Annotated in this window: 61 protein-coding genes and 1 tRNA gene (2 of these 62 cut by a window edge); 38 read left to right on the top strand and 24 right to left on the bottom strand. The window is 62.6% G+C overall.

The window, feature by feature from the left end; all coding sequences use genetic code 11:
• Positions 1 to 757 carry the 3' portion of an AI-2E family transporter gene (locus FJ548_RS05800; RefSeq protein WP_140777270.1) on the top strand. It extends 458 nt beyond the left edge of the window, so 757 of the gene's 1,215 nt are visible here — the last part of the coding sequence; its start codon lies off the left edge, out of view; the stop codon is at positions 755 to 757.
• A 36-nt stretch (positions 758 to 793) separates the two neighbouring features.
• Here FJ548_RS05800 and FJ548_RS05805 read toward each other — a convergent pair whose 3' ends face one another.
• The 3 genes from FJ548_RS05805 to FJ548_RS05815 all read right to left on the bottom strand — a co-directional run bounded on the left by FJ548_RS05805 (position 794) and on the right by FJ548_RS05815 (position 3,192).
• Positions 794 to 1,690 (bottom strand): DMT family transporter, encoded by an 897-nt coding sequence (locus FJ548_RS05805; protein ID WP_140777272.1) that lies wholly within the window; start codon positions 1,688 to 1,690, stop codon positions 794 to 796.
• 128 nt (positions 1,691 to 1,818) lie between these two features.
• Entirely contained in the window at positions 1,819 to 2,583 is a 765-nt protein-coding gene (locus FJ548_RS05810) for an arginyltransferase (RefSeq protein WP_140609965.1), read from the bottom strand.
• Positions 2,584 to 2,721: 138 nt separating this feature from the next.
• Positions 2,722 to 3,192 carry an RDD family protein gene (locus tag FJ548_RS05815; RefSeq protein ID WP_140777274.1) on the bottom strand — a complete coding sequence of 157 codons (471 nt, stop codon included), beginning with the start codon at positions 3,190 to 3,192 and terminating at the stop codon, positions 2,722 to 2,724.
• 217 nt (positions 3,193 to 3,409) lie between these two features.
• Here FJ548_RS05815 and sthA point away from each other — a divergent pair, with 217 nt between their 5' ends.
• A complete protein-coding gene (sthA, locus tag FJ548_RS05820; protein ID WP_140777276.1) occupies positions 3,410 to 4,795 on the top strand; it encodes a Si-specific NAD(P)(+) transhydrogenase in 1,386 nt (461 codons plus the stop codon).
• 3 nt (positions 4,796 to 4,798) lie between these two features.
• Here the strand turns inward: sthA and FJ548_RS05825 are convergent, their stop codons facing one another.
• The 5 genes from FJ548_RS05825 to FJ548_RS05845 form a co-directional block, all read right to left on the bottom strand.
• Positions 4,799 to 5,905 carry a substrate-binding domain-containing protein gene (locus FJ548_RS05825; RefSeq protein WP_140777278.1) on the bottom strand — a complete coding sequence of 369 codons (1,107 nt, stop codon included), beginning with the start codon at positions 5,903 to 5,905 and terminating at the stop codon, positions 4,799 to 4,801.
• Positions 5,905 to 6,519, bottom strand: a complete 615-nt coding sequence (locus FJ548_RS05830; RefSeq protein ID WP_140777280.1) for a 5-bromo-4-chloroindolyl phosphate hydrolysis family protein — start codon at positions 6,517 to 6,519, stop codon at positions 5,905 to 5,907. Before FJ548_RS05830 ends, FJ548_RS05825 begins: the two co-directional genes overlap by 1 nt.
• A gap of 8 nt (positions 6,520 to 6,527) precedes the next feature.
• Positions 6,528 to 8,099, bottom strand: coding sequence for a substrate-binding domain-containing protein (locus FJ548_RS05835; RefSeq protein ID WP_140777282.1), 1,572 nt, complete (start codon positions 8,097 to 8,099; stop codon positions 6,528 to 6,530).
• 10 nt (positions 8,100 to 8,109) lie between these two features.
• Positions 8,110 to 9,189 carry a toxic anion resistance protein gene (locus FJ548_RS05840; protein WP_140762860.1) on the bottom strand — a complete coding sequence of 360 codons (1,080 nt, stop codon included), beginning with the start codon at positions 9,187 to 9,189 and terminating at the stop codon, positions 8,110 to 8,112.
• A 124-nt stretch (positions 9,190 to 9,313) separates the two neighbouring features.
• Entirely contained in the window at positions 9,314 to 9,982 is a 669-nt protein-coding gene (locus FJ548_RS05845) for an alpha/beta hydrolase (protein WP_140777283.1), read from the bottom strand.
• A 201-nt stretch (positions 9,983 to 10,183) separates the two neighbouring features.
• On the opposite strand from FJ548_RS05845, the gene FJ548_RS05850 reads away from it, so the two are divergent.
• Entirely contained in the window at positions 10,184 to 11,362 is a 1,179-nt protein-coding gene (locus FJ548_RS05850) for an OpgC family protein (protein ID WP_140777285.1), read from the top strand.
• A 12-nt stretch (positions 11,363 to 11,374) separates the two neighbouring features.
• Here the strand turns inward: FJ548_RS05850 and FJ548_RS05855 are convergent, their stop codons facing one another.
• The gene (locus FJ548_RS05855) at positions 11,375 to 12,451 is read right to left on the bottom strand and encodes a substrate-binding domain-containing protein (RefSeq protein ID WP_140609974.1); all 1,077 of its coding nucleotides are present in this window, start codon (positions 12,449 to 12,451) and stop codon (positions 11,375 to 11,377) included.
• Between the two features lie 372 nt (positions 12,452 to 12,823).
• On the opposite strand from FJ548_RS05855, the gene FJ548_RS29760 reads away from it, so the two are divergent.
• Positions 12,824 to 12,973 carry a hypothetical protein gene (locus tag FJ548_RS29760; protein ID WP_181165594.1) on the top strand — a complete coding sequence of 50 codons (150 nt, stop codon included), beginning with the start codon at positions 12,824 to 12,826 and terminating at the stop codon, positions 12,971 to 12,973.
• A gap of 15 nt (positions 12,974 to 12,988) precedes the next feature.
• Here the strand turns inward: FJ548_RS29760 and FJ548_RS05860 are convergent, their stop codons facing one another.
• Entirely contained in the window at positions 12,989 to 13,354 is a 366-nt protein-coding gene (locus FJ548_RS05860) for a DUF423 domain-containing protein (protein ID WP_140692706.1), read from the bottom strand.
• A 38-nt stretch (positions 13,355 to 13,392) separates the two neighbouring features.
• A complete protein-coding gene (locus tag FJ548_RS05865) occupies positions 13,393 to 14,646 on the bottom strand; it encodes a multidrug efflux MFS transporter (protein WP_140777287.1) in 1,254 nt (417 codons plus the stop codon).
• A 117-nt stretch (positions 14,647 to 14,763) separates the two neighbouring features.
• Between FJ548_RS05865 and FJ548_RS05870 the strand changes: the two genes are divergently transcribed.
• On the top strand, positions 14,764 to 15,429 hold the full coding sequence (locus FJ548_RS05870; RefSeq protein WP_140777381.1) for a GntR family transcriptional regulator: 666 nt from the start codon (positions 14,764 to 14,766) through the stop codon (positions 15,427 to 15,429).
• Positions 15,430 to 15,530: 101 nt separating this feature from the next.
• Positions 15,531 to 15,791 carry a DUF982 domain-containing protein gene (locus FJ548_RS05875; RefSeq protein ID WP_140610007.1) on the top strand — a complete coding sequence of 87 codons (261 nt, stop codon included), beginning with the start codon at positions 15,531 to 15,533 and terminating at the stop codon, positions 15,789 to 15,791.
• A gap of 51 nt (positions 15,792 to 15,842) precedes the next feature.
• Here FJ548_RS05875 and FJ548_RS05880 read toward each other — a convergent pair whose 3' ends face one another.
• A complete protein-coding gene (locus FJ548_RS05880; protein WP_140692699.1) occupies positions 15,843 to 15,989 on the bottom strand; it encodes a hypothetical protein in 147 nt (48 codons plus the stop codon).
• Between the two features lie 195 nt (positions 15,990 to 16,184).
• On the opposite strand from FJ548_RS05880, the gene FJ548_RS05885 reads away from it, so the two are divergent.
• The 3 genes from FJ548_RS05885 (at position 16,185) to ppk2 (ending at position 19,373) form a co-directional block, all read left to right on the top strand.
• The gene (locus FJ548_RS05885) at positions 16,185 to 17,156 is read left to right on the top strand and encodes a glycosyl transferase family 90 (protein ID WP_140777289.1); all 972 of its coding nucleotides are present in this window, start codon (positions 16,185 to 16,187) and stop codon (positions 17,154 to 17,156) included.
• Positions 17,157 to 17,311: 155 nt separating this feature from the next.
• Positions 17,312 to 18,283 (top strand): glycosyl transferase family 90, encoded by a 972-nt coding sequence (locus FJ548_RS05890; RefSeq protein WP_140777291.1) that lies wholly within the window; start codon positions 17,312 to 17,314, stop codon positions 18,281 to 18,283.
• Between the two features lie 169 nt (positions 18,284 to 18,452).
• Positions 18,453 to 19,373 (top strand): polyphosphate kinase 2, encoded by a 921-nt coding sequence (gene ppk2, locus FJ548_RS05895; RefSeq protein WP_140609980.1) that lies wholly within the window; start codon positions 18,453 to 18,455, stop codon positions 19,371 to 19,373.
• 82 nt (positions 19,374 to 19,455) lie between these two features.
• Here ppk2 and FJ548_RS05900 read toward each other — a convergent pair whose 3' ends face one another.
• The 4 genes from FJ548_RS05900 to FJ548_RS05915 all read right to left on the bottom strand — a co-directional run bounded on the left by FJ548_RS05900 (position 19,456) and on the right by FJ548_RS05915 (position 23,039).
• On the bottom strand, positions 19,456 to 20,100 hold the full coding sequence (locus tag FJ548_RS05900) for a dihydrofolate reductase family protein (protein ID WP_140777292.1): 645 nt from the start codon (positions 20,098 to 20,100) through the stop codon (positions 19,456 to 19,458).
• 184 nt (positions 20,101 to 20,284) lie between these two features.
• Positions 20,285 to 20,827, bottom strand: a complete 543-nt coding sequence (locus FJ548_RS05905; RefSeq protein ID WP_140609982.1) for a glyoxalase superfamily protein — start codon at positions 20,825 to 20,827, stop codon at positions 20,285 to 20,287.
• A gap of 270 nt (positions 20,828 to 21,097) precedes the next feature.
• Entirely contained in the window at positions 21,098 to 22,129 is a 1,032-nt protein-coding gene (hemB, locus tag FJ548_RS05910; protein WP_140777293.1) for a porphobilinogen synthase, read from the bottom strand.
• Positions 22,130 to 22,259: 130 nt separating this feature from the next.
• Positions 22,260 to 23,039, bottom strand: coding sequence for a DUF2066 domain-containing protein (locus FJ548_RS05915; protein ID WP_246678567.1), 780 nt, complete (start codon positions 23,037 to 23,039; stop codon positions 22,260 to 22,262).
• A gap of 229 nt (positions 23,040 to 23,268) precedes the next feature.
• Between FJ548_RS05915 and FJ548_RS05920 the strand changes: the two genes are divergently transcribed.
• The 20 genes from FJ548_RS05920 to FJ548_RS06015 all read left to right on the top strand — a co-directional run bounded on the left by FJ548_RS05920 (position 23,269) and on the right by FJ548_RS06015 (position 43,069).
• Complete coding sequence (locus FJ548_RS05920; protein WP_140609985.1) at positions 23,269 to 24,312, top strand: enoyl-CoA hydratase/isomerase family protein; 1,044 nt, start codon at positions 23,269 to 23,271, stop codon at positions 24,310 to 24,312.
• Entirely contained in the window at positions 24,309 to 24,731 is a 423-nt protein-coding gene (locus FJ548_RS05925) for a DUF6163 family protein (RefSeq protein ID WP_140609986.1), read from the top strand. Before FJ548_RS05920 ends, FJ548_RS05925 begins: the two co-directional genes overlap by 4 nt.
• 238 nt (positions 24,732 to 24,969) lie before the next feature.
• Positions 24,970 to 25,485 carry a winged helix DNA-binding protein gene (locus FJ548_RS05930; RefSeq protein ID WP_013896002.1) on the top strand — a complete coding sequence of 172 codons (516 nt, stop codon included), beginning with the start codon at positions 24,970 to 24,972 and terminating at the stop codon, positions 25,483 to 25,485.
• Positions 25,486 to 25,836: 351 nt separating this feature from the next.
• Complete coding sequence (locus FJ548_RS05935) at positions 25,837 to 27,090, top strand: murein L,D-transpeptidase (RefSeq protein ID WP_140609987.1); 1,254 nt, start codon at positions 25,837 to 25,839, stop codon at positions 27,088 to 27,090.
• 191 nt (positions 27,091 to 27,281) lie between these two features.
• Complete coding sequence (locus FJ548_RS05940; RefSeq protein WP_140777294.1) at positions 27,282 to 28,925, top strand: Na+/H+ antiporter; 1,644 nt, start codon at positions 27,282 to 27,284, stop codon at positions 28,923 to 28,925.
• 204 nt (positions 28,926 to 29,129) lie between these two features.
• Positions 29,130 to 30,443, top strand: coding sequence for a serine hydroxymethyltransferase (gene glyA / locus FJ548_RS05945; protein WP_015318249.1), 1,314 nt, complete (start codon positions 29,130 to 29,132; stop codon positions 30,441 to 30,443).
• Between the two features lie 79 nt (positions 30,444 to 30,522).
• Positions 30,523 to 31,101: a hypothetical protein gene (locus FJ548_RS05950; RefSeq protein WP_181165597.1), complete on the top strand. Its 579-nt coding sequence runs from the start codon at positions 30,523 to 30,525 to the stop codon at positions 31,099 to 31,101.
• Between the two features lie 204 nt (positions 31,102 to 31,305).
• On the top strand, positions 31,306 to 31,785 hold the full coding sequence (gene nrdR, locus FJ548_RS05955; RefSeq protein ID WP_010915593.1) for a transcriptional regulator NrdR: 480 nt from the start codon (positions 31,306 to 31,308) through the stop codon (positions 31,783 to 31,785).
• 2 nt (positions 31,786 to 31,787) lie between these two features.
• On the top strand, positions 31,788 to 32,918 hold the full coding sequence (gene ribD, locus FJ548_RS05960) for a bifunctional diaminohydroxyphosphoribosylaminopyrimidine deaminase/5-amino-6-(5-phosphoribosylamino)uracil reductase RibD (RefSeq protein WP_140762826.1): 1,131 nt from the start codon (positions 31,788 to 31,790) through the stop codon (positions 32,916 to 32,918).
• Positions 32,919 to 32,929: 11 nt separating this feature from the next.
• Complete coding sequence (locus FJ548_RS05965; RefSeq protein ID WP_140777295.1) at positions 32,930 to 33,547, top strand: riboflavin synthase; 618 nt, start codon at positions 32,930 to 32,932, stop codon at positions 33,545 to 33,547.
• A gap of 72 nt (positions 33,548 to 33,619) precedes the next feature.
• Positions 33,620 to 33,880 carry a ribbon-helix-helix domain-containing protein gene (locus FJ548_RS05970; RefSeq protein WP_140692671.1) on the top strand — a complete coding sequence of 87 codons (261 nt, stop codon included), beginning with the start codon at positions 33,620 to 33,622 and terminating at the stop codon, positions 33,878 to 33,880.
• Positions 33,880 to 34,155, top strand: coding sequence for a type II toxin-antitoxin system RelE/ParE family toxin (locus FJ548_RS05975; protein WP_140777296.1), 276 nt, complete (start codon positions 33,880 to 33,882; stop codon positions 34,153 to 34,155). Before FJ548_RS05970 ends, FJ548_RS05975 begins: the two co-directional genes overlap by 1 nt.
• An 81-nt stretch (positions 34,156 to 34,236) precedes the next feature.
• Complete coding sequence (ribH, locus tag FJ548_RS05980) at positions 34,237 to 34,731, top strand: 6,7-dimethyl-8-ribityllumazine synthase (RefSeq protein ID WP_140609994.1); 495 nt, start codon at positions 34,237 to 34,239, stop codon at positions 34,729 to 34,731.
• Entirely contained in the window at positions 34,728 to 35,228 is a 501-nt protein-coding gene (gene nusB / locus FJ548_RS05985) for a transcription antitermination factor NusB (protein WP_140777297.1), read from the top strand. Before ribH ends, nusB begins: the two co-directional genes overlap by 4 nt.
• A complete protein-coding gene (locus tag FJ548_RS05990; RefSeq protein WP_140762817.1) occupies positions 35,225 to 36,463 on the top strand; it encodes an MFS transporter in 1,239 nt (412 codons plus the stop codon). Before nusB ends, FJ548_RS05990 begins: the two co-directional genes overlap by 4 nt.
• 156 nt (positions 36,464 to 36,619) lie before the next feature.
• A complete protein-coding gene (locus tag FJ548_RS05995) occupies positions 36,620 to 37,531 on the top strand; it encodes an ABC transporter substrate-binding protein (protein WP_140692663.1) in 912 nt (303 codons plus the stop codon).
• A 312-nt stretch (positions 37,532 to 37,843) separates the two neighbouring features.
• Positions 37,844 to 39,007, top strand: coding sequence for an ABC transporter permease (locus FJ548_RS06000; RefSeq protein ID WP_140777298.1), 1,164 nt, complete (start codon positions 37,844 to 37,846; stop codon positions 39,005 to 39,007).
• A complete protein-coding gene (locus FJ548_RS06005; protein ID WP_140777299.1) occupies positions 39,004 to 39,942 on the top strand; it encodes an ABC transporter ATP-binding protein in 939 nt (312 codons plus the stop codon). The genes FJ548_RS06000 and FJ548_RS06005 overlap by 4 nt, the downstream gene beginning before the upstream one ends.
• A complete protein-coding gene (locus tag FJ548_RS06010) occupies positions 39,939 to 40,688 on the top strand; it encodes an ABC transporter permease (RefSeq protein WP_140777300.1) in 750 nt (249 codons plus the stop codon). The genes FJ548_RS06005 and FJ548_RS06010 overlap by 4 nt, the downstream gene beginning before the upstream one ends.
• A 239-nt stretch (positions 40,689 to 40,927) precedes the next feature.
• Positions 40,928 to 43,069: a sodium-translocating pyrophosphatase gene (locus tag FJ548_RS06015; protein WP_140777301.1), complete on the top strand. Its 2,142-nt coding sequence runs from the start codon at positions 40,928 to 40,930 to the stop codon at positions 43,067 to 43,069.
• A gap of 78 nt (positions 43,070 to 43,147) precedes the next feature.
• Here the strand turns inward: FJ548_RS06015 and FJ548_RS06020 are convergent, their stop codons facing one another.
• The gene (locus FJ548_RS06020; RefSeq protein WP_140777302.1) at positions 43,148 to 43,408 is read right to left on the bottom strand and encodes a hypothetical protein; all 261 of its coding nucleotides are present in this window, start codon (positions 43,406 to 43,408) and stop codon (positions 43,148 to 43,150) included.
• Positions 43,409 to 43,538: 130 nt separating this feature from the next.
• On the bottom strand, positions 43,539 to 44,054 hold the full coding sequence (locus FJ548_RS06025) for an outer membrane protein assembly factor BamE (RefSeq protein WP_140777303.1): 516 nt from the start codon (positions 44,052 to 44,054) through the stop codon (positions 43,539 to 43,541).
• Positions 44,055 to 44,168: 114 nt separating this feature from the next.
• On the opposite strand from FJ548_RS06025, the gene FJ548_RS06030 reads away from it, so the two are divergent.
• The 7 genes from FJ548_RS06030 to FJ548_RS06060 all read left to right on the top strand — a co-directional run bounded on the left by FJ548_RS06030 (position 44,169) and on the right by FJ548_RS06060 (position 49,000).
• Positions 44,169 to 44,717: a ubiquinol-cytochrome C chaperone family protein gene (locus FJ548_RS06030; RefSeq protein WP_140777304.1), complete on the top strand. Its 549-nt coding sequence runs from the start codon at positions 44,169 to 44,171 to the stop codon at positions 44,715 to 44,717.
• Complete coding sequence (locus tag FJ548_RS06035) at positions 44,714 to 45,262, top strand: DUF177 domain-containing protein (RefSeq protein ID WP_140692642.1); 549 nt, start codon at positions 44,714 to 44,716, stop codon at positions 45,260 to 45,262. The genes FJ548_RS06030 and FJ548_RS06035 overlap by 4 nt, the downstream gene beginning before the upstream one ends.
• A 113-nt stretch (positions 45,263 to 45,375) precedes the next feature.
• Complete coding sequence (gene plsX / locus FJ548_RS06040; RefSeq protein WP_140609551.1) at positions 45,376 to 46,446, top strand: phosphate acyltransferase PlsX; 1,071 nt, start codon at positions 45,376 to 45,378, stop codon at positions 46,444 to 46,446.
• A gap of 9 nt (positions 46,447 to 46,455) precedes the next feature.
• A complete protein-coding gene (locus FJ548_RS06045; RefSeq protein ID WP_140609549.1) occupies positions 46,456 to 47,427 on the top strand; it encodes a beta-ketoacyl-ACP synthase III in 972 nt (323 codons plus the stop codon).
• Positions 47,428 to 47,528: 101 nt separating this feature from the next.
• The gene (locus FJ548_RS06050) at positions 47,529 to 47,852 is read left to right on the top strand and encodes an integration host factor subunit alpha (RefSeq protein WP_010915609.1); all 324 of its coding nucleotides are present in this window, start codon (positions 47,529 to 47,531) and stop codon (positions 47,850 to 47,852) included.
• A 214-nt stretch (positions 47,853 to 48,066) separates the two neighbouring features.
• Positions 48,067 to 48,606: a MerR family transcriptional regulator gene (locus FJ548_RS06055; protein WP_140609545.1), complete on the top strand. Its 540-nt coding sequence runs from the start codon at positions 48,067 to 48,069 to the stop codon at positions 48,604 to 48,606.
• Between the two features lie 91 nt (positions 48,607 to 48,697).
• The gene (locus tag FJ548_RS06060) at positions 48,698 to 49,000 is read left to right on the top strand and encodes a hypothetical protein (RefSeq protein ID WP_140777385.1); all 303 of its coding nucleotides are present in this window, start codon (positions 48,698 to 48,700) and stop codon (positions 48,998 to 49,000) included.
• A 128-nt stretch (positions 49,001 to 49,128) separates the two neighbouring features.
• Here FJ548_RS06060 and FJ548_RS06065 read toward each other — a convergent pair whose 3' ends face one another.
• From FJ548_RS06065 to FJ548_RS29765, 3 genes are all read right to left on the bottom strand, one after another.
• Positions 49,129 to 50,004, bottom strand: coding sequence for an ATP-grasp fold amidoligase family protein (locus FJ548_RS06065; RefSeq protein ID WP_181168722.1), 876 nt, complete (start codon positions 50,002 to 50,004; stop codon positions 49,129 to 49,131).
• A gap of 363 nt (positions 50,005 to 50,367) precedes the next feature.
• Positions 50,368 to 50,559 (bottom strand): hypothetical protein, encoded by a 192-nt coding sequence (locus FJ548_RS06070; RefSeq protein ID WP_140777306.1) that lies wholly within the window; start codon positions 50,557 to 50,559, stop codon positions 50,368 to 50,370.
• Positions 50,560 to 50,706: 147 nt separating this feature from the next.
• The gene (locus FJ548_RS29765; RefSeq protein WP_181168725.1) at positions 50,707 to 50,853 is read right to left on the bottom strand and encodes a hypothetical protein; all 147 of its coding nucleotides are present in this window, start codon (positions 50,851 to 50,853) and stop codon (positions 50,707 to 50,709) included.
• 273 nt (positions 50,854 to 51,126) lie between these two features.
• Between FJ548_RS29765 and FJ548_RS06075 the strand changes: the two genes are divergently transcribed.
• Both FJ548_RS06075 and FJ548_RS06080 read left to right on the top strand, forming a co-directional pair.
• On the top strand, positions 51,127 to 51,411 hold the full coding sequence (locus FJ548_RS06075; RefSeq protein WP_140692634.1) for a helix-turn-helix transcriptional regulator: 285 nt from the start codon (positions 51,127 to 51,129) through the stop codon (positions 51,409 to 51,411).
• Positions 51,412 to 51,597: 186 nt separating this feature from the next.
• On the top strand, positions 51,598 to 52,059 hold the full coding sequence (locus tag FJ548_RS06080; protein WP_140609535.1) for a YbaK/EbsC family protein: 462 nt from the start codon (positions 51,598 to 51,600) through the stop codon (positions 52,057 to 52,059).
• 103 nt (positions 52,060 to 52,162) lie between these two features.
• Here FJ548_RS06080 and FJ548_RS06085 read toward each other — a convergent pair.
• The 3 genes from FJ548_RS06085 to FJ548_RS06095 form a co-directional block, all read right to left on the bottom strand.
• Positions 52,163 to 52,239: transfer RNA gene (locus tag FJ548_RS06085), tRNA-Pro, on the bottom strand.
• Positions 52,240 to 52,275: 36 nt separating this feature from the next.
• A complete protein-coding gene (locus FJ548_RS06090; protein ID WP_140777307.1) occupies positions 52,276 to 53,565 on the bottom strand; it encodes an O-antigen ligase family protein in 1,290 nt (429 codons plus the stop codon).
• Positions 53,562 to 54,176, bottom strand: partial view of an undecaprenyl-phosphate glucose phosphotransferase gene (locus tag FJ548_RS06095; protein ID WP_140609531.1) — the end only. It continues 921 nt past the right edge of the window; the window shows 615 of its 1,536 coding nt (coding positions 922-1,536); its start codon lies beyond the right edge, outside the window — the gene reads right to left on this strand; the stop codon is at positions 53,562 to 53,564. Before FJ548_RS06095 ends, FJ548_RS06090 begins: the two co-directional genes overlap by 4 nt.

Raw genomic sequence — 54,176 nt, forward strand, 5'->3', positions numbered from 1 at the left:
CGGCATCGGCGAACTGATCCAACTGGTCAGCGGCGCCAATATCGGCAGCATCTATCGCGGCGCGCTCGCCGCCGGCGGCAGTGCCTTCGGGCTGCTTTTGACGCTGCTGTTCATGATGATCGCGCTGTTCTTCGCCTACCGCGACGGCGAGCATTTTGCTGGCCAGGTCGACCGTCTGGGCGAGCGTATCTTGCCGACACGCTGGGAGCGGATTTCGCGCGTCGTGCCCGCGACCATCTCGTCGACCGTGACCGGCATGACCGTCATCGCGATCGGTGAGGGGCTGGTGCTGGGCATCGCCTACTGGCTGGCTGGCGTGCCGTCGCCGGTCACGCTCGGCGCCTTGACCGGCGTCATGGCGCTGATCCCCGGCGGGGCCCCGCTGTCCTTCACCCTGGTGTCGATCTACCTCGCCGCCAGCGGCTCGCCGATGGCCGGCCTGGCGCTGTTCATATGGGGCACGGTCGAGCTGTTCATCGTCGACAAGACGTTGCGCCCGAAGCTCGTCGGCGGGCCGATAAAACTGCCCTTCCTGCCGACCTTTTTCGGCCTGATTGGCGGCGTCAAGACCATGGGCTTCCTGGGTCTCTTCATCGGCCCGGTGCTGATGGCGCTGCTGGTCGCGATCTGGCGCGAGTGGCTGCGCGAGGTGGAACTTTCCGACGAGATGGCCACCGACTCGGCGGCCGAGATCGAGGCCGGTCCACAGATCGAGATCTTGCCGGAAGCTGGCGCGGCCAAGAAGGCCAGCGCCTGACCCAAAGCCAGATACCCTTATACTGGCCCTGTTCTCCTACACCGGATGGTGCACAGCGAAGTCTACGCGGCGCTTGCGGCCGTCATGCAGTTGCCAGAGAGAATGCGCGACCAGCGTGACGGTCAGGATCCCGCCGCCGATCAGGCTGTTGCGGGTCGGCGTCTCGGCAAAAATCATCCACACCCAGACTGGCGCCAGCACGGTTTCGAGCAGGTAGAACATCGCCACTTCCGGTCCTGAAATGTATTTCGGCCCGGCCGCGAGGCAGAAGAACGAGATCGGCATGATGACGGCGCCGTTGAAGATGATCCACCATGGCGCATTCACATGAAAGCCTTCGCCGGTGACCATGAAGGCTGCCAGCCCAAGCGGCAGAAGGACGCCGACGAGTGAGGTGAAACCCATGTCCTTGCCGCTGGCGCGCGAGATGGTGATGGCCACCGCGACGAAGAAAGCCGAGCAAAGCGCCATGAAATCGCCGAAGAGGTGACCGGTGCCGATCGAGCCGCCTACGATGACCAGCACGCCGAGGATCATGACAGCCATGGCAATGATCGTCGCCAGCCGCGGTCTTTCCCCGAGGAATATCCACGACAGCAGCGCCGCGAAGACCGTGTTGAAGGCCAGGATGAACACCAGGTCGGCGGTTGATGTGTGGTACACGGCAGTGATGAAGGTAACGCTGGTCAGCCCATAGCATATTGCCACGATCAGCCCCGACCAGCCGGGGATGAGCGGCGGGGCGTTCCGGCTCAGGGAGCGCCAGACCGACCAGATGATCATAGCCGCGACGAATGTGGTGCCGGTGCGCAGCAGCATGATCGTCCATGCGCCACCGTCGGCGAGGCGGATCAATGGTATGTCGACAGTCAGTGTCAGGCCGCCGATGGCGGTTATCAAAAGACCTTTCTGGTGATCGTAGGGAGAGGACATGCAGGAACTTTCGCAATGAAATACAGGCTGGTGGCTGGCCGGTGCAATGGCGCACTCTCTCCAGCCAACCGGCTGGAAGACCAGCATCGCCCGCGTTGAAACAGTTTAAGCGTGGATCGTGGAAAAACTCAGCGTGAAACCGCTTCGTTGGTGTAGCGTTCCCAGCCTTTCGGGCCGAGATGCTCCTGCGGCATGAAGCGCATCTTATAATTCATCTTGCGCGAGCCATTGACCCAGTAGCCGAGGTAGACATGGGGCAGGCCCATCGCCTTGGCGCGGGCAATGTGGTCGAGGATCATGAACGTGCCGAGCGAACGCTCCTCGAAATCGGGATTGAAGTAGGAATAGACCATCGACAGCCCGTCGGCCATCTTGTCCGTGAGCGCCACCGCGATGAGTTCGCCCTGACCCTTGCCGGTGATGAAGGTATCGGGTCCGCGCCGCCGGTATTCGATCACCTTGGTGTCGACATGGGTGTCCTCGACCATCATGGCATAGTCGAGCACCGTCATGTCGGACATGCCGCCGCGGCGATGGCGGGCGTCGAGATAACTGCGGAACAGCGAATATTGTTCGGTCGAGGGCTCGGCATCGTGCATCGCGCCGACGAGATCGGAATTGTGCTGCAGCACGCGCTTCATGTTGCGGCTGGCAACGAATTCCTGGGCGAGGATGCGCACCGAAACGCAGGCGCGGCAGGTCTCGCAAGCCGGCCTGTAGGCGATGTTCTGCGAACGCCTGAAGCCACCTTGCGTCAGGAGGTCGTTCATTTCGGAGGCCTTGTCGCCGACCAGATGCGTGAACACCTTGCGCTCGAACTGGCCGTCGAGATAGGGGCACGGCGACGGCGCGGTCAGGAAGAACTGCGGCGACTGGGTCGGATGCTGCGTCATCGAGCCTTGGAAACACTCCTTCGAGTCGCTCTACCTTTGGCGCGGAAAGCGAAAAATTCAACAGGATTGTGAAGGCGCGGGCAAGCGGACGCCTTCACATTTGCGCTGACGCGACGGGAGCGCTTCCGAAAAATGCCTTTAACGGCCGGTGCGGCTGACCACCGTGCCGAGCAGAAGGTCATGTAGCGTGCGCTTACGATCAGCGACCAGGGTCACCAGCAGGACCAGCGGCGACAGGATGACGTTGCCGGCCCAGAACAGCACGGAGTGGACGACCGCGGTGAGGCCATCGATCGGCCTGCCGTCGAGTCGGTCGAGGCGAATGCCCATCATCTTCATGCCCGTGGTGGCTTGGTCGGCGCTGCCCAGCGTGTTCCAGATATAGAGGATGGCGACGGCCGGCACCAGGATGCCGAACAGCATCCAGCCAAGCCCGAGGGTCAAGAGTCCGAGGAAGAACACCAGTATGGCGAAGGGAATGGTGAGCAATGCGACGATGACGTAGTCGAGCACGAAGGCCAGGATGCGCCTCGTGCGCACGCCTTCATAGGCCCTGACATCGTCGAGCCGGGTATTGATGATTTCGCCGTCGAGAACGCGCGCGTTCATGTCATTTCCTCGTAACGAGGCCCGACATAGGGTGCGGGCCACTCGATGATGAGATGGTGAAGTTCTGTATCGGAATCAAGGCCAGGACTATCACCGGGGCGCAAGGCTCGAACCGCGACGAGCATAATCCGAACCGGTTGAATTTGGCACGCGGATGGCATTAGCTTGTTGCGGCGCAACAAAAGCACTCTGGGAAAGAGGCGAGGGACGGGGCGATATGGACTACGACATGCTGGTCATTGGCAGCGGCCCTTCCGGCCGCCGCGCGGCGGTGCAAGCGGCCAAGCTCGGCAAATCGGTGCTGGTGGTCGACCGCGGCCGGCGCCTGGGCGGCGTCTCCGTGCACACCGGCACGATCCCCTCGAAAACGCTGCGCGAAACGGTCCTTAACCTGTCAGGCTGGCGCGAGCGCGGCTTTTACGGGCGCGGCTACCGGGTCAAGCAGGACATCTCGGTCGGCGACCTGATCGAGCGCCTGCACAAGACGCTCGACCACGAGGTCGAGGTGCTGCAGCACCAGTTCATGCGCAACGCGGTCAAGAGCGCGCGTGCGGCGGTGAAGTTCCTCGGCCCCAACAAGGTCAGCCTGACATCGGACAATGGCGATTACAGCGAAGTCGGTTTCGCCAATGCGCTGATCGCGGTCGGCACCCGGCCGCACCGGCCGAGCGACGTGCCTTTCGACAAGACCCGTGTCTTCGACAGCGACGAGATGCTGGAGCTCCACCGCCTGCCCCGCACGTTGACCGTGATCGGCGCCGGCGTCATTGGCGTCGAATATGCCACGATCTTTTCCGCGCTCGATGTACCCGTGACACTGGTCGAGCCGCGCAACTCCATCCTCGATTTCGTCGACCGCGAGATCGTCGACGATTTCATCCACCAGATGCGCGATCGCGGCATGACGATCCGGCTGGGCAGCGCGGTGAAGGAAATCCGCTCCAGGCCCGAAGCCGCCGAGGTGGAATTGGCCGACGGCCGCACCATTCGTTCGGAGGTCGTGCTCTACGCCGCCGGCCGCACCGGGAATGTCGGCAGCCTGGGTCTCGACGTGATCGGCATCGAGGCCGACTCCAGGGGCCGCATCAGGGTCGATCCGCAGACTTTCCAGACCAGCGTGCCGAACATCTACGCCGCCGGCGATGTCATCGGCTTTCCGAGTCTTGCCTCGACATCGATGGAGCAGGGTAGGGTGGCGGCCTGCCATGCTTTCGGCGTGACGTTGCCACCGCCGCCGGAAACCTTTCCCTATGGGATCTATGCGGTGCCGGAGATCTCGACGGTCGGCCATTCCGAGGAGCAGGTGCGCCAGAGCGGCGGTGCCTATGAGGTTGGTGTCGCGCGCTTCCGCGAGACGTCGCGCGGCCACATAATGGGCGTCGATACCGGCTTCCTGAAGCTCCTGTTCTCGATCGAGACGCGCCGCCTGCTCGGCGCGCATATTGTGGGCGAGGGCGCAACTGAGCTGATCCATATCGGCCAGGCCGTCATCAATCTCGGCGGCACCGTCGACTTCTTCGTCAACAACACCTTCAACTATCCGACGCTGGCGGAGGCCTACAAGATCGCCGGCCTCGACGCCTGGAACAGGATGGGGCGGTAGGCTCTATCCGTCCAACTGCGACAGCAGCGTCAGCATCACGTCGGCCGAAGGCATGGGCAGCACTGCCTCGATTTCCGCCGGTCGCACACCGGCAATGGTGTCGCTGCCGGCCGCGACCGTGCCGAGCGGCCCACGGAAACCGTGCTTCGACCAGGCGAGCTCCTGCAGCTTCGGACTGGTCAGTGCTTCCAGCAACCTGTCGACGGTCGGGTCTATGGTGATCAGCGGGTGCGCCGAATAGACCGTCGGGCGCGGGTAGAGGATTTCAGGCTTGGCGCCGGCGCCGGCCTGCACGCGTTGCCAGCGGGCCGGGTCGGCAAGCGCCCATTCCACCAGCTGGTTCTCATAACCCACCACCATCGGCTCGGCGCCAAGACCGCCGGCAATGTACTGGTCGAACAGTTTTCCCGAAGATGAGGATTTCAACCCCATGCTACGGAAGATCGCCTTGGCCTGGTCGCCATGCTGGGCAAGCAGCTCCTGCGTCGCCACGTCGCCGCTCATCAGGCTCAGCACCAGACCGGCGAACATGAAGCCCGAATTCGAACGGTTCGGATCGGTGGAGACAATCCGGGTCCGGCCGTAGAGCTCGGCGATGCCCAGATCCGACCAGTTCTTGCCGGCAAGGATGGCCTCGAGCAGCGCCTTGAGGTCGAGCTGGTTATAACCGCCCTTGGCGGCGACGGTGACCAGCCCGCTCTTTTTCAGCCCCTCGACCACCGGTCCCCAGGTGTAGACGACGATCGGTGAATTGAGCACGACCTGGTCGTTGCGGATCGCCACGCCGCTTTTACGCGCCAGATCGACCATGATCGACGAGGACGGCCACAGGAACTGCGGCTTCTGCGACAACAATACCTGTTCGCGGACCATCTCGACCGAGCCGGCGACGCGCGCGTCGAGCTCCAGCCCATATCCGCCGAGCGCATGGACGACATCCGGATCGGCGAGGAAGGCCTGCTTCTCGCCGCCGATGAAGCCGAACAGATGTGCCCGGTTGCCGAGATAGCCGCGAAATTCCGGCCGGTCTTTCAGCGTCAGATAGCCGCCGGTGCCGGCCGCGGCGGTACCCAGCAGTCCCAGTCCGAAAGCGCGGCGTGAAATGGCCATCAGCGACCGATATCCTCTTTGAGCGACTCCTGAATGAGTCGCAGGTCAACGTCGAGCGTACCGAGCTCACTGTCGGCGAGGCTGTCGGAATAATGGACGAAGGCGTCCTGCAGCTTGGCGATGACAGCACCGACATTCGCAAGCCGCGCCTGGCTTGGCGCCCGCCGGTTCGCCAGCGTCGCGTAGCCCTCCGCCACCTCCGCCGCTTGCGGCACATAATAGGTAAGGAAGCGCCGCACCGAAGGCGCGGTCTCCGGTTTTTGTTCGACCTTGGAAATCACATCGGCGGCAATGTCGGACAGGTTCTTCACCTTGACCTTCATGTCCTTGTCGGCGATCGAGCCGGCAGCTGCCGTGAGCCGGTCGGCGGCCGGCTGCGCCTGCGCTAGAAGTTCGCGGGCAAACGCAACGCGGCTGCCGTTCATTGTGCTCAGATCGAGCCCTTCGAACAGCTGACGCGGCGCCAGCACGAACACCAGCCCGGCGAAGACCAGCGCTGAGATCACCGCCGAGACCAGGAACGGGAACTGGGTGAGGGCGCTCAGACCGATCAGCAGCGCGGCGGAAATCAGGCCCGCCACAATCCAGTTCCAATCATTGCCAAAGCCGCGCATGTCCTGCCTTAATTGTAGCCGCGAGCGGCGCGGAAGGCGCCTGCCAGATCTCCGCTGCCATTGAAAACGCGCGCCGATGTCGCCTTGGCGAGGCTGTCGAGCTGGCTCTTGTCGGCGTCGCCGAAGGTGATGCCGAACACCGGCACGCGCACCGGCGCCTGATGCCATTGCTCGAGGAAGCGGTCGGCGCTGCCATCGGTGCGGCCGTCGGTCATGATGACGATCGCCGGTAGGTATTTCGCAAGCTCGGCGGTTGCGGTGATTTTCTGCAGCGCCTGTTCGGCACAGGCATACATGTCCGTGCCGCCGCCGGCATGCTGCTCCGCGACATCGCCGAGCAACTGGCTCTGCCCGGCCAGGTCGCCGCTCGCCTCGAAAACGGTGCGCACCGTGCCGTCGAAGGGCAGCACGAAGATGCGGTCCGCGGGCGTCCATTGCGCCAGGACTTCGCTCGCCTTCTCAGGTGTGAACAGGAACTGTGCGGCCGCTTGGAGCTGCTTCTCGCCTTCGTTCTCCATCGAGCCGGAGAAGTCGAAACAGAGCGCCGTCAGCGACGGCTTGCGCAAGGCCTGCTGGTAAAGATCCAGCGCTTTGCGGATCACTGCCGGCTCCGGCATGCGGATCGAGGTCACCAGCTTGCCCGGATCGAAATTCCAGTCCGGTTCAGCCGCGGCCTGGATCGCCGAGCCGCCAAGCGGCAGCCGCCGGCCGGTGTCGGCGATGCGTTTGCGCACCGCGTCCGATTGCAGGTAGGCGAGCAGATCGGTGAAGAATTTTTCGACAGCCGGGCCGTGGCCATGGTCGATGAAGCCGAGCGGCGAATCGCCGACGGCGACCCCGTCGGCCGGATAGATCGCATAGAGCGGCTCGTCGCCCATCTGCTTTAACTTATCGTTGGCCTCCTTGAGCGTCGCTTCGTAGTTCCACATCGCGTCATAGATCGTGCCCTGACGCGCGGACTCGACATAGAGGTCGGCGAGCCAGCCGGACGATCCGGAAGACCTCTCGACGCCCTGCAGCAGGGCGCTGACCGTGTCGTGCACGGCCGGATTGTCGAGATCGCCGGGCTCGATCACCTGCTTGCCGCCAAGCGCGCTGGACAGCATGGCGAGATAGGCGCTGGCGCCCGAATTCGACTGCGTGGCCGAGGTCATCAGGAATTTCAGCTTGCCATCCTTCACCGCGGCGAGGATGTCCTTCATGAACACTTGCTTGCCGACCCAACCGAGTTCGGCGGCCCTGGATTTGCGCACGCCCAAAATGACCGGCATCTGCGCGATCGAGGTCAGGTTGCGCACCTTGCGGCCGGAATCGAACAGGTCGACCCAGACGCTCGATGCCGGCCACACCGCGTCCTGCTCTAGTCCATCAGGCTTTTGCAGGCCGAGCCCGATGTCGAGCGACCCCTGGTAGGAGATGGTGCAGGTCGCACCCTGCTTGGCGCAGAACTCCTGCACGATCGGCTCCAGCACCGTGTTTTCGGAGCCGGAGACGATCGAGAATTTCACATTGCTGGAATTGCAGGCGGCCAGCAGCAGGGAGACCGCAAGGACGAGAACCGACGTCAGCGTCTTCGGCATCAAGCCTCCGTCAGCCCTGGGTGAGCGCTTTCTTGAGATCGGCGGTCATCTGGTCCATCTGCTTCTCGGCGTCGGCCCGTTTTTGCCGGCCCTCCTGCTGGACCTTGAGCACGCCTTGCACGGTGTCGATGAGATCGCGGTTGGCCTGCGCCAGCGTTTCGACGTCGACGATGCCGCGCTGCGCCTGCTCCTCGATCGAGATCGCCTGATCCTTCATCATCTTCGATGTCTGGCGGATCATCTCGTTGGTGGCGTCCGTCACCGTCTTCTGCAGCTCGAGCGCCGATTTCTGGTTGGTCAGGCCAAGCAGGATGACCATTTTCTGCTTCCAGGCGGGCACGGTCAGCGCCGAAGTCGCCTGCAGATTCTCGATCAGCGTCTCATCACCGGACTGGACGATGCGGATCTGCGGCAGCTGCTGAATGCCGAGCTGGCGCGCCTGGACGAGGTAGAAAACCCGCTTTTCCAGCCGGTCGAGCGCTTGCACCGCGTCCTGATAGCCTTGCGCCTCCAATGTGCCGCCCGCGTCGCTGCCCTTGGCGTCGGCCGCCGCCTTCAGCTTGGGCAGTTCGTTGGCGCGGTAGTCGTCGACGAATTTTTTGCCGGCCTGCACATAGGCGTCGAGCTTGAGGATGGAGTCCTTCGTCTGCTCGTGCAGGTCGTCGAGCACTGCGATGTCGCGCCGCAGCGTGTCCTTGTGGCGGTCGAGTTCCAGGCCGATGCGGTCGATCTGTCCCGCAACATCCTCGTATTTTTCCTTGAAGCGCTCCAGCCGCGCCTTGAACGACGAAAACAGATTGCTGAGGAAACCCTGGTCTTTCAGCGAGGCCGGATCGAGGTTCTTGGCCTTCATGATGATGTCGGTCAGGAGGTCGCCGGTGTCGCCGAGATCGCGGTTGCGGATCTGCGACAGGATCCTGTCGGCATAGTCGCTGACGGATTGCTGGGCGCGGTCTCCAAAGACCGAAATCGCGGCGCGATCGCGCACGTCGATGCTGTCCTCGATCTTGGCGATTTCGGCTGGATTGGCTGCGATGACCGGCAATTGCGAAGTGTCGTCGAGCAGAGTGATGCTGTTCTTGTCGGCCATGCAGACCTCCCCCTCAGTGAACAGTATCTCGATAGACAGTCTGTAACAGAGATATGTCGCCGCTGTGGAGAAAGGAAGCCCCAGGCCACTTTCGGGGATAATCCGGGGTAAATAGCGTCACCTTTCAGCCTACGTGCGCCACGGCAGCCGGCCCCGCCAGCCATTGCCCGACGATCGCGGCGTCGGGATCACCGATTTCGTGGCCCGATGGCATGATCCGGGCCTCGATCTCGCTACCGTGCCGGCTGAGCAGCGTCACCAGCGCCGGCGCGAAGGGTCCGTAGGTTTCGTCGACGGCCCCGGCGATGATCAGTGCGCGGGTTCCCTTCAGGTCCGTCGCCGGCGTTTGGTCGAGCACGGGCATTGGCCTCAGCAGCGCCGCCCTGCGCACGATACCGGGATGGAGCAGCATCAGGCTGGAAATCAGGTTGGCGCCATTCGAGTAGCCAAGGAAGGTCGCGCGATCGAGGTCGAGCCCATGGCGCTTGGCGGCCTGGCTTGCGAATGCCGCGAAGGCAGCCGTCTCCGTAAGGATACTCTTCTGTTCGAAACGCGTCGGGGTTATCCGCTCGAACCAGCGAAAACCGTCCTCCTGGGGGATACGGCCACGTGCCGCGACCAGCACGGCGCCGGGCGCGATCCGTCTTGCCAGCGGCACCAGGGTGGTCTCGTCGACCCCCGATCCATGCAGCAGGAAAAGGCATTCACGGCCGTCCCCGCCGTCCCCCAGGAGACGATAGGGAAAGGCCATATCCATCCGCAGCGGACTGTTTTCGACGCTGTCGCCAGTCATCCCGCATCCTCTTGATTATATGACGTCTCGCTCAATTTGCCGGCTTCAAAACGCAATATTTTCATGCTCCGCGAAAGTTGATTGAACCAGGCGCATTCCAGCCCGTTTCAGCGCCGATATACTCCCGATGGGAGGAATCGAAGCGGTGCGCCGGGGGTCGCATTGCTGGACATGAACAACCAGCTTTGAGGCCTTTTGTCGATGACTACCCCTGTTTCGCCCGAACGCGACACGCGTATCGATGTACTGCGCGCGCTGGCGCTGCTCACCATTTTCATCGATCATGTGCCAGGCACGGCTTTCGAGACCCTGACCTACAAGAATTTCGGCTTCTCGGACGCGGCCGAGGGATTCGTGCTGATTTCGGGCATCTCGGTCGCGCTCGCCTATGGCACGAAGTTCCGGCCGGGCGGCCGGCTTCTCGCGACATTGAAGATGTGGCGGCGGGCTGGCGTGCTCTATAGCGCCCACATCGTCACGACGATGATGGTGATGGCCCTGTTCTGCGCCGTGGCGGTGCTTGCCGGGCGGCCGGAACTGCTGAAGATGATCAATATCGAGCCGCTGATGAAGAACACGCCGGAAGTGCTGGTCGGCATCGTCACGCTTGGCCACCAGCTCGGCTACAACAACATCCTGCCGGTCTATGCCGCGCTGCTTTTGATGGCACCGGCCTTCGTCCTGTTCATCAGCTACAGGCCCGCCGTGGCACTTGCCGTGTCCGGTGCGCTGTGGCTCGTCGCCGGCATCTGGCAGATCGCCCCGCCCAACTATCCCGAGCCCGGCTTCTGGTTCCTGAACCCTCTGTCCTGGCAGTTCCTGTTCAACATCGGCGTGGCCGCCATGCTGCATGTCAGGCGCGGCGGTGTCATTCCGGTCAACCGCTGGCTGGTCGGCGCTGCCGCCGCCTATGTGCTGGCGGCACTGGTATGGGTGCACAGTCCGCTCTGGGGGCACATAACGTGGTTCAACCTGCCCGTGGTGATCGGCGGCTTCGACAAGACGTTCCTGTCGCTGCCGCGACTGCTGCACATCCTGGCGGTCAGCTATCTGATCGTCGTCTTGCCGGCGCTTTCCAGCTTGTTCCGCACCAGCCCTGACCATCCGTTGGCGATATTGGGCAAACGCTCGCTGCCGGTCTTCATCGCCGGCACGGTGATCGCCATGGTCGCGCAGGTGATGAAACTGGTCAATCCGGGCGGGCTTGCCTATGACAGCCTGTTGCTATCAGCCGGCATCGCCATGCAGTTCGCGCTCGCCTTCTATCTCGAATGGCTGTCGACCATCGGCGGCTCCGGCAAGGCTCGCATGACGCAAAAGGATGTCACGCCGGTGCGTGCGCCTTTCGGTATCTCCGCCGTGGCAAGGGCCAATCGCTGAGGGGAATGCGGTTCAGCCGCGCGGCGGAGCCGACGAGCCTCGCACGATCAGTTCGACCGGCAGTTGCTGCCGGCTGACCGGCCCGTCGCTCTCCAGGATCGCCCTGACGGCAAGGCGGCCCATCTCGGCAATCGGCTGGGCGATGGTGGTCAAGGGCGGCTCGGACACCGATGCTTCCGGAACACCATCGAACCCAACGACGGAAACATCGTCGGGGACGTTGAGCCCGCGCGCGCTCAGCCATTCGAGCGTCACCAAGGCTATCCTATCCGACATCGCCAGGATGGCTGTCGGCGGGTGGTCGGAAGCGAAGATGGTTTCGAGCCCCGCCTTCGTGCTCGCCGCATCGTTGCTGGTCTCGTAGACGGGCACTTTGGACGCGTCGACGCCAACGCGGGAAAGCTCCTGGAGATAGCCGGTGAGCCGGTCGCGCGTCCCCGCATAAGTCGCGGCTCGAACCTGCTCGGGTGAAACAAGACCTGTTCTGCCGTCAGCGAAAGGCAGCGCCAGAACCGCGAAGCGGCGATGTCCGAGATCGGTGAGATGGCGCGCCGCCATGCTGGCGCCGGCGATGTTGTCGACACCGATCGCCGCGACGGACCCATCCTCGGAATCCAGGTCGAGCGCCACAAAGGGCAGTTTGCGCTCACGCGCCAATTCCACCAGGCGCGAACCGCCTTCGATGCAGAAGACGATGAAGCCGTCGACCAGGGCGCTCTGGATGTTCCAGGCAAGCTGTTCGTTGTTGGCGGCCGAGACCAGGGAGATGCCGGCTCCGGTCGCATCGCAAGCCTGCGAGATGCCCGCCATCATGACGCGCGCAAAGGGATCGTCGAAGAAATAGGAGAGGGGCTCGGCGGTGGCCACGCCAATGGCGTTTACCTTGCCGGCCCGCAGCAGCCGACCCTTTGGATCAGGCCCGCCGTAGCCCATCGCTTCGGCTGCTGCCCGAACCCGTTCGCGGACTTCTTCGCGCACGATCTCGGGGCGGCTGAAAACATTGGATGCGGTGCCGTGCGAAACGCCGGCCGCTTTGGCGATGTCGGCCAGCCGGACGGGTCTTCGGTTGCCTGCGGTGAGTGACGCCATTGTGCGTGCCTCCTGACATGCATTTAGCACGTTCCGGATTTGCAGCCAGTACTTTCGTTGGATCGATTCAAATTTCCCCTTGACTCAGCAAGGATTGCAAGTTTATGTTTGAATCGATCCAATCAAAGCGGATTCGCTTCTGTTTGATGGCTTTGAGTGGAGCGTTATGGCTCCCATCGGCTACCTGTTCGAAGACGTCTATCGCAACGATTGAAGCATCGGATCGACCGGCCACAATCCAGGCGCCGGGGTAGAACCGGCCTATGGATTCGCGACCTTCGCTTCCTGGTGGAGCGGAGGCGGAGCTGATCGGCTCAGCTTTCTGCGCCCATTGATTGGATCGATTCAATTCAATTCAAAGGGAGAAAAGCTATGCATCCCATCAAGCATCTGTTCGAAGACATCTACCGCAACTATTGGGGCATCGCGCCGGCCGCGGAACGGCCGGAGGCGCAACGCCGGACAAAGCCCGCAACGCGCAGTCGCGAGGTGGTGGCCCGCCACGAACGTCGTCGGGACTGAGCCTTTCCTGGTTCCCTAAGGACGTGGGCGCGTCAGGGCAGAAATTGCTATCCCCAGCCAGCCTGCGATGAGCAGTGTGCCGCCGATCGGCGCCGACATCGGAAACAGTCTCGATCCGAGGAAATCGCGGGCGAGGAGATCGCCGGCGAAAAGCAGGAGCCCGGCAAGCAGGGCGAAGCTGGCGATCCGCAGAAAGCGATTCGCGCCGATGAGGCCGATGGCCAGGAACACCGGCGCGTGCATCAAAAGGAATGACGCGGCCGTGCCGGTGAAGGCGCCGCCGCGATGCGCGGCCGCTGCCGACAGCGCCACGCCCGCCGCGCCGACGAGACCGCCGGCAAACACAAGCATACGGCTGCCGTTCGGATCGGCGAAGGTCATGTCGAGGCTCCTTCCTGCGGCGGCGGGCCAGGCCCGTCTCAGGGCTCGCCCGCCTCCAGCACCATATGCCGTGTCCGCCGCGACTGGACAATCCAGTTGTAGACGGCACCGCCGGCCATCAGCACCGATGTTCCGAGAAACACCGCCCGCATGCCGAAGTGACCGCCCACGAAGCCACCGGATAGCGGCCCCGCGACCTGCCCGACATATTGCGCCGAAATCGCCAGGCCAAGCACGTTGCCGCCCACGCCATCGGGGATGTTGTGGCGAATGACGCTGGTGATGCAGGGCAGCAGGCCGCCGAGCGCCAGGCCCATCAGGAAACGCAGGCCGATCAGTTGCCAGCCATCGGTGACGAAGGCCTGCGGGATGAGCAGCAGGGCCGAGGCGGCCAACGCCCCAACCACGACATTCCAGTGGCCGACACGGTCGGCAAGCTTGCCGAGCCATGACGCCGACAGGATCGTCCCAAGGGCCGCCGCCGACATCACCACGCCGGCGACCATCGTCACGCGGCTCTGATCCTCGATGAACTGCTGGACATAGACAGTGATGATCGGCTCGATCGACATGGTGGCGAAGGCAAGCAGCATGCCGGTCGCCAGCATGGCCACCACCGGGCGTTTGTCCGGGATCTGCGACCAGCCGCTTTTCGGCTTTGTGCCCGACGCCGACTTGGCGGGCTTCGGGCGCGGGTTCTCCTTGATCAGGAAGGTCGTCGCCAGGAAAGCAAGGAAGATAACGCCGCCGGACAACAGGAAGGTGGCGCGAATGCCGATCACCGGCGGCAGCACGCCGCCGAGCAGGGGGCCGACCAGCGAGCCTGCCGTGATCCCGGCCGACAGGACGCCTAGCGCCCAGCCGGAGCGGTCCTTGGGTGTCTGCATGGCCACCAGAATGGTCGAACCGGAGGAATAGCCGCCAGCAAAGCCGATCAGCAGGCGCAGCAACACCAATTGCCAGACCGTCTCGACCATGCCCGTCAATGACATGCAGATCGCCATGCCGAAGCTGGCGCGCACCAGCATCACCTTGCGGCCATAGCGGTCGCCCAGCCGGCCCCACAACGGCGCGACAAGGGCGGCGGCGAAAAAGGTGGCGCCATAGGCGATGCCGGACCACTGCACGATCGCCGCATGGCCCTGTGCGCCGAGCTGTTCGACGTAAAGCGGCAGGAAGGGCAAAAGCAGAGTCATAGCGATGAGCGTGCTGAACGAGCCCGCGAAACAGACGACAAGATTGCGCCGCCAGTGGATGCTGTAACCGCTTTGTTGAGCGTCTTCCTGTGTCATGACCTGCCTGTTCGATATCAGCACTTGTTACGGATACCACTTTGGGATACCAAACTGGTATCCGTCATGAACGCCAACCCGGCCGCTGTCAATGCGGCTTCAGAAAAGGGCAGCGCGATGTCGCAAATGCAGAATGTCGAACGGCAGTTGCGCGAAATGATCCTGGGGCTCGAGATCGGTCCCGGCGAGAAATTGACCGAGCGATGGGTCGAAGGCCGCTTCGGCGCCTCGCGCACGCCGGTCAGGGCAGCACTGCTGCGGCTGGAGACCGAGGGTCTTGTCGGCAGGGACGGGCGCGGCTGGACGGTCTCGCCCATCAACCTGGCCGAGCTTGAGCAGATCGCGGTCTATCGCGAAGCGGTCGAGGTCGCGGCCCTGAGGCTGACATGCGCGCACGGTGAAAGGAGGGCCCTCGACGTCATCGAGGCGATGCTCGATTCCTGCGACGAAAACACTCCGCGCGAGGAATGGCACCGTGTCGGCATGGATTTTCACATCGAGCTGGCGCGGCTGTCGGGCAACGAATTCCTGTTCAGGGCGGTGCGCGATGCCATGACGCGCCTGTCGCGTGCTCGCTGGCTGGAGGTGCGCGACGAAGCAGCCCTTGGCCGCGCCTGGGCCGAACATCGCGCCATTCTGGCGGCAACACGGCTTGGCGACGCCGATGAAGCGGCGCGCCGGCTTTCAGCCCACATCATCGGCAGCCGCGACCGGCTGGTGGCGTCGCTTGCCAACGATCGGCGCGGTCTTCGCGCCAGGGGATTTGCAGTCGTCGCCGCTTAGCGGCGTGGACCGGCAGGGCACTCGCCGGGCAAAAAGCGGCGTCCGGACGCGGAGTGCACTTTCGGCCTCGCTTCATGGGCGCCGATGGCGTAAGAGCGGCGATGGAAAACAACCGATTTGAAACGCCGGTGACCGTCAAGTCCGTCACCGCAGGAAGCACTCAGCTCTTGCGTTCGGCGAGGGAGGCTTCCGATTACCTCCTCAACAGCTGGCCCGGCAAGCGCAGTCCCAAGCATCGCGCGGCACTTCAGGCCTGCCACGACGCGCTGGCCGGCGACAAGCCGGCCATGAATGCCCGGCGCGCCTTCATCGCCGCGGCGCGTGAAGTGGATGTATTCATCAGCGACAAGGCGCCCGCCTGACGCGGCGCGACATGCGTTAAGACGGAGCCGGCAATCGCGGGCCTGTTGCCGTCATTCCCCTGTTTCGGCTTCGACTTTGGCCTCGGGCTTCGACCGCTCCCGCGCGGCAACCTTGGCCGCCAGCTTCTCGGCCTTTTTGGCCGCTTTCTGCCGGTCGCGCTCCTTGCGTTCCTGATCGTAGTTCGGTGCTCGCGCCATATCGGCTCCCTTTGACCTGCCTTGCGGCTCTGAACCTGCCTAGGAGCATTAGCCGTCAAACACAACAGCTGAAACGACAGCGCGTGGGTGCTGACGTCGAAGATATGCCGGGGCCTTGCCAGATGGGCGCCACAATGATGTAGGAAACGCCAGGGCCCCAGCGTCTTGAGAGCTGCCCGTTTGATCAAGTGAACCATGGCCACAATTGCGCGGACGTCGGCAAAGGTCTTCTATTATGCGCGAAATTTTGCGCGCGATGTCGTTCCGCAGGCATTGTTCCGACGCACGTTGGGCATTCGCCTGGAAAGGGCGAGGCTTTCCGATGAGGCGGCGCGCCGGCGGTTGAACTACTACAACAAGCTGCAGGATGGTTTCACGCCAAGCGCGAATGCCGTGCGCGTCGGCAAGCTGCCCTTCACGCCGACCATGTACTATTACGACCTGAAGGAATTTGCCCGCTACTTTGATCCCGGATTGCTCATCGACCTGGAGTTCGGCGACGTCAGGAATGTGCCGAAGGTGCCGTCGATCGTGAAGGACCGGCCGATCCGTGATGATGACAAGAACGCGGTCATCATGAAGCTCGACAAGTTTCGTCACTTCCAGATGCCGGCCGACGCCATTTCGTTTACCGACAAGCTGCCTGCGGTGGTCTGGCGCGGCGATCTCAACAATCCGATCAGGACAAGATTTCTGAAGGCTTTGTCCGGGCTGTCGTTCTGCGATGCCGGCTCGCACAAGCCGAACGCTCCGGCCGAATACGCCAAGCCCTTTCTCAGCATCAGCCAGCAGCAGCGCTATCGCTACATCGTCTCGCTCGAAGGCAATGACGTGGCGACCAATCTCAAATGGATCATGAACTCGAAGTCGCTCTGCCTGATGCCGCCGCCGACCTATGAGACGTGGTTCGCGGAACGGCTGCTCGAGCCCAATGTCCATTATGTGCCGCTTGAAGCGGATTTCTCGAACCTGGCCGAACATGTGGCCTATTTCGAACGGCACCCGGCGAAGGCCGAGCGCATCATCGCGGCCGCGAATGCCTATTGCCGGATATTCGACAACGAACAGACGGAGCAGGCGATCTCGCTGCTGGTGCTCTACAAATATTTCGTGCTCAGCGGCCAGATCAAGCCCGATGCCGAGGTCTGGCGTTACATAACGGGCTAGTCGCCGGCGACATTTGGCGTCGGCGCCATTGGTCTCGCGTTTGGATGACACCGGGTTGCGAAATGCCTGGCACAATGGCGTGTGAGCATGGCGCGGGAACTATCTCGGGCTGCCGGGTGTTTTGGTCGCGTTTGTCCTGATATCAACGTGGTACGATGGCCACCATAAAACGAACGACGCAGAAGGTTTTCTACTATGCGCGAAACGTCATGCGCGATATCGCCCCCCAGGCACTCTTCCGACGACAGTTGGCGGCCCGCCTGGAGCAGGCCAGGCTTTTGGATGAGGCCGTGCGCCGGCGGTTGAATGACTACAACAAGCTGCAGGGCACCTTTATGCCAAGCCCGGATGCGGTGCGCATCGACAAGATGCCGTTTGAGCCGAGCATGTACTATTACGACCTGAAGGAGTTCGCCCGTTATTTCGATCGGGCATTGCTCCTCGACCTGGAGTTTGGCGACGTCAGGCATGTGCCGAAGGTGCCGACACTCGTCAAGGATCGGCCGATCCGCGCCGACAACAGCAACGCGGTCATCCTGAAGTTCAACAAGTTCCGCCACTTTTACATGCCGGACGACGCGGTCGCCTTTGCCGACAAGCTGCCGGTCGTGATCTGGCGCGGCGATCTCAACAATCCGATCAGGACACGGTTTCTGGACGCAGCGCGCGACCTGCCTTTCTGCGACGTGGGTTCGCACAAGCGAAGTGCTCCGGCCGAATACAGCAAGCCCTTTCTCAGCATCAGCCAGCATCTGCGCCACCGCTACATCGTCTCGCTCGAGGGCAATGACGTGGCGACCAACCTCAAATGGATCATGAATTCGAACTCGCTCTGCCTGATGCCGCCGCCGACCTACGAGACATGGTTCGCGGAGAGCCAACTCGAAGCCAATGTCCACTATGTGCCACTCGATCCGGATTTCGCCGATCTCGGCGAAAAGGTGCGCTATTTCGAAGCGCACCCGGCGGCGGCGGAGCGCATCATCGCCGCAGCCAACGCCTATTGCCGCAAATTTTCCAATGAGCGAGACGAGCAGGCGATCTCCCTGCTCGTGCTCTACAAATATTTCGTGCTCAGCGGGCAGATCGAACCCGATCCCGAACTCTGGCGGTTCATCGAGGGTTAGGCGTCACGCGCCTTCGGTCAGCCGCAGTGGCTGCAATCACGCCTGGGTTGCAATAAAACCGTCACTGCCGGCCTATATTGAAGTCGGCTCAGGTGTTTCCATCAAGGCCGCTGGCCAGCAATGGGAACACCGTCCGGAACCGACAGGGTTTGCAAGCGGAGCAGCTGACATGACCGAGCTAAAACAGAATTCTCCCGCCAAGGACTGGCTCGAAGCCGAGCTCGCCGACACGCTCGACGAAGATTATGAACTCGAAATGTCGGAGCCGGCGCTGTCGATGGAGATCGCCAAGATCTACAAGAACTCGCATCCGCCTTCGATCGATCGCATGCAGTATTTTCGCGACCTGATCACCCTGCAATCCGAATTGATCAAACTCCAGTCCTGGGTCGCCTATCACAAGAAGAAGCTGGTGGTGATTTTCGAGGGCCGTGACTCCGCCGGCAAGGGCGGCGTCATCAAGCGCATTACCCAGCGGCTCAATCCGCGCATCTGCCGCGTCGTGGCATTGCCGGCGCCGACCGAGCGCGAGAAGTCGCAATGGTATTTCCAGCGCTATGTCCCGCACCTGCCGGCAGGCGGCGAGATCGTGCTGTTCGATCGCTCCTGGTACAACCGGTCCGGCGTCGAACGGGTGATGGGCTTTGCTTCGCACGAGCAGGTCGAGGAGTTCTTCCATGACGTGCCGGAGTTCGAGCGCATGCTGGTGCGCTCGGGCATCACCGTGGTCAAATACTGGTTCTCGATCACCGATGAGGAACAGCAGATGCGCTTCCTGATGCGCATCCACGATCCGATGAAGCAGTGGAAGCTGTCGCCCATGGATCTGCAGTCGCGTGTGCGGTGGGAGCAATACACCAAGGCCAAGGAAGAAACCTTCGCCCGCACCAACATTCCCGAAGCGCCCTGGTTCATCGTCGAGGGCAACGACAAGAAGCGCGCGCGGCTCAACTGCATCGATCATCTTTTGAAGCAGATGCCGTATGAAGATGTGCCGCACGAGGAGATCACACTGCCCGAGCGCGTGTTCAACCCGGAATACGAGCGCCAGGTTCTGCCGCGAGAACTTTACGTGCCGGAGAAATATTGAGGCGCATTTCCGTCTCTCCCCGTATAGTGACGGAGAGAAAGAGGCTTGCACCTGCGGGTTTCGCCAATGACCGGAGTTGCGGCTATGCCCGTTTGATGACCACATGCATGGCGTGCGGCGAAGCGACCTGTTCGCTGCATTGATAGCCGAGTTTCGGCATGTCGAGGCCGGCCAGAAGGTTTTCGCCTGCGCCGATCAGCACGGGCGAGATCGCCAGATGCATCTCGTCGATAAGTTTCTGCTCCAGATATTGCCTGATTGTCGCGACGCCGCCACCGACCCGCACATCCTTTCCATCAGCCGCAGCCTTCGCTTGCTCAAGCGCCGAATGGATACCCTCGGTGACGAAGTAAAAGGTCGTGCCGCCTTCCATGACGACGGGCTCACGCGCATGGTGGGTCAGCACGAAGACCGGCACGTGATAGGGCGGGTTGTCGCCCCACCAGCCCTTCCAGCTCTCGTCCTTCCAGGGGCCGCGGATGGGTCCGAACATGTTGCGGCCCAGGATCCAGGCGCCGACATTTTCGAAGCTGCGCGCGGCGAAATCCTCGTCGACGCCGCTGGCGCCGCCTTCCTCGCCGAACATCTTGCGGAAGGTCCGGGTGGTGAACGCCCATTTGTGCAGCGATTTTCCGCCGACACCAAGCGGATTCTCCAAGTCCTGGTTGGGACCGGCCCCAAAGCCATCGAGCGATAGGGAGAATGCATTGACACGCAGCTTGGACATGAAATCTCCTCGATAGTCAGTTGTGTTATGCAAGCAGTTTTTTGTAGCAAACCGATTGCAAATTGCAAGCGGTATCTTCGAGATGCGAATAATGCGTGTCCGGACCCGCGGTCAAGCGATGTCCGGACTTGTCTCGTGACGATTGATGATGGCAAGCCGCCGCCGGGACGGTTGCCACACCAACTCATTCGCTGACGAGCTCCATGAAGCGGATGTGGTTGCTGAACGGGTCGATGACCTCCACCGTCAGCCGCCCGTCCTCGTCTTCCAAGCCGGGTTTCATATAGCGGTAGTCCTTGCCCGCAAGCTCCTCATGGAAGTCGCGGATGCCCTTCATGTAGACAACCATGTTGCCGCCTGGCGTCGCGTCGCCGGCGTGTTCGGACAGGTGCAGGACAAGATTGCCACGCGAGACCTGCGTGTACAGCGGGAAATGGTCGCCGTAGCGGTGTTCCCAGTCCACGGTGAAACCGAGGAAGCCGAGGTAGAATTCGTGCGCCTTCGCGACGTCGAAGATGCGCACGATTGGCGCCGTCCGTTCGAAGATGATCGTCTCCTGCCTCGCGAGCGGCGCTTCGATCTTTGCCGACAGGATATTCCAGTTCGCCAGTCCGAACTGGCGCGCGACGATTTCCAGGGCCTCGCTGTGGCTGATCGTCAGGTCGTGGTCGGCAAGCGCGTCCCGCATGGCTTTCGCCATGGTCTTGGCATCGCGATAGGCAAGCATGTCCGTTTCCTCGGGGCACGGCGAAGTCTTCGTCAGTGCCCGCATTGCCGACGCCTTCGCCCGACGGTGAAACGGGTCAGGAAGCATCCTCTGGAGGCGTTCGCCATGCCTCTTGGCGAGGTGCGGGCTGCCGGCCGCCTCCGGCCATGCGGCATCATAGCCGCAACCAGCCCACCTTGTCAGCGGGAATTCGCCGAGATGACAGCCGGCTCCGAAGCGTGTCATGCAAGACCTGGAAGGGTCGCGGTGCGGTGGCTGAGGGGGGCGAAGTTACCCCTTCAGCATCACGGCCACTTCGGGCGCGAAATAGGTCAGGACGCCGTCGCAGCCTGCACGCTTGAAGGCAAGCAGCGATTCCAGCATCGCCTTCTCGCCATCGATCCAGCCATTGGCGCCCGCTGCCTTGATCATCGAATATTCGCCCGAGACCTGGTAGGCGAAGGTCGGCATCTGGAATTCGTCCTTCAGCCGGCGGATGATGTCGAGATAGGGCAGGCCGGGCTTGACCATCAGCATGTCGGCGCCCTCGGCGAGGTCCTGCTCGGCCTCGCGTACCGCCTCGTCCGAATTGGCGTGGTCGATATAGTAGGTCTTCTTGTCGCCCTTGAGCAGGCCGGCGGTGCCGACCGCCTCGCGATAAGGGCCATAGAAGGCCGACGCGAACTTGGTCGCGTAGGACATGATCGCCACGTCCTGAAAGCCGTTGGCGTCTAGCGCGTCGCGGATGGCACCGATGCGGCCATCCATCATGTCGGATGGCGCGATGATATCGGCGCCCGCCGCCGCCTGGATGACGGCCGCCGCCGCGACCTGTTCCACCGTTTCGTCGTTGACGATGATGCCGTCGCGCAGGATGCCGTCATGGCCGTGGCTGGTGAACGGATCGAGCGCGGCGTCGGTGATGATGCCGATCTCGGGCACTGCGCTCTTTATGGCGCGGGTGGCGCGGTTGATGATGTTTTCCGGATCGAGGATATGCGAGCCGGTCTGGTCGCGCAGGCCCAGCTCGACATTGGGGAAAGTGGCGAGTGCCGGTATGCCGAGCTTGGCCGCGCGTTCGGCCTCCTTGACGGCGAGATCGACCGACAGTCGGAAGACGCCTGGCATGGCGGCGATCGGCTCGCGCACATTATTGCCCTCGACGACGAAGATCGGCCAGATCAGGTCGTCGACCGAAAGCCGGTTCTCCTGCACGAGCCGGCGCGACCAGTCGGCCTTGCGCATGCGGCGCAGGCGGCGGCTGCCGGTGACGTCGTCGACGCTGCGCGCGCCGGCTGGTTTTGTCGGGGTGAATTTGTTCATTGCCAAAACTCCGGATAGCCGGCTTTTACCACGAGCCCGTGGCGCTGACCAATGCGACACGTTTGTGCCAGCTTTTCGTCTCTCCGTTCACGGAGAAAGTGCCGGCGGGAAGATAAGGGCCGCGGACCTCTCAAGGCTTTCCGTTGCCGGACAGAATCTGCGCCGCACCGCTGATGGCCACACGAAACGCCTCGTCGAAGCTGACGCCACGTACCTGCCAACGATAGGTCTTGCCGTGATCGGCCAGTCGCCAATCGGCGATCCAGCCGAGCTCTTTGTCGCTCCATACCATGCTGCCGGCGAGCGCTTGGGTGCCGCCGGTCTGTTTGGCCAGTCGGTCCAGCCTTGCCATATCGGCGGAGCCCAGCGCTGTTTCGTCCAAGCCGGCAAGCTGAGCAGCCTTCGGAAACACGACATGCATCAGCATCGGACCGGCGTCATTGGCGAAGGATTCGCGCATCGTCTCGCCACGCTTTTCCCCGGCGCTCAGCACGAAATGCCGAGCGCCCTGTTCGGTGGCGAGAAAGACGGTGAGTGTCGGCCGCTCACCAAGCCAGGGTTTGCCGCCAAGCGACGCCAGCACCTTGTCGAGGATATCAGGCTTGTAGAGACAGGTGAGATCGTGTGGCCGGTCATGCGTGCCTTGCTCGTCATGGATCGGAATGCCTTGCAGCCGGTCGCGGTAGCGGAAGGAATCGACGAAGCTGCCAGCCTTGTCGCGCAGATCCGCCATTTCTGGTTTTTTCAGCAGCCGCTGATCGCCTGAAACCCTGACCAGAACCCGATCCAGGCAGTCTCTGAAGCCTATCTGGCGGTTCGCTTCGCCCTGGCCGGTGACGATGGTCTTCGACTGGTAGAGTTCGTCGGCCGTGACGGCGTATGCGGCGCGCGGTACAAGGCCTGCGATCACAAGTCCGATCGTGAAAAGCGCGGTACGAAGAAATCCGGATATGCCCAACTGTCCCCCGATCCCGTCTGCGCGCTTGATATCGGCGCGTCGCTTTGAATGGCGGCGATCTTCGTAGCATCGGCTGCCGCCAGCCGCCAAGACCGCGGCGAAGAGGCTGCTGCCATTGACGCACCCATGCGCCGCCTTTAGCACTTCAGTCCCGCAGGCGCGGGGAAGGGATTCTCTGGCAATGGATTTTGGTGGAGGCGACGAAATTCGCTTCGAACGGTTGGGCAGAGCCGGTGTCGTGACGCTGACACGGCCGCAGGCGCTCAATGCCGTCACCCATCGCATGGTCAAGGCACTGGGCAAGGCGCTGCATGCCTGGGAGCGCGATGACGGCGTGGACGTCGTCGTCATCAAGGCAGAGGGCAGGGCGTTTTCGGCCGGAGGCGATATCCTCCACATCTACGAAGCCGGCCGGGCTGGAAAGCCGCCGGTCGAGTTCTTCGCCGATGAGTATCGGCTGAACGCCCGCATCAACAGCTTCCGCAAACCTTATGTGGCGCTCATCGACGGCATCGTCATGGGGGGCGGCGTCGGCATTTCCTTTCACGGTTCGCACCGGGTGATGACGGAGAATGCCCAGTTCGCCATGCCGGAGGTCGGCATAGGTTTTTTCCCCGATGTCGGCGCCAGCCATTTGCTGCCCGATCTTGGCGGCTCCTTCGGCATGTATCTGGCGCTGACCGGCAACCGCATCCGCTATGGCGATGCGCTGTGGTCGGGTCTGGCCACCCACACCATCAAGGCCGAGGACCAGGTAAGCTTCCTCGACCGGCTGGCGCTGACTGGCGATCCGGAATCGGTGCTGCGCGGTTTCCTTGTTCCGGCGAAGCGGGAGACCGAAAGGCCGATCCTGGGAGCTATATCGCGCCATTTCGCCCAGCCGTCGCTGCAGGATGTCATCGACAGCCTGGACCGCGCGGCAAGCACCGACGAATTCGCGGCAAAGACGCTGGCGACGATCCGCACGCGCTCGCCGACCAGCCTTCGCGTCGCCTGGCGGCAAATCAGCGCCGGGCTGACATTGTCGATGGACGACTGCATGAAGATGGAGTTCCGTATCCTCAACCGCATGCTTGCCGGCCACGATTTCTACGAAGGCATCCGCGCCGCCATCATCGACAAGGGATCGAAACCGCAATGGCGGCCGCCAAGTCTTGACGCGGTCCGTGAGGCCGATATCGATGCCTATTTCGCCCCGCTCGGTGAACGGGAACTCCTGACATGAGCGAAGTGACGTCGAGACGCGTCGTGCTTCAGCCCTCGACGGTCGAGGTGATCTTCGCCTGGTTCCAGCGCGTCATCGCGGGCTACTGCCTGCTCTTCGGCATCCTGTACTGGATCAAGCTGATCGGTTTCTATCCAGGCTCGCTGTGGCGCTTCGACCTCATGCCGGTGCACTGGCAGGTGGCGACGGTGATGCTCGCCGTGTTTTTTCCCTTCGCCGCCGCGGGGCTGTGGATGCTGGCCTCCTGGGGCCCGGTAATCTGGTTCATCTGCGCGGTTACCGAGACCGTCATGTATGCCGGTTTTCCCGAGCTTTTCGGCCATCGGCTGCTGATCGTCGTCTCGCATGCGGCGGTGGCGCTGCTCTACATCGTCTTTCGCGTCGTCATCTACCTGCAGAAACGCCCCGTACGGCACTAAGCCTTTGCGGCCATTGATGACTTGGCGGCCGCCTGAATCCAGCCCCGCGATCATTGCCTAAATCTTTAGGTTAATCATCCTTGCTCGGGTGACCGTTCGTTAAGCCTCTTTCGAAACCTCTTACCGGTAAGCTCTTGTTAGCCCTAGCGTTTAAGTCGAATTTTATGAGTATTCGATAGTGTCGCGATCAAGGTGAAAAACAAAAAATCACCAGGGCGACAAACGAGAGGCAAAGACAATGATCAATTCGCGTCCGGCGGCGAAGACCGCCAACGTATCCGACGATCGCCGCGAGGCTATCCGTTCCCTGTACATGGAATCGCTGCAGCTGGTCGAGCGGCTGCACCGCCGTCTGCTTGACGTGATCAAGGACGAATTTGACCGCAACGGCCGTTCCGACATCAATGCCATCCAGGCGCTGCTGCTCTTCAACATCGGCAATTCCGAGCTGACCGCCGGCGAGTTGCGCTCGCGTGGCTATTATCTCGGCTCGAACGTGTCCTACAACCTGAAGAAGCTGGTCGATCTCGGCTTCATCAACCACCAGCGCTCGCGCATCGACCGCCGTTCGGTCCGCGTTTCCTTGACGCCGAAGGGCAACGAGGTGGCGGATGTGGTCGCCGGCCTCTATGAGCGCCATGTCGGCTCGATCGAACAGGTCGGCGGCATCAACACCGACGAGTTCAAGCAGATGAACCGCGCCCTGCAGCGGCTCGACCGCTTCTGGAACGACACCATCGCCTACCGGATGTAAGGCGCCACACAGATCTGGCCCGCGCCAAAGAAGCGCGGCCGAAACAGCGACCTCCAGTCAGGGCCGGTGCCGAAAAGCACCGGTCCCTTTCTTTTCAGAGCGAAGGCCGGTCAGATTTGGGCGCAAGGCCACGTTGCCGCCATATTCCAGTGGAACCGAGGATCGCAGTGATGCAGTGGTGAAGGCCTTGCGTCCACCCGCAACCGTGTCGCGCTCGTGCGTTTATCGCCAACGTGATACTGACCATGGTTGGCTAATTGTTAAGATTGCCAATTTTAGAGTGCGGGCGAGATCGCCCGATGATCAACGCAGCAAAGTGATCGAACCGCTACAAAAATGTCTGGAACGTCCATGATAACCAGCCGCCGTTTTTTCCTTTCCGGAGCATCGTTGCTCGCTGCCGCCATGGTGGCCGGGCGTGCGAATGCGCAGGATGTGATCGGGGATATCTTGAAATCCTCTGCGCGCGGCAATTGGGACGATCAGTTCGATGCCCGCGCCAGCGAAGGCGGCAAGGTGGCCTCGACGTTGCCGATTTTCAGCCCGCAGACGGTCGCCTTCACCGAGCAGGCCGTCGCGCAGTATCAGAACATCGTTGGCCAGGGTGGATGGCAGCCGGTGCCGGACACCAAGAAGCTGCAGCTCGGCGTCGACGACCCGGATGTGGTGCCGCTGCGCAAGCGCCTGATGATTGCGGGCGACCTGTCGCAGAATGCCGGCATCTCGACGGCTTTCGATTCCTATGTCGACTCGGCGGTGAAGCGCTTCCAGCTGCGCCACGGCCTTCCCGCCGATGGCTCGATGGGCAAGTACACCTATGCCGCGATGAACGTTTCGGCGCAGATCCGGCTTGGCCAGTTGCAGACCAATCTGCAAAGGCTGAAGGAGAAGGCCGGCACACTCGGCAATCGTTACGTGCTGGTCGACATTCCGGCGGCTCAGGTCGAGGCGGTCGAGAATGACCGTGTCGTGCTTCGCCACACGGCAATCGTCGGCAAGATCGATCGCCAGACGCCGATCGTCAATTCCAAGATCAACGAGATCATCGTCAATCCGTACTGGAACGCGCCGGTGTCGATCGTGCGCAAGGACATCATTCCGCTGATGCGGAAGGATCCCAATTATCTGAAGAACAGCCATATCCGCCTTTTCGCGCCGGATGGCAGCGAAGTCGATCCGATGAATGTGGACTGGTCGACGGATGATGCGGCCAAGTACCGGTTCCGCCAGGATCCGGGCTCGGAAAACGCCATGGCTTCGGTGAAGATCAATTTCCCCAGCCCGGATGGCGTCTATATGCATGACACGCCGCAGCAGAGCCTGTTCGGCAAGATGATGCGCTTCGATTCCTCGGGCTGCGTGCGCGTCCAGAACGTGCGCGACCTCGTCACCTGGATCCTGCGCGACACGCCCGGCTGGGACCGCCAGCATTTCGAGGCGGCGATCAAGACCGGCCAGAACACGCCGATCCAGGTCACCAATCCGGTGCCGGTGCACTTCCTCTATCTCTCGGCATGGTCGACGGGACCCGGCGTCGTGCAGTTCCGCGATGATATTTACGCGCTTGACGGTGCCAGCGAGCTGCAGATCACCTCTTCGCTCTAAGTGATTGATAATTTTACGAAAGGCCGCCTTCGAGGCGGCCTTTCGTTTTGCCGAGGACGTGTTCAAATCAATCTCTAGTCGACCAGCCGCACTGCCGCCTTGATGCGGTTGACGGTCATTGCCGCGCGGCGCCTTGTCTGGACGCGAGACCGACGATTGCGCATGGTTCGTGAAACAGCCGGAATCGCGCCATGCAAGCCGCTATCTTTGTCCTCCTGGTGCTCGTCTTCGTCGCCGTTTCCGGCGCATTGGTGCGCCTGGTGCGCGTGCCGCTGCCGGTGCTGCAGATCGCGATAGGCGCCGCGCTTGCCTGGCCGGTGCGCGGCATCCATATCGAGATCGATCCGGAACTGTTCCTGCTGGTGTTCATTCCGCCGCTGCTGTTCAGCGATGCCTTTGGTGCGCCCAAGCGCGAGCTGGTGGCATTGCGCTGGCCGATCCTTGCCCTTGCCATAGGCCTCGTCTTCTTCACCATCGTCGGCTTCGGCTATGCCTTGCACTGGCTGGTGCCCAGCATCCCGCTGGTCGTTGCATTCGCTCTTGCCGCGGTGCTGTCGCCGACGGACGCGGTGGCTGTCTCCTCGATCGTCGACAGGAACGTCGTTCCGGCGCGGCTGATGCACATTCTGGAAGGCGAGTCGCTGCTCAACGACGCGTCGGGTCTGGTCATGTTCCGCTTTGCCGTCGCAGCAGCGCTTACCGGCAGTTTTTCCCTGGCCGCTGCCTCACTGAGTTTTCTCTATGCGGTGGTGGTCGGTATCCTGGCCGGGGTGGCGGCATTGTTCATCGCCGCCAAGGCGCTGCAACTGCTTGACCGCATCGGCGGCGTGCCGGCCGAGGCGCAGGTGCTGATCACCATCCTGCTCCCCTTCGTCGCCTATCTCGGCGCCGAGCACTTCGAGGCCTCGGGCGTCCTGGCCGCCGTGACCGCTGGCCTCTTGACCGGGAGCACCGGCATATTCCGCTTTCTCGGTGTCTCGGCGCGCATGCAGACGATCTCGCTGTGGACGACGTTTTCCTTCGTCTTCAACGGCGCGCTGTTCATTGTGCTCGGCCTGCAGCTTCCCGAAATTATCCGCAAGGTGCCGCCGGAGCTCACCGGCCACTATCCCGCCATCCAGCCGGTACTGACCGTGGTTGCGCTAACCCTGTGCCTGATCGCGATCCGTTTCGTCTGGATCTGGATCGGCGATATCGCGGCGGCGCTCGCCGCACGGCTCGGCAAGCGCAAGGCCGAACCGTTCGGCCTGCGGGTGCGGCTCGCGGGATCGGTGGCCGGCGTGCGCGGGGCCATCACATTGGCCGGCATATTGTCGCTGCCGTTGGCCCTGCAGGATGGTTCGCCGTTCCCCGCACGGGACCTGGTCATCTTTCTCGCCGCCGGCGTTATCATCTGCTCCCTGGCGATCGCCAGCCTTGCCTTGCCGGTGATCGCGCGCGGGCTGATCGGGCCAGGCGAAGATTCCGGGGCGGCCGAGGAGCGCATGGCGCGTGTCGGCGCGGCGAAGGCGGCAATCGCCCATCTTGAAAGCATCGCGCAGACGGATGAAGGGGAGGGCGATGTGCCTGGCGCCAGGCTCGCCGCCGCCAACGGCATTGTCGCTGCCTACCGGCGACGTATCGCTGCGTCCGACGAGGCCGACGAAGCGCGCGCCGAAGTGCGGGAGGCAGGCAGGCTGGAGGTCGACCTGAGGCTCGCCGGCATCGCCGCCGAGCGTGACGCCTTGCGCGCCATGCTTCGCCGCGGCGAGATCAACGACCACACAGCGCAAGCGCTGTTCACCGAGACCACGCTTACGGAAGCTCTTTTGAACGGCAGGCAGATGCGGAAGTAGGACTGGCGACGCCCAGGTGCCGTGGATTCGCAGCCTCTGGCGCAAACCGGCCAGCAAATTTCGCGCTGCAAACGTGGCGGGTTGAAAACAACTGTGTTAATGGCGCGGCGAACTCAATGCATGTCGCCCAAAAGTGTGCAGCGGTTTTGGGACGACGGCATACTCAAAACAAAAACTGACCTCGAACCCTGGGGAATTCAGGCCATGGCAACAGCAGCGGCAGCGTCGAACAAATTCGAATCCTTCTTCGAAACCACGCTGGAAGATGCCGATCCGGAGATTTTCGGCGCCATCCGCAACGAACTCGGTCGCCAGCGCCACGAGATCGAACTGATCGCCTCGGAAAACATCGTCTCGCGCGCCGTGCTCGAGGCGCAGGGGTCGATCATGACCAACAAATATGCCGAGGGCTATCCGGGCAAGCGCTATTATGGCGGCTGCCAGTTCGTCGACGTCGCCGAGGAATTGGCCATCGAGCGGGCGAAAAAGCTGTTCGGCTGCAACTTCGCCAACGTCCAGCCGAACTCGGGCAGCCAGATGAACCAGGCGGTGTTCCTGGCGCTCTTGCAGCCTGGCGACACTTTTATGGGCCTCGATCTCAATTCCGGTGGCCACCTCACCCACGGTTCGCCGGTCAACATGAGCGGCAAGTGGTTCAAGGTCGTATCTTACGGCGTGCGCAAGGACGATCATCTGCTCGACATGGACGCGATCGAAAAGACCGCGCACGAGACCAAGCCGAAGCTGATCCTGGCCGGCGGCACCGCCTATTCGCGCATCTGGGACTGGAAGCGTTTCCGCGAGATCGCGGATGCGGTCGGCGCCTATCTGATGGTCGACATGGCGCACATTGCGGGGCTCGTCGCCGGTGGCGTGCATCCCTCGCCACTGCCGCACGCGCATGTGGTGACCACCACCACGCACAAGTCGCTGCGCGGCCCACGTGGCGGCATGATCCTGTGCAACGACGAAGACATTGCCAAGAAGATGAATTCGGCGGTGTTCCCCGGCCTGCAGGGCGGTCCGCTGATGCATGTCATCGCCGCCAAGGCAGTGGCCTTCGGCGAGGCGCTGAAGCCGAGCTTCAAGGTCTATGCCGAGAGCGTGGCCGCCAACGCCAAGGCGCTGGCCTCCAGCCTCAAGGAAACGGGTCTCGACATCGTTTCCGGCGGCACCGACAACCATCTGATGCTGGTCGACCTGCGTCCCAAGAACGCCACCGGCAAGCGGGCCGAGGCAGCCCTTGGCCGCGCCAACATCACCTGCAACAAGAACGGCATCCCGTTCGATCCGGAAAAGCCCTTCGTCACCTCGGGCGTGCGGCTGGGCACACCCGCCGGCACCACGCGCGGCTTCGGCCAGGCCGAGTTCCGGGAGATCGGCAAGCTGATCGCAGAAGTGCTCGATGGCCTCAAGGTCGCCAATTCCGACGAGGGCAATGCCGCGGTCGAGGCGGCGGTCAAGGCCAAGGTGGTGGCGCTGACCGATCGCTTCCCGCTCTATCCTTATCTCGGTTGACCGGACGCGTAGCGTCATCTTTTATCCGCCGTGGTGCATCACCCTCGATCGGGTGATGCATGGAACCGGAGAATTGAGGATGCGCGATTTTCGTTCTGGCTTGCTCGGCGTTGTCGGCTGGCTGGCCGTTTGCGGCGCCGCTTTGGCGCAGACCCAGCCCGCCCCGGACATGCCTGCCACCAGCACCTTCGGCCGATGGACAACCCTCGTCGATGCGCTCGACACCGGCCAGGACGCTCGCAAGACCTGCGCGGCTTCGACGGCGTTCTTCGATGCGAGTGGCAATTCGGGCACGCTGACATTGTCGATTTCGACCGGCGATGCCCTGCCACCAGACGCTTATCCGGCCGTAATGCTGACCATCGACAATCGCAACCTGCCGACCGGCGATAAGATCGCGGCGACTTTCGGCGACCCCGGCGTCAAGGTTTCGGCTACGGTCTCTTCCAGCGATGCCGTCAACGGCCGCCCGAGCTGGACGGTCGACAATCAGGCCAAGACCAGTCTCGCGCTGCTGCGTGCCATGCGCCAGGCCACCTCGCTCGATGTGGCTTTCGGCAAGGAGGCAGTCGCCAGCATCCCGATGGACGGCTTCACCAAGGCCTACCGCAATCTCGGAACATCCTGCGGCTTTCCAACCAAGGACGTCGCGCCGTGATGCGGACGGCCGGGTGGGAGTGGGGGCTGCGAATGGGCCTTGCATGGAGGGTGTGGTCGGCGGCTGGTTGCCCGCGCTGGCAATCTTGCTTGCGCCTCGCTATCTCTGATGCGGCAGGCCGTCGAAGAAACGGAACTGCTTCAATCCCGACCGGAAAGGCTCTAAGCCTTTCGCCTCATCAGATTCGCGAACTCAAGGCTTTTTATGCGCTGTCCCTATTGCCAGTCCGAAGATACGCAGGTGAAGGATTCGCGCCCCGCCGAGGATGGCGCGGCGATCCGCAGGCGGCGTGTCTGCCCCGACTGCGGTGGCCGTTTCACCACCTTCGAACGCGTGCAATTGCGCGATCTGGTCGTGGTCAAGAAATCAGGCCGGAAAGTGCCGTTCGACCGCGACAAGCTGTTACGCTCGGTCGAGATCGCGGTGCGCAAGCGCAATGTCGATCCTGAACGCATCGACCGTGCGGTGACCGGCATCGTGCGCCAGCTCGAAAGCTCGGGCGAGACGGAAGTGGCTTCCGGCGAGGTCGGCCGACTGGTCATGGAAGCGCTGAAGTCGCTCGACGACGTCGCCTATGTCCGCTTCGCTTCGGTCTACCGCAATTTTCGCGAGGCCAAGGACTTCCATGAACTGCTGGGTGAACTGAAGGGTGACGAAGACAAGAGCGAAGAGGACGCCGGCTGACCATGGCAGCACCGCAACGCAGCGAGGCCAAACAAGCGGCCCTTGATCGCCGTTTCATGGCCGCCGCTCTGCGGCTTTCGCGCCGGAATGCGGGCAGGACCTCGACCAATCCTTCCGTGGGCACGCTGGTCGTGCGCGATGACGGCGCGGGGCCGATGATCGTCGGCACCGGCGTCACCGCGATCGGCGGCCGCCCGCATGCCGAGACCGAGGCGCTGGCCGAGGCAGGCGAATTGGCGCGCGGCGCCACCGCTTATGTGACACTGGAACCCTGCGCCCATCACGGCCGCACGCCGCCTTGCGCCAATGCGCTGGTCAATGCCGGCATCGCGCGGGTCGTTGGCGCGGCGAGCGATCCCGATCCGCGCGTTTCCGGCAAGGGCTACGCCATTCTGCGCGCCGCCGGTGTCGAGGTGGTCGAAAAGGTACTGGCGGCGGAAGCCGCCGAGCAGATGGCAGGCTATCTCATTCGCTCGCTCAACAAGCGTCCGGAAGTGACTCTTAAGCTTGCGCTTTCCAGCGATGGCAAGATCGGCAGGGAAGGCGCCGGTCAGGTCGCGATAACAGGCGATATTGCGCGCCGCGAAGTCTACATGATACGGGCCGAGGCCGACGCCATCCTGGTCGGCATCGGCACGGCGCTGGAGGATGATCCGGCGCTGACCGTGCGTTTGCCGGGGCTGGAGAATCGCTCGCCGGCTCGTATCGTCCTCGATCGTCAGATCAGGCTCCCGGAGAGCTCGAAACTGGTCTCGGGCGTGGATCGCGTGCCGCTCTATGTCGCCGCTTGCCTGGAGGCCGATCCGCGGCGCCGGGCGACGCTCGAACGTGCCGGTGTGCGCTTCATCGGCACCGAAACGCATCAGGGTGGCGTCGCGTTGCCGGAACTGCTCGAGGATCTGGCGGCGCTCGGCATGGCTACTGTACTGGTCGAAGGGGGCGCCAAGGTAGCCAGCGCTTTCCTGGCGGATGGGCTGGTCGACCGCGTCGTGCTGTTCCAGGGGCCGGAAGCGATCGGCGAAGACGGCATTGCATCGCCCGTCGATGCTGACCATATCCCGGCTGGCTTTCGCAAGTTGCGCGAGATGCAGTTCGGCGAAGACAGCTACGCCGAGTGGGTAAGGGACCTCTAGGATCAGCATCGATGTTTACTGGAATTGTCACCGATATCGGCACCGTCGCGGCCGTCAAGCCGCTCAGCGAAGGCATCGGCTTACGCATCGATACTGCTTATGACCCCGAGACCATCGCCATCGGTGCTTCGATCTCCTGCGGCGGTGTCTGTCTGACGGTCACGGCCTTGCCCGACAGCGGCTCGAACGCACGCTGGTTCGAGGTCGAGGCCTGGGAAGAAGCCTTGCGGCTGACCACGGCCTCGGGCTGGAGACCCGGCACGCGGATCAATCTGGAGCGGGCGCTGAAGATCGGTGACGAACTCGGCGGTCATATTGTCTCAGGCCATGTCGACGGCACCGCCGAGATCGTCGAGCACAAGGATGAGGGCGACGCGGTGCGCTTCACGCTGGAAGCGCCGCGCCATCTGGCGAAGTTCATCGCGCCGAAAGGTTCTGTCGCGCTCGACGGAACCTCGCTCACCGTCAACAAGGTCGATGGCACCCGCTTCGACGTGCTGTTGATCCACCATTCGCTGACCGTCACCACCTGGGGCGAGCGCAAAATCGGCGACCACGTCAATCTTGAGATCGACACCATGGCCCGCTACGCGGCGCGGCTGGCGGAGGCGGCGAAAGAGGGGCCTTGAGCCTAACCCGCTACCCCACGCCTCGACTTAATCAGTTTTAATCGCTACGATTAAATCTGATTGTGAGGTTAGATGGACACAAAAGTAATCACCGCTCACGTTCCGCTGCCGCTGGCGGAAAAAGTAGACCAACTGGCTGCTCGCCTTGAGCGCCCGCGCGGCTGGATTGTCAAACAAGCTCTTTCTGCGTGGGTGGATTTGGAGGAGGAGCGCCAACGGCTCACGCTTGAAGCACTGGCCGATGTGGACGCAGGACGGGTCATCGATCACCAGGCCGTGCAGGCATGGGCTGAGAGTCTTGGCACCGAAAAGCCGCTGCCGGTGCCACGCTGATGGAGTTGAAATGGACCAGTAAGGCTTTGTCCGATCTGGTCCGGCTCCATGACTTTCTAGCGCCGGCAAATGGTCCGGCTGCCGCACGAGCCGTACAGTCGCTTGCCGCCGCGCCGGCACGGCTGGTTGAGTATCCACGCATAGGTGAGAGACTGGAAGAGTTCGAACCGCGCGAGGTGCGCCGCATTTCGGTAGGCAGCTACGAAATTCGTTACGAAATACAGAGCACGACAATCTTCGTGTTGCGCCTATGGCATAGGCGGGAGGATCGATAGAGCAGGCGTCCATCGAGCAATCTTCCGCTTGCGATCAGCCCGGCTTCGGCCTAAGTCACCGGCAACCCCCCGGAGATATCTATGGCTGGCACATCCCAACACGGCAGAGCCTTCATTCGTCCGAAGGCGAAGGCGCATCTGCTCATCGTCGAAGCGCGCTTTCACGACGATCTTGCCGACGCGCTGCTCGAAGGCGCGACAAGCGCGCTCGATGAAGCGGACGCAACCTATGACGTTGTCACCGTTCCCGGCTCGCTGGAGATTCCCGCGGTGATCACCTTCGCGCTGGACGGCGCCGCCGAGGGCGGCACGCACTATGACGGCTTCGTTGCGCTCGGCACCATCATCCGCGGCGATACCTATCATTTCGACATCGTCGCCAATGAATCCAGCCGCGCGCTCATGGACTTGTCCGTGCAGGACTCCGTCTGTGTCGGCAACGGTATCCTGACCACCGAGAATGACGCGCAGGCGTGGACCCGGGCAAAGCGCTCGGAAGGCGACAAGGGTGGTTTCGCCGCGCGTGCGGCATTGACCATGATTGCCCTCAAGGAACAACTGGGAGCGCGATCGTGAGCGAACCTGCTTCACCCGGCCAGCCCGCGGCACGCCAGGCCAACAAGCGCGGCGCTGCTCGGCTCGCCGCCGTGCAGGCCCTCTACCAGATGGACGTAGCCGGTAGTGGTGTCTTCGAGATCACTGCCGAATATGAGGCGTTTCGCCTCGGCAAGGAAGTCGACGGCGCGCTCTATCGCGAGGCCGACGCGCAATGGTTTCGCGCCATCCTTACGGGGGTCGTCGAGAATCAGAAGACCATCGATCCGATCATCCGCCAGGCGCTGACGGATGACTGGCCGTTGTCCAGGCTCGATTCGACGCTTCGCGCCATGCTGCGTGCCGGCGTCTATGAGTTGATGAAGCGCGAGGATGTGCCCGTCGCCGTCATCGTCACCGAATATGTCGACATCGCCAGGGCCTTCTACGAGGAAGACGAACCAAAGCTGGTCAATGCCGTGCTCGACCGCGTATCGCGCCGGGTGCGCGGCGAGGGACGTGGCAAGGACGCATCGTGACGGCCATCGCTGTCGAGACGGGCAGGGAAGGGCGACGCACCGCGTTGATCCTCGCCGCCTCGCAGGCGGTTATCGGATCGGCGGCACCCATCGCCATCTCCATGGGGGCGCTGGCCGGGCAATATCTGCTCGGCGCCGACAAATCACTGGCGACAGCGCCAATCACCGGCTTCAACCTTGGCGTGGCGCTCGGCGCTTTGCCCGCCGCGGCTATTATCCGCCGGATGGGCCAGCGCGGCGGCTTCATGACCGGGACCGTCGTCACCGCGCTTGGTGGCCTGATAGCGACACTGGCGCTTTTCCACGGCAGTTTCTGGATTTTCGCGTTCGCGCTGCTCGTGATCGGCATCGGTGGTGCCTTCGTGCAGCAGTTCCGCTTCGCCGCCGCCGATAACGCGCCGCCGGAGTTCAAGGCGCGCGCCATCTCCTTCGTACTGGCCGGCGGCATCGTCACCGCCATCCTTGGGCCGCAGATTGTCATCTTCACCCGGGAATTGTTCGCGCCGGTGATGTTTGCCGGTTCGTTTGCATCCATCCTTGTGCTGGCGGCCGTCGGCGCCGCGATCCTGTCGCTGCTGAGATTGCCGGCAAAGACCGCCGCCAAGGTCGACGTTGCCGACAGCGATGCCAGGCCATTGGTCGAAATCATCACGAAGCCGCGCTTTATCGCCGCGTTGTCTTGCGAGGTCGGCAGTTACGCGCTGATGAGCTTCGTCATGACTGGCGCACCACTGGCCATGGTCGGCTGCGGCCTGTCGGAGGATAATGCGACGCTCGGCATTTCCTGGCATGTCATGGCGATGTTCGCGCCGAGCTTTTTTACCGGCTCGCTGATTCATCGCTTCGGCGCCGAGCGCATCGTGGCGGCAGGTCTGGTCCTGCTCATCGGCTGCGCCATCGTCGCCTTGTCGGGCTTGGCGCTATGGCAATTCTGGACGGCGCTGATCCTGCTCGGGCTTGGCTGGAATTTCAGTTTCATCGGCGCCACCGCCATGGTCGCGGCCAGTTACCGGCCCTCTGAAAAGAGCAAGGTGCAGGGTTTCCACGATTTCATCCTATTCGGCTCGGTCGCCTGCGCGTCGCTGCTCTCGGGCATGGTCTATAACGCCTGGGGTTGGACGATGCTCAACTGGATGATCTTTCCGGTCACAGTGCTGTGCTTCGTCGCGCTCGGTGCGCTCAAGCTGACGAATTCACGCAAGGCCAACGCCTGGTCCAGATCGCTGTCGCCCTGACAGGATGCTGTCGGCATGCTTCGGGTCGAACGCGCCGCGCCGAACAAAAATATTGCGCCTGTGCCTGTTGTTATGAAACCGTATGCCCCGACGGGCCGTTCGAGCCATGCTCATATTCGGCTGCCGAATCTCGGTGGATAACAAGGGGTTTTCAAAATGTTTTCAGTCAAGATTTTGGCCAGCGCGGCATTGGCTCTGGCCGTCACGGCGGCTTCTGCCAGTGCACAGGTGGTTGTCTCCTCCAAGATCGACACCGAGGGCGGCGTGCTGGGCAACATTATCCAGCTCGTTCTCAACGCCAACAACATCAAGACCACGGACCGCATCCAGCTCGGCGGCACGCCGGTGGTGCGCAAAGCGATCACCGCCGGCGAGATTGACATCTATCCCGAATACACCGGCAACGCGGCTTTCTTCTTCGAAAAGGCGGACGACCCGGTATGGAAGGATGCCGCCAAGGCCTATGAGACGGCCAAGAAACTTGACTATGACGCCAACAAGATCGTCTGGCTGTCGCCTGCGCCGGCCAACAACACCTGGGCGATCGCGCTGCGCAAGGAAGTGGCCGACAGCAACAAGCTCGCCACGCTTTCCGACTTCGGCAAATATGTTGCCGGCGGCGGCCAGGTTGTGTTGGCGGCTTCGGCCGAGTTCGTCAACTCGGCCGCGGCCCTGCCGGCCTTCCAGACCACCTATGGCTTCACGCTGAAACCGGAGCAACTGATCACGCTGTCGGGCGGCGATACGGCGGCGACCATTGCCGCGGCCGCCAACCAGACCAGCGGCGCCAACGCCGCCATGGTCTACGGCACCGACGGCGGCATCGCGCCGTCGGGCCTCGTCGTGCTCAATGACGACAAGGGTGTGCAGCCGGTTTATCAGCCGGCGCCGATCATCCGCGAATCCGTGCTGAAGGAACATCCGGAGATCGAGACGCTGCTGAAGCCGGTCTTCGCCAAGCTCGACCTCGTAACGCTGCAGGAACTGAACGGCCGCGTGCAGGTCGGCGGCGAGCCGGTCAAGGGCGTCGCCGAGGACTTCCTGAAGAAGAACGGGTTCTTGAAGTAACGACCGAAAGATCGCGACGCAGGTGCGAGTAGTGCGGTCGGCGGAGCTGTCAATCTCCCCCCTTGCGGGGGAGATGTCCGGCAGGACAGAGGGGGGTGCTGTCCCGCCGCCCTATCGGCGCATCACAATTACCTTCCTTGGCAGGTTTGCTTCCAGACACGCCAGGGCTCGAACGCCGGCGATCCTTCACACCCCCCTTTGGCCTGCCGGCCATCTCCCCCGCAAGGGGGGAGATCGGATCTCACGTCGGATCTCGCCAATCACCGGCGGAGGCCGCAGGAAGCCGAAAATCGCCTGTCTCGAGGGACATCGATGACCCTGCGCTTCGACAAGCTCGGCGTGGTCATAGCCGCGATCGTTGCCTATGCGGCGTTCGCCGCGCCCTTCGCCACATTCCGCGCCAACCGCATCGTTCCGGGCCAGGCGCGTTCTATCATCGAGGCTCTGCCGCCGACGGCTGGGCCATTGCTTCTGGGAATCGTGATCGCCGCGGCGCTCATAGCTCTGTTCAGGACGCCGCTTAAGTTGCGCCTTGCCGCCAGCGTGGCGGCACTTGCCGCACTTGCGCTGCTGATCGGCGTCGCCGGCACATTTCTGACGCCGGCCGGCAACACCTTTGCCAGGGTGTCGCCGGCCTCCGGTTTCTGGATTCTCATCTTCGCCTTCACGCTTTTGCTGGCGGACGTGCTGACGCGCCTGAACTTGTCGCCATTGGCTCGTGTCGGCGTCCTGGCCGCGGCTGCCATGGCCATTGGCCTGCTTTTGACATCGGGAAATTGGAACGATCTTTCCATCCTCAAGGAATACGCCAACCGCGCCGACAGTTTCTGGGCCGAAGGCTCCAAGCACGTCACGCTGGCGCTGGGTTCGCTGGCCGCCGCCGTCATCGTCGGCCTGCCGCTCGGCATCCTGTGCCATCGTGTTGAACGGTTGCGCGCCGGCGTGCTCAACGTCCTCAACATCATCCAGACCATCCCTTCGATCGCGCTGTTCGGGCTGCTGATCGCGCCGCTCGGCTGGGTGGCCACGCATGTGCCGGGGGCTGCCGTGCTCGGCATTCGCGGCATCGGCACGGCGCCCGCTTTCGTCGCGCTGTTCCTCTATTCACTGCTGCCGGTGGTGGCCAACACGCTGGTCGGGCTCGCCGGCGTGCCGCGTGCCGCCAACGACGCGGCGCGCGGCATGGGCATGACCGATCGCCAGCGCCTGTTCGGCGTCGAGTTTCCGCTGGCCTTTCCGGTCATCCTCACCGGCATCCGCATCGTACTGGTACAGAATATCGGGCTTGCCACGATCGCCGCGCTTATCGGTGGCGGCGGCTTTGGCGTGTTCGTCTTCCAGGGCGTCGGCCAGACGGCGATGGACCTGGTGCTGCTTGGCGCGGTGCCGACGGTGGCTTTGGCCTTCGCCGCCGCTATCATCCTCGACGCGGCGATCGAAATGACTGCCACCAAGCGCAGGGTTGAAACGGCATGATCCAGATCGAAGGCATTACCAAGCGCTATGATACGACAACGGTGGTCGACGACGTATCGATGGTCATCGAGCCGCGCACCATTGCCGTCATTGTCGGCACCTCAGGCTCCGGCAAGACGACGCTGCTTCGCATGATCAACCGGCTGGTGGAACCAACCGCCGGCGTGATCAAGCTCGACGGCGCCGACAATCGCTCGGTGCCAGGTTACGAACTGCGCCGCAGCATCGGCTACGCCATCCAGGGCCACGGCCTGTTTCCGCATCGCACCGTGGCGCAGAACATCGCCACGGTGCCGGTGCTGCTTGGCTGGGACAAGGCACGCATCAAGACCCGCGTTGATGAACTGATGACGCTTTACCAGCTTGACCCCCGGGAATTCGGGCCGCGCTATCCGCATGAATTGTCCGGTGGCCAACAGCAGCGCGTCGGCGTGGCCCGCGCGCTTGCCGCCGAGCCCAACGTGCTGTTGATGGACGAGCCGTTCGGCGCGCTCGACCCGATCATCCGCACCAAAGCGCAGCAGGATCTGCTGGCGATCCAGAAGCGCTTCGGCACCACCATCATCCTCGTCACCCATGACATGGAGGAAGCCGTGCACATGGGCGACAAGATCGCCGTCATGGATGCCGGCAAGCTCGTGCAATATGCCAGACCCGCCGAGATCCTGGCAAACCCGGCCAGCAGCTTCGTCGAGACCCTGGTCGGCGCCAGTGAGAGGCCATTCAGGCTGCTGTCGCTCGGACGGGTGCGCGACGCGGTGGAGACCGGTGTTGCCGATGGCGAAGCGATCCCCGGCGATGCCAGCCAGCGCGATGCGCTGGCCGAACTCCTGTGGTCGGGCCGACCGGCGCTGCCAGTAAAGGGCGCCGACGGCAAGCCGCTTGGCCGTGTCACCGTGGACGGGCTGGTCAAGCGGGCGGCGAGGCCGGCATGAAAGCCTGGCTGCCTCTGCTACTGAGGCTTGCGCTGGTGGTGTTGCTCGTGGCCTTCGTCACCAGCCCAGGCTGGTTCGAGCCGCTGCTGAAGCCGCTGACCGAGAACAACGCTCCCGCGATCTACAATCAGGGCAGCCTGCTGACTTTGACGCTGCTGCATCTGCGCACCGTGCTGATCGCCACCGTCGCCGCGACCATCGTCGCGGTGGCGCTGGCCATCCTTGTCACCAGGCCTGCCGGTGCCGAATTCCTGCCGCTGTCGCGCAGTCTGGTCAACATCGGCCAGACCTTTCCACCGGTGGCCGTGCTGGCGCTCGCCGTGCCGGCTGTCGGTTTCGGCGAGAAGCCGACGCTGATCGCCCTGTTTCTCTATGGCCTGCTGCCGATCTTCGAAAATGCGCTGACCGGGCTGACAACGCTTCCAGCAAACGTCGTCGAGGCGGCGCGCGGCGCCGGGATGACCGACTGGCAAAGGCTCACCAAGGTCGAGTTGCCGCTCAGCGCACCGATCATCCTGGGCGGCATCAGGCTCTCGGTGGTCATCAGCCTGGCCACCGCCACCATCGGCTCGACGGTGGCCGCCAGGACACTGGGCGAAGTGATCATCGCCGGCCTCTTGTCGAACAATTTCGCCTTCATCCTGCAGGGTGGCCTGATCGTGGCGGCCCTGGCCGTGCTGATCTATGACGGGCTGTCGGCGGTTGAGCGTTACACGGCGCGACGCATGGGCAGAGACGTCGAGTAGCCCGCCTCATCGCCGGGATCGATTTTCAATCGATCTAACCGCAAGGTGAGTAGGGCGCACACTGTCCAGTACGGACGTTTTGGGCGAAAGCCGGGCAAAAACCGAACAATATCTTGACGTTCGCAGCCCTGTTTCGCATACACCGGTACGAAGAGGTGGATTCCGTGCGCGGAATCCGATCTTGTCTCAACGGCCCAGGGAGGGGTTCTTTTGGGCCAGCAATCGAGGAAAATTCGGCAATGACCATACTTTACGCCGTCATCGCCTGCGGCCTGCTTTCTGTCCTCTACGCCATATGGGCGACACGTTCGGTCCTCGCGTCCGATCAAGGCAACGCACGCATGCAGGAAATCTCCGCCGCCATTCGCGAAGGCGCGCAGGCCTATCTGGCGCGCCAGTACACGACCATCGCCATCGTCGGCGTTGTGGTGCTTCTGCTCGCCTGGTGGCTGCTTTCGATCACCGCCGCCATCGGCTTCCTGATCGGCGCCGTGCTGTCTGGCGCCGCCGGCTTCATAGGCATGCATGTTTCGGTGCGCGCCAACGTGCGCACGGCTCAGGCGGCTTCCAACAGCCTCGCCGCCGGTCTCGACATCGCCTTCAAATCGGGTGCCATCACCGGCATGCTGGTTGCCGGTCTGGCGCTGCTCGGCGTCTCGATCTACTACCTTATCCTCACCCATTTCATGGGCCTTCAGCCAAACGACCGCGTCGTCATCGATTCTCTGGTCGCGCTTGGCTTCGGCGCCTCGCTGATCTCGATCTTCGCCCGTCTCGGCGGCGGCATCTTCACCAAGGGTGCTGATGTCGGCGGCGATCTGGTCGGCAAGGTCGAAGCCGGGATTCCGGAAGACGATCCGCGCAATCCGGCCACCATCGCTGACAATGTCGGCGACAATGTCGGCGACTGCGCCGGCATGGCCGCCGACCTGTTCGAGACCTATGCGGTGACCGTGGTTGCCACCATGGTTCTCGCTGCCATCTTCTTCGGCGGCACCGCCGTGCTCGGTGCCGCGATGCTCTATCCGCTGGCCATCTGCGGCGCCTGCATCCTGACCTCGATCGTCGGCACCTTCTTCGTCAAGCTCGGCTCCAACGGCTCGATCATGGGCGCGCTCTACAAGGGCCTGATCGTCACCGGCCTGCTGTCCATCGTTGGCCTTGGCGTCGCCACTTCGGTCACGCTTGGCTGGGGAGAGGTCGGCACGGTCGCCGGCATCACCGTTACCGGCAAGAACCTGTTCATCTGCGGCCTGATCGGCCTCGTGGTGACCGGTTTGATCGTGGTGATCACTGAGTACTATACCGGCACCAACAAGCGCCCGGTCAATTCGATCGCCCAGGCGTCGGTGACCGGCCACGGCACCAACGTCATCCAGGGCCTCGCGGTGTCGCTGGAATCGACGGCGCTGCCGGCCATCGTCATCGTCGGCGGCATCATCGCCACCTACCAGCTCGGCGGTCTCTTCGGCACGGCGATCGCCGTCACCACCATGCTTGGCCTTGCCGGCATGATCGTGGCGCTCGACGCCTTCGGCCCGGTCACCGACAATGCCGGCGGCATCGCCGAAATGGCAGGCCTGCCCAAGGAAGTGCGCCATTCCACCGATGCGCTCGACGCGGTCGGCAACACCACCAAGGCGGTGACCAAGGGCTACGCCATCGGTTCGGCTGGCCTCGGCGCATTGGTGCTTTTCGCCGCCTATTCGAACGATCTGAGGTTCTTTGCCGCCAATGGCGACAAATACCCCTACTTCCAGGGCATGGGCGAGATCTCCTTCGACCTCTCCAATCCTTACGTCGTCGCCGGTCTGATCTTTGGTGGCCTGATCCCGTATCTGTTCGGCGGCATCGCCATGACAGCCGTCGGTCGTGCCGCGGGCTCGATCGTCGAGGAAGTACGCAAGCAGTTCCGCGAAGATCCGGGCATCATGGCCGGCACCTCCAAGCCGAACTATGCCCGCGCGGTCGATCTCCTGACCAGGGCGGCGATCCGGGAAATGATCATCCCCTCGCTGCTGCCGGTTCTGGCGCCGCTTGTCGTCTATTTCGGCGTGCTTTTGATCTCTGGCTCGAAGGCGTCCGCTTTCGCGGCACTTGGCGCCTCGCTGCTCGGCGTTATCGTCAACGGCCTGTTCGTGGCCATCTCGATGACTTCGGGCGGCGGCGCCTGGGACAATGCGAAGAAATCGTTCGAGGACGGTTTCACCGACAAGGACGGCGTCAAGCATCTCAAGGGCTCCGAGGCGCACAAGGCCTCGGTGACCGGCGACACGGTCGGCGATCCCTACAAGGACACCGCGGGTCCTGCGGTCAACCCGGCGATCAAGATCACCAACATCGTGGCGCTCCTGCTGCTTGCGGTGCTCGCGCACGGCTGAGCAAGAGCTGTTGAAAAAGCGAAACCCGCGGGGAGCGATCTCCGCGGGTTTCGTTTGGTTCGGATCGGGCACGGTGCTTCAGCCGCCATCCGGCTTGGCTCCATTGCTGTCGGCACGCTTGCGGTAGCGGGCCAGCATGTCGTCCACTCCTGGTTCGCGCGACGGCATCGCCGGCAGGCCGCGTATCTCACGTAGCCTGGTGACGAAGGCGCCGCGCTCGTATTTGCGACGAAACTCCCTGGCTCTCGGATGGATGCCGCATGCGGCCAGAATCCGGCGTTTCAGATAGGTGGATTTCTTCAGGGGTCGAAAGTCCTCGGCCGCGGCAAGAATTTCCACGCGCAGGACGCCCCATCACTGACAAGTCGGCCTGTCCGGGGCCAAACAAAAACCCGTGACATCGCTCCCACGGGTTTTTGGTCGCCTGAGATGTTGCTGCTTTCCCCCGGAGGGAAGCAGTGGCTGAAGATCAGGGGGTGCCGCCGCCGGGGATGCCGGGCGCCAGCTTGCTTGCGCCATTGATGATCTGGCTGAGGAAGTTCTGGTCCTTGCCGCCAGTAGGCGTGGTGCGCGAGATGAAGTCGAAGATCTTGCCGTCCTTCAGGCCGTAATTGGCGATCTGGGTGACGCGGCCGTCCGCGCCGAAATAGACCGCCAGCACATGCTGGTCGACCAGGTGCGGCTTGTCGAACGCGACATAGCGCTTGCGCGTCTGCGAGATGTAGTAGAACGCCTCATTGTCGAAAGTCGCCGTGGTCGACGGTGTGCCAAGCGCCAGCAGCACCTGCTCGCGACTGGAGCCGACCGGTACCGAATCGACCGCCTGCTGGTCGATGACATACCCTTGCGTCAGCGTCTCGCTTGGATTGAGATCGCCGATCATCTTGTTCGTGTGGCATGCCGACAGCGCCGAAACCATAAGCAGCAGCGAGATCGCGCTGGCGGGCCTGGAAGTGAAGGTCGACTTGAAATTCAGCGCGCGCAACAACAATTCTCCATTACATCGCCGCAACTTGCGCTGGGCCGCAAAACCGGTAAACCAGCTTGCTTGCCGATGCAACAAGGCCAATTCAACAAACGGTCCCCGGAGACCATCCCCATGTTCCAGCGCCTTTTTGGCCGTGAACGCCACACCAACCGCGCCATCACCGACGCGCTCTACGCACAAATCGTGGCGGCGGCGCGGCAGACTGCATTTTATTCCCACTGGAGTGTGCCGGACACGCCGCTTGGCCGTTTCGAGATGCTTTCGCTGCACATGTTCCTGTTCCAGCATCGCCTGCGCGGCGAGGGCGGCGTGGCGCAGGCGATCGCGCAGGTGCTGATCGACGAGTTCTTCCTCGACGTCGATCATTCGCTGCGGGAACTGGGCATTGGCGACGTCGGCGTGCCGAAGCGGATGAAGAAACTGGCCAAGATGTTTTATGGCCGCACGGCAGCCTATGATGATGCGCTGGAAAGAAACGATCATGACGGGCTGACCGCGGCACTTGCCCGCAACGTCCGGCCCGATGCCGACACCTGGCCGGAAGCATCGCAATTGGCCGGCTATGTCGCCGGTGCCTGCAAAGCACTGGCAGCGCAGCCGTCCGAATCAATCGTTTCCGGGACGGTGACATTTCCGCTGGCCAGGGAGGTCGATCGATGAAACATGCTAAGCCGCAAAGCCCGGTTTCCTTTTTCGCGAATATCGCCCGGCTGCCGCAGAAAGGGCTGCCCGTGGTGATCGAGGCCGACGCCGCGCAGCGCGCAGCCCTTGCCGAAGAGCACGGGCTGCTGTCTGTCGAAGCCTATCGCGCGGAACTCCTGGTCGCCTCCTGGAAGCGCAATGGCGTGAAGGTCAGCGGCCGTGTCGAGGCCGACATCACGCAGGCCTGCATCGTCACGCTCGATCCCGTCGCGGCGCATATCGACGAACCGGTCGAGGCGCTGCTGCTCCCCGAGGACTCTAAGCTTGGACGGCAGGGGTTTGAAGGCGGTGGCGAGATTCTGCTCGATGCGGATGGGCCCGACAGTCCCGAAACATTTTCCGGCGACACTATCGATGTCGGCGCCCTCGCCGAGCAGTTCTTCGGTTTGGCGATCGACCCCTATCCGCGCAAGCCGGGCGCGTCCCTGGACGCCGGTGGCGACACCGAACCGGAGGAGAACGAATTTCAGCAAAAACTGCGATCCTTGCTGGGAAAATCCTGAAAACCTCGCCCGCGACGGAAAAGTCGGTTGTGTGAAAACCCAAAACCGCTATTTTCGCCAAACCTTTGCGATCACTAAAGCGACCTGCCGCCTAACCGTGAGATGAATACCGCGTGATCAGGATTTCCATCGATGCCATGGGCGGCGATCACGGACCAGCCGTGGTCATTCCGGCGCTCATGACGGTCGCGACCCGCCGCCCAGACATCCGTTTCGTCATCTACGGGCGTGAGGACGTGGTGCGTCCTGAACTGGCCAAGTTTCCCAAACTGGCCGAGGTGAGCGAATTCTTCCACTGTGAGGTCGCGGTCAGGATGGACGACAAACCAAGCCAGGCGCTGCGCCATGGCCGCTGGAAATCGTCGATGTGGAAGGCGGTCGAGGCGGTCAAATCGGGCACTGCGGACGCTTGTATCTCGGCAGGCAACACCGGCGCGCTGATGGCGATGTCGAAATTCTGCCTGCGCACCATGGCCACCATAGATCGTCCGGCGATCGCGGCCTTGTGGCCGACATTACGTGGCGAAAGCGTGGTCCTCGACGTTGGCGCCACCATCGGCGCCGATGCGCACCAGCTCATTGATTTTGCCATTCTCGGCACCGGCATGGCGCGCTCCGTATTCGGCATTGCCCGGCCGACCGTCGGCTTGCTCAACGTCGGCGTGGAAGAGATCAAGGGCCAGGAAGAGGTCAAGGAAGCGGGACGCATGCTGCGCGAGGCCAACATGGCCTCGATGAATTATCATGGCTTTGTCGAAGGCGACGATATCGGCAAGGGTACGGTCGACGTGGTGGTGACGGAGGGCTTCGCCGGCAACATCGCGCTGAAGACGGCGGAAGGCACCGCCCGCCAGATCGCGGGTTATCTGCGCGCCGCCATGAGCCGCACCCTGATGGCCAGGATCGGCTATGTCTTCGCCAAGGGCGCTTTCGATCGCCTGCGCGAGAAGATGGATGTCGGCCGCTCCAACGGCGGCGTGTTCCTGGGACTGAACGGCATCGTCGTCAAAAGCCATGGCGGTGCTGATTCGGACGGTTTTGCCGCGGCGATCGAGCTCGGCTACGACATGGTGCGCAACAATCTGCTCGACCGCATCGAGGCCGACCTGGATCTGTTTCATGCGCGCAACCCGCATGCCCTGTCATATCGGAAATCCGACGTCGTTAGCGACGCGAAGGAATAGGAAAGAACTTTGATCAGATCAGTCGTGCGCGGCACGGGCGCCGCGCTGCCCCGCCGCATCATGAAGAATGCCGATTTCGAGGGCATGGTCGAAACCTCGGACGAGTGGATCGCCCAGCGCACCGGCATCCGTCAGCGCCATATCGCGGGCGACGATGAGACGACGGCTTCCCTGGGCGAGGCCGCGGCGCGCGCCGCCCTTGCCGATGCGGGGCTGACGCCAGACGATATCGACCTGATTGTGCTGGCGACGTCGACGCCCAACAACACGTTCCCGGCCACCGCGGTCGAAATCCAGGACCGGCTCGGCATGCATCACGGCTTTGCCTTCGACATGCAGGCGGTGTGCTCGGGCTTCGTCTATGCAGTCACCACGGCCGATCTCTATATTCGCGGCGGCCTGGCCAAACGCGTGCTGGTGATCGGCTCGGAAACATTCTCGCGCATTCTCGACTGGAACGACCGCTCGACCTGCGTGCTGTTCGGCGACGGCGCCGGTGCCCTGGTGCTGGAAGCGGGCGAGGGGGGCGGCACGATCGCCGACCACGGTGTTCTGGCGGCCAGCCTGCGCTCCGACGGCACGCACAAGGACAAGCTTTTTGTCGATGGGGGACCATCGACGACGGGGACGGTCGGCCACCTCAGGATGGAGGGCCGCGAGGTCTTCAAGCATGCGGTCGGCATGATCACCGACGTTATCGAGGCGACCTTCTCGGCCGCCGGCATCACCGCCGACGATCTCGACTGGTTCGTGCCGCATCAGGCCAATAAACGAATTATTGACGCTTCCGCCAAGAAGCTCGGGATAGCAGAGCAAAAAGTGGTGGTTACCGTCAATTTGCACGGTAACACCTCGGCGGCTTCCGTGCCGTTGGCGCTGTCGGTGGCCGTTGCCGATGGGCGCATCAAGAAGGGTGACCTTGTGCTCCTGGAAGCGATGGGCGGCGGCTTCACCTGGGGCGCCGTTCTGCTTCGCTGGTAAGTGCCGAACGGCTCGGTTTCGGTCCTTGACCTTGACGGATCAATTACTTAGGCTCAGCCGTTGTTGTGCCGATTTTATGTTTGAGCTGATGGGACGGTCGCATGGGGGGAAAGACACTTACGCGCGCCGACCTTGCCGAGGCCGTCTACCGGAAGGTCGGTCTGTCGCGCACTGAATCCGCCGAACTCGTTGAAGCCGTTCTGGACGAAATCTGCGAAGCCATCGTCCGCGGCGAGACGGTCAAGCTGTCGTCCTTCGCGACATTCCATGTCCGCTCCAAGAACGAGCGCATCGGACGCAATCCCAAGACCGGTGAGGAGGTGCCCATCCTGCCGCGCCGGGTGATGACCTTCAAGTCGTCCAACGTATTGAAGAACCGCATCTTGCGCTCTCACCAGAACAGCAAGGCCAAGGGCGGCAAGTAGCCTCCATTGTACGGTTGAAAACCGGCCCCACCATAACGTTGGGCTTGAATATTGTTGCACAAACCGCTGAAATAAGGCCCGATTCGGCAGCATGGCCGGATTGGTGTTCCGCGTATGATCCATTCCGCGCAAACGGAATGAGCTTCTCTCTTTGTTGAGCGTGATCTCGTCTGAAGACCGTTCCGGATCACGCTCCAGCGTGAGGATTTCGCCCATGGACAAGAGCCCTGACGCCTTCCGTACCATCAGCGAGGTCGCCGAGGACCTCGACCTGCCGCAGCATGTGCTGCGTTTCTGGGAAACGCGCTTCAACCAGATCAAGCCGATGAAGCGCGGCGGCGGCCGGCGCTACTACCGGCCGCAGGATGTCGAGTTGATCAAGGGCATCCGCCACATGCTCTACGATCAGGGTTATACCATCAAGGGCGTGCAGAAGCTGCTGCGGGAAAACGGCAATCATTTCCTGGTTGCCATCGGCAATGGCGACATGGCCGCGGTCGAAGCGATTTCCCAGCGAAAGCAGGCCGACCAGGTGCCGCTGACGTCGGCAGCGCAGCCGCGCGGCGGCGATGATGAACTGGTTGGCCAGCCAAGGGTCAAGCCCAGCCGCCGCTTTTTCGGCCTTGGCAAGGGCGACGAGGAAGGTCCCGTTCAGCCGGACGCCTCGAAACTCTCGCGCGACAATCGCGCTCTGCTGCAGGAGGCGCTGTTCGACCTGCTCGAATGCAAGCGCTTGCTCGACCAGGTGCGCTGAGCCGTCGCACGAAATGCTTTGAAGCCGCGAAACTGGAACCCGCCTTGGGGTGAGGCGTTACGTTTTCTTCTGCAAGAGAAGGAAACGTATGATGGCACCATTCTCGACCCTTTCGGACATCGATCTCGAAAAGCAGATCACGGCGCTGTCGAGGGAACTCGCGGCGTTGCGCAAGGCAGTGTCCAGGCGGGGTGGCGCCTACTATGAAGACGGTCGTGATGCCGCGCTCGACACATATTCCGATCTTGCCGGGCGTCTGCGGGACGCCATGCCGGCAATTCGCAAGCAGGGTAGGGTGATCGAGAGATCGGCCCGCGACCATCCGGCGGCAGCCGCCGCAGTTGGCCTTGTGGTGCTAGGGCTGGTGGCCAGCCTGTTGTTCACCCGACGCTGATATGCCTTCGCTGTCCTTGGCATAGTGAATTCCAAGGCAGACAATGACGGCTCGCCGTTTTTGGCGCCGTCATCCTCGTTTTTGGAGCACTTGCTTCTCGCGCGCACACCGCGCGCTGGCCGATCCGGTCAGCGATATCGGCTGTCGCCTCGGCATCTGGCGCGAAGCGCTTCGGCATAGAGGTGCACAGCACCCCTGTGCGGTCGGCGCAGGAATGCGGACTGCTCAAGCCGCCAGAGCCGTTCTATTTCCGCTGCGATCGCCGGGTTCGTCCAAGTGCCGTAGCCGGCGGCCGAGTAGACAGTGATCTCGCCGACATAGAGGCGATCGTCGGTGACAAGGAAGTCGATGCGGATGTAGTCGAGGTCGCCAGCAATGCCAGGTGCTATCGAGATCGCCTGGCGGACATGGTCGAGCAGCCTCGCATTGACGGGCAGGGCCTGGTCTTCGTCGGGATAATCCGGATCCCTCCCAGGCAACGGATTGGCTTGCCGGTCGAACAACACTGAAAGCTTGGCGTGCTTATCCTCCACCCAGACATGGGATATCACACCGCTGCAGACATGAACCTTGATATCGGTGGCAGTAATGCCGCCGCTCAGTGTAAGCATCTCCTCCACGAAAACGGCCGGCACGATTGGCCAGTAAGCCCATTCGCCATGGCGCCGACCATAGCCTTTGCGTTGCCAGCACCTCGCCTTGCGTACGACGGCAGCACGGTCCGGCCCGCCCTCGGAAATGAATATGTTCATCGCGCAGCCATGGTTTGCCTTGACCACGACGCCGCCGGTCAGCAGGCCCGGAGGGATATCGGCAGCGTCGCGCCCGCACCAGAGTGTCTCTGGCATGGCGATCCCGGGGCAGGCGTCACGGATGTAGACCTTGGCCGCGAGCTTGTCGGTCAGCGTCACGAACAGCGGGTTGCGGTCGACGATTTTCCGCCACAGCACCAGTTCATTGTAGCGCACGGGCGCGGCCGGATTGGGCAGATAACCCAGTTCCACGGCAAATCGTGCGACAAGGACAGGGTGACGAGCCGTGAGCCACAATCGTGCGACTGACAGAACAAGACGATTTTTCCAGGAAACATCGGCCACGGCCGTCATCGGGAATACCTGGCCAAGTTGGCGAAACCTGCCCCGGTGCGCGTACCCGGTCAGCATATGCCTTGCCGTATCGTGATTTGGCTCTGCGTGAAAGGTTTCGCTTGCCGTCGGGACATCGGGATTGACGCCGGAATTCTGGGGCCGGCGGTTTCGGTGTAACTCGACAGGCCCGATTCACGTCGTCTCCGGCATTGCATCACCAAGAGAAGACCGGCCTTAACAAGAAGCCAAGGCGGTCTTCTCGTTGGTCGTCTGGTATGCTTAGTAGGCCTTCTTCACCAGTTTCTTCACGTGGTGGTGGTGATGATGGTAGTGGTAGTGATGATGGCGATGATGATGATGGCGATGATGCTTTGCCATCGGAGCCGCATCCGCGCTCGTCGCACCGATGACCGGCGCCGTGAAAGCGAGGGCAACTGCAAGCCCGAGGGCCGAGAGGAGGGACTTCTTCATGGATCGTTTCCTTCTTTTGGCAGGCAGATATAAATCGGGTCGATAGTCCGACCGCCGCGAATGGAATTACGCTCCCGAATTTTTTCGTCAGTATTTCCCGATTGTAGAATTTTGTTTCTGAACTGTGTCTGGCCGACTGAGCCTCCATCACCACCATGGCACGGGCTGAAAGCTGTCTTGGTCGGCTGTTTGGCTACACACGCGCAGCGTGTCCGCCGCCTGTGCAGCAGTCACGCCGATACCGGAAAGCAAGGAAATCGTGCCGAGCGCCAGGAGGAATGTCTTGAGAGTCATTGTATGGGTCCTTCCAGGAAAGAGGCTGGGTGAAAACCGATAGGTTTTCACGCCAGCAACGCCGAGACAACGAACGGGCGCACCCAAACCGCTGATCAAACGAGCGTTCGGGCATTTAAAACAACGTGATCGGGATGCGCTTGCGAGGTGTGGGGTTCACGATAGTGTGACGGCCCGTTTGGCTCTTGGCAAATCGCTGGCGAGCGGGCATCTTCCTGCTCGTCTCAGGCAACATCCATTTTGATCAAACTCTTTCAGCCTCCGGAGTTGCCAATGCCCAACAATGCAAAAGAACATGCCCCTTCCGAACCGTTAGCCAATGAGCTCGGGCCAATTTACAGCACCCTCAAGGCGATGCGGGAAACCCGCGGTTACAGCGTGGAAGAGCTGTCGCTGACCTGCGGCCTGTCGGTCGACGAGATCGAGGACATCGAGAGCGGCAGGGCGGCCGATCCGGCGAAGCTGCGTCGTATTGCGTCCGCGCTTCAACTGCCACAGGACGCTGTGATTGTTTCGGCTGCGCCGGCACCGGCCGCACAAGGCCGGCCCCTGGCATAGAATCAGCAACAGGCATGTCCAAGAAGCCCGCCAGGCCCACTTGGCGGGTTTCTTGTTGATGCCGCAGCGTTCTCCAGCAGCCGGGCTTGCCGACTTGTCGATCGCACGTGTTTATACCCACGGCATCCAGATCTGTTGCCGATTGCGTCCGCCGTGCCTTGGGTTTTGAGCTGTGGGTCTTCTGATATGAGCTTGGAATCGGTTCGTGCCTTCTTCGCCGCGCATGCGCCGGACATTGAGGTCATCGTCACGGAAGCGAGTTCGGCGACGGTGACGCTAGCGGCGCAGGCGCATGGTGTGTTGCCGGCGCAGATCGCCAAGACGATCTGTCTTCGCGTCGCGGAACGGACCATGCTCGTCGTGACCAGCGGCATCGCCAGGCTGGATAACCGCAAGTTCAAGGACCAGTTCGGAGGCAAGCCGCGCATGCTCGACGCTGAAGAGGTCGTCGAGGCGACAAGCCACCCGGTGGGTGGCGTCTGCCCGTTCGGCCTGCCGTCGCCGCTGCCGGTCTACTGCGACGTGTCGCTGCGCGAATTCGGCGAGGTCGTGCCCGCCGCCGGCGCCACCAACGCTGCGGTACGGATTGAGCCGCGGCGTATGGCGGACCTGGTCGGCGCCGAATGGGTGGATGTGTGCCAGGGTTAGAGGCCGGATCCAAGCCGGAACTGAAGAAACCAGGGCGCGGAAAGAGGCGAGTCGAAAATCGGCTAACTGGCCGGGCGGACTTCGGGGGCAAGTCCTGCATAATTGGTCGGAGTGGCCGGATTCGAACCGACGACCCCTTGACCCCCAGTCAAGTGCGCTACCGGGCTGCGCTACACTCCGGACCGGTCGCGATGTATCGTGATAACCCTGCTTCGGTCAACCAAAATTCGGCGTTTGTTGCACCGGCGTTGATACGATGGCTCTTGGCCTCTGCAATGCGGGCCGCAGCCGCCGCTGATGGCGGTATTCGAGCGCGATAGCACCCCAGATCAAGCCGAGCAGCAGGTAGACGTGGCGCCAGTGATCGATGTCGATGAAGGTACCGAGCCCGATATTGCCGATGAAGGCGACATAGGCGCACAAGAGATAGGGTTGCCACGGCCGGTCACGCAAAAGGATGCGGAACCCGGCTGCCAGGGTCCAGAGGACAAGCGTCAGGAACGACACGAAGCCGAGCCAGCCATAGTCCATCAGCATCTTCAGCCAGATGTCGTGCGTGTCCTCGCCGAACAGCGTGCCGAAGACCAGTGGGCCGATGCCGAACGGATGCTCCATCGCCATCTGGAAACCGATCGTATAGCGGGCGAAGCGGCCGAGGCGGGCGGTGTCATAGCTCTGTTCGAGATGCGCGCGGTTGGAGAACATCTCCGCCACGCCGGGCAGCTGCAAGATGACGATGATGGCGATGGCCAGCAGCGACAGTGCGGCGATCGTCATGATCACCACGCGCAGCCGGAACATGCCGCTGTTGCTCTGCAGGAACAGGCAGCCGGTGAGCAGCACGGCGGAGACGGCAAACATGCCCCAGGCGCCGCGCGAGAAGGAGAAGAAGATGCCGGCCGTGATGATCAGCAAAGGTATCGCCAGCAATGGCATGCGCGAGATCGGTCCGGTCAGGAGCAGATAGAGCAGATAGATGCCCGGCAGCACCAGGAACGGTCCGAACACGTTCGGATCCTGGAAGGCGCCAGCGGCGCGATCGTATTTGGTGAACATTTCCGCGCCGGGAAAGGCGTGGAAATAGCCTGCTATGCCAAGCAGCGACGTCGCCACCGCCGAGACGACATAGGCAATGAAGATCAGACGGTAGAGGTTCGGCTGCGTGGCGGTGACCGATGCGAAGAACACGGCGCTGAAGGCGAGAAACAGCGATACGGCGAGATAGAGCGGCGTGTTGGCGAGGTTCGCCATCTGCGTCATCGAGATCATGCCGCCGATGTTCATCGTCACCAGCAGCACCAGCAGTGGCGTGGCGGCGCGGGAGATCCTCAGGCCGAAGAGGGCCCAAACGGCGATCAGCCCGGCCATGTAGATTTCATAAGGGGCCGGCTCGCTGATGACGAAGCCGGACAGGAGGATGCCGACCACCACCGCGCCCGAGGAAATCAGCGTGATCAGCTTGGCGTTGACCGCCGCGTGCGGCAAATCATGGCTGATCGCGCTCAATAGGCGTTTTCCGTATTGAGCAGTCGAATCGGGGTCAGGAACAGGATCCGCAGATCGAACAGCAATGACCAGTTTTCGATGTAGTAGAGGTCGTACTCCGTCCGCATGCGGATCTTCTCATTGGTGTCCATCTCGCCGCGCCAGCCATTGATCTGCGCCCAGCCGGTGACACCGGGCTTGACCTTGTGGCGGGCGAAATAGCCGTCGACCACCTCGTTGTAGAGAAGGTTGTGCGACTGCGCGGCAATGGCATGTGGACGCGGACCGATGAGCGACAGCGAGCCTAGCAGCGAGTTGAAGAATTGCGGCAGTTCATCGATCGACGTCTTGCGGATGAAGCGGCCGACGCGGGTGACCCGCGGGTCGTTCTTGGTTACCGTCTGTTTGGCGGTCGGATCCGACCTGTCGGTGTACATCGAGCGGAATTTGTAGACCTCGATCACCTCGTTGTTGAAGCCGTGCCGTTTCTGTTTGAACAGGACAGGCCCCTTGCTGTCGAGCTTGATGGCGATCGCGGTGCCGAGCATCACCGGCAGGAAGACGACGATGCCGATGAGGCTGAAGATGATGTCGAAGGCACGCTTGGCGACCGAATCCCAGTCGTTGATCGG

Source organism: Mesorhizobium sp. B2-4-17 (genome assembly GCF_006441275.1).
In the GTDB taxonomy this organism is placed as follows: Bacteria; Pseudomonadota; Alphaproteobacteria; order Rhizobiales; family Rhizobiaceae; genus Mesorhizobium.

What these genes read in the sequence shown, in the direction of transcription:
- FJ548_RS06000 (WP_140777298.1), top strand. Translation starts at nt 37,844, where the DNA reads ATGACCCTGCGCTTCGACAAGCTCGGCGTGGTCATAGCCGCGATCGTT.
- FJ548_RS05845 (WP_140777283.1), bottom strand. Translation starts at nt 9,982, where the DNA reads ATGACTGGCGACAGCGTCGAAAACAGTCCGCTGCGGATGGATATGGCC.
- FJ548_RS05835 (WP_140777282.1), bottom strand. Translation starts at nt 8,099, where the DNA reads ATGCCGAAGACGCTGACGTCGGTTCTCGTCCTTGCGGTCTCCCTGCTG.
- FJ548_RS06015 (WP_140777301.1), top strand. Translation starts at nt 40,928, where the DNA reads ATGACCATACTTTACGCCGTCATCGCCTGCGGCCTGCTTTCTGTCCTC.
- FJ548_RS05810 (WP_140609965.1), bottom strand. Translation starts at nt 2,583, where the DNA reads ATGACGCAGCATCCGACCCAGTCGCCGCAGTTCTTCCTGACCGCGCCG.
- FJ548_RS05870 (WP_140777381.1), top strand. Translation starts at nt 14,764, where the DNA reads ATGTCGCAAATGCAGAATGTCGAACGGCAGTTGCGCGAAATGATCCTG.
- glyA (WP_015318249.1), top strand. Translation starts at nt 29,130, where the DNA reads ATGGCAACAGCAGCGGCAGCGTCGAACAAATTCGAATCCTTCTTCGAA.
- FJ548_RS05865 (WP_140777287.1), bottom strand. Translation starts at nt 14,646, where the DNA reads ATGACACAGGAAGACGCTCAACAAAGCGGTTACAGCATCCACTGGCGG.
- FJ548_RS05940 (WP_140777294.1), top strand. Translation starts at nt 27,282, where the DNA reads ATGCAAGCCGCTATCTTTGTCCTCCTGGTGCTCGTCTTCGTCGCCGTT.
- FJ548_RS06055 (WP_140609545.1), top strand. Translation starts at nt 48,067, where the DNA reads ATGGACAAGAGCCCTGACGCCTTCCGTACCATCAGCGAGGTCGCCGAG.
- ppk2 (WP_140609980.1), top strand. Translation starts at nt 18,453, where the DNA reads ATGACCGAGCTAAAACAGAATTCTCCCGCCAAGGACTGGCTCGAAGCC.
- FJ548_RS05840 (WP_140762860.1), bottom strand. Translation starts at nt 9,189, where the DNA reads ATGGCCGACAAGAACAGCATCACTCTGCTCGACGACACTTCGCAATTG.
- FJ548_RS05825 (WP_140777278.1), bottom strand. Translation starts at nt 5,905, where the DNA reads ATGGCCATTTCACGCCGCGCTTTCGGACTGGGACTGCTGGGTACCGCC.
- FJ548_RS06010 (WP_140777300.1), top strand. Translation starts at nt 39,939, where the DNA reads ATGAAAGCCTGGCTGCCTCTGCTACTGAGGCTTGCGCTGGTGGTGTTG.
- FJ548_RS05975 (WP_140777296.1), top strand. Translation starts at nt 33,880, where the DNA reads ATGGAGTTGAAATGGACCAGTAAGGCTTTGTCCGATCTGGTCCGGCTC.
- FJ548_RS05830 (WP_140777280.1), bottom strand. Translation starts at nt 6,519, where the DNA reads ATGCGCGGCTTTGGCAATGATTGGAACTGGATTGTGGCGGGCCTGATT.
- ribD (WP_140762826.1), top strand. Translation starts at nt 31,788, where the DNA reads ATGGCAGCACCGCAACGCAGCGAGGCCAAACAAGCGGCCCTTGATCGC.
- FJ548_RS29760 (WP_181165594.1), top strand. Translation starts at nt 12,824, where the DNA reads ATGCATCCCATCAAGCATCTGTTCGAAGACATCTACCGCAACTATTGG.
- FJ548_RS05905 (WP_140609982.1), bottom strand. Translation starts at nt 20,827, where the DNA reads ATGCTTGCCTATCGCGATGCCAAGACCATGGCGAAAGCCATGCGGGAC.
- hemB (WP_140777293.1), bottom strand. Translation starts at nt 22,129, where the DNA reads ATGAACAAATTCACCCCGACAAAACCAGCCGGCGCGCGCAGCGTCGAC.
- FJ548_RS05880 (WP_140692699.1), bottom strand. Translation starts at nt 15,989, where the DNA reads ATGGCGCGAGCACCGAACTACGATCAGGAACGCAAGGAGCGCGACCGG.
- FJ548_RS05930 (WP_013896002.1), top strand. Translation starts at nt 24,970, where the DNA reads ATGATCAATTCGCGTCCGGCGGCGAAGACCGCCAACGTATCCGACGAT.
- FJ548_RS05970 (WP_140692671.1), top strand. Translation starts at nt 33,620, where the DNA reads ATGGACACAAAAGTAATCACCGCTCACGTTCCGCTGCCGCTGGCGGAA.
- FJ548_RS06050 (WP_010915609.1), top strand. Translation starts at nt 47,529, where the DNA reads ATGGGGGGAAAGACACTTACGCGCGCCGACCTTGCCGAGGCCGTCTAC.
- FJ548_RS05925 (WP_140609986.1), top strand. Translation starts at nt 24,309, where the DNA reads ATGAGCGAAGTGACGTCGAGACGCGTCGTGCTTCAGCCCTCGACGGTC.
- FJ548_RS05995 (WP_140692663.1), top strand. Translation starts at nt 36,620, where the DNA reads ATGTTTTCAGTCAAGATTTTGGCCAGCGCGGCATTGGCTCTGGCCGTC.
- FJ548_RS05805 (WP_140777272.1), bottom strand. Translation starts at nt 1,690, where the DNA reads ATGTCCTCTCCCTACGATCACCAGAAAGGTCTTTTGATAACCGCCATC.
- FJ548_RS05900 (WP_140777292.1), bottom strand. Translation starts at nt 20,100, where the DNA reads ATGTCCAAGCTGCGTGTCAATGCATTCTCCCTATCGCTCGATGGCTTT.
- FJ548_RS05950 (WP_181165597.1), top strand. Translation starts at nt 30,523, where the DNA reads ATGCGCGATTTTCGTTCTGGCTTGCTCGGCGTTGTCGGCTGGCTGGCC.
- FJ548_RS06060 (WP_140777385.1), top strand. Translation starts at nt 48,698, where the DNA reads ATGGCACCATTCTCGACCCTTTCGGACATCGATCTCGAAAAGCAGATC.
- ribH (WP_140609994.1), top strand. Translation starts at nt 34,237, where the DNA reads ATGGCTGGCACATCCCAACACGGCAGAGCCTTCATTCGTCCGAAGGCG.
- FJ548_RS05815 (WP_140777274.1), bottom strand. Translation starts at nt 3,192, where the DNA reads ATGAACGCGCGCGTTCTCGACGGCGAAATCATCAATACCCGGCTCGAC.
- FJ548_RS05935 (WP_140609987.1), top strand. Translation starts at nt 25,837, where the DNA reads ATGATAACCAGCCGCCGTTTTTTCCTTTCCGGAGCATCGTTGCTCGCT.
- FJ548_RS05850 (WP_140777285.1), top strand. Translation starts at nt 10,184, where the DNA reads ATGACTACCCCTGTTTCGCCCGAACGCGACACGCGTATCGATGTACTG.
- FJ548_RS05885 (WP_140777289.1), top strand. Translation starts at nt 16,185, where the DNA reads ATGGCCACAATTGCGCGGACGTCGGCAAAGGTCTTCTATTATGCGCGA.
- nrdR (WP_010915593.1), top strand. Translation starts at nt 31,306, where the DNA reads ATGCGCTGTCCCTATTGCCAGTCCGAAGATACGCAGGTGAAGGATTCG.
- FJ548_RS05855 (WP_140609974.1), bottom strand. Translation starts at nt 12,451, where the DNA reads ATGGCGTCACTCACCGCAGGCAACCGAAGACCCGTCCGGCTGGCCGAC.
- FJ548_RS05890 (WP_140777291.1), top strand. Translation starts at nt 17,312, where the DNA reads ATGGCCACCATAAAACGAACGACGCAGAAGGTTTTCTACTATGCGCGA.
- FJ548_RS05965 (WP_140777295.1), top strand. Translation starts at nt 32,930, where the DNA reads ATGTTTACTGGAATTGTCACCGATATCGGCACCGTCGCGGCCGTCAAG.
- FJ548_RS06080 (WP_140609535.1), top strand. Translation starts at nt 51,598, where the DNA reads ATGAGCTTGGAATCGGTTCGTGCCTTCTTCGCCGCGCATGCGCCGGAC.
- sthA (WP_140777276.1), top strand. Translation starts at nt 3,410, where the DNA reads ATGGACTACGACATGCTGGTCATTGGCAGCGGCCCTTCCGGCCGCCGC.
- FJ548_RS06030 (WP_140777304.1), top strand. Translation starts at nt 44,169, where the DNA reads ATGTTCCAGCGCCTTTTTGGCCGTGAACGCCACACCAACCGCGCCATC.
- FJ548_RS06005 (WP_140777299.1), top strand. Translation starts at nt 39,004, where the DNA reads ATGATCCAGATCGAAGGCATTACCAAGCGCTATGATACGACAACGGTG.
- FJ548_RS06035 (WP_140692642.1), top strand. Translation starts at nt 44,714, where the DNA reads ATGAAACATGCTAAGCCGCAAAGCCCGGTTTCCTTTTTCGCGAATATC.
- FJ548_RS05860 (WP_140692706.1), bottom strand. Translation starts at nt 13,354, where the DNA reads ATGACCTTCGCCGATCCGAACGGCAGCCGTATGCTTGTGTTTGCCGGC.
- FJ548_RS29765 (WP_181168725.1), bottom strand. Translation starts at nt 50,853, where the DNA reads ATGACTCTCAAGACATTCCTCCTGGCGCTCGGCACGATTTCCTTGCTT.
- FJ548_RS05920 (WP_140609985.1), top strand. Translation starts at nt 23,269, where the DNA reads ATGGATTTTGGTGGAGGCGACGAAATTCGCTTCGAACGGTTGGGCAGA.
- FJ548_RS05875 (WP_140610007.1), top strand. Translation starts at nt 15,531, where the DNA reads ATGGAAAACAACCGATTTGAAACGCCGGTGACCGTCAAGTCCGTCACC.
- FJ548_RS06075 (WP_140692634.1), top strand. Translation starts at nt 51,127, where the DNA reads ATGCCCAACAATGCAAAAGAACATGCCCCTTCCGAACCGTTAGCCAAT.
- FJ548_RS06070 (WP_140777306.1), bottom strand. Translation starts at nt 50,559, where the DNA reads ATGAAGAAGTCCCTCCTCTCGGCCCTCGGGCTTGCAGTTGCCCTCGCT.